The organism is Bacteriovorax sp. BSW11_IV, from assembly GCF_000447755.1.
In the GTDB taxonomy this organism is placed as follows: domain Bacteria; phylum Bdellovibrionota; class Bacteriovoracia; order Bacteriovoracales; family Bacteriovoracaceae; genus BSW11-IV.
In genome coordinates this window covers 1-57,671 of record NZ_AUNE01000033.1, presented here as the reverse complement: position 1 = coordinate 57,671, position 57,671 = coordinate 1, and the positions used below count along the sequence as shown (strand labels likewise).

The window sequence follows — 57,671 nt, the reverse complement described above, 5'->3', positions numbered from 1 at the left end:
GTCGCTTCATCAAGTGGCCTAAATATTCTTCTTCTTACATAGAGAGTGATTCCAACTAGAAAAGAAATTGAAACAATCGACATCACCATAAAGATAGTTCCCATATCTTGGGCATCATTTACAATCACTCTTTTACTTGTGCCTGTGATCAATTCAAAGTCACTGCGAAGGGCGCTTGAAATGAAATCGATTTCTTCCAAAATTTTTGTAAATTTATCCTGTAAAGGAAGAATTTCCTTAGAAGATATAGCGATTTCTACTTCTTGATTAAGTTCTTCAAGTAGTGTTGACAGTGTCGCAAGCTCTTCTTGAAAGGAATTCACGCCAAGTCTTGCCATCGTTGCAAGCTCTCCATTGCTGACAATACTTGCCTTCATACTGCCCACAACCTCATTAATCTTATCCATGGATTTTTGAGTTTCAGTTTGAGCATCTTTAAAGATTACACTAAAGGATTCATTTAATTGATCCCCGCTTGCAAGGTTTGACTCTAAGAAAGTTCGGACCTTTTCCACATTGATCTGAATCTTTCTAAGCTCATATTCGAGTTTATAACTCTCCTGAACGAGCGAAATCTCTTGTCTTGCGATCACATTTAAATGCTCTCGCACGTGGTTGCTCTTATTGTGTATAAGCGCAAGCCCTGCACCAAGGATAACGAGTGTAAAAAACAAAAATTTGTAGAGGTTGTTTTGTAATTTCATATCGAGAATTATAAACGCTTCTCGTTGAGAAATTTGATCAAGAGATTCTTAAGAAAAATAAGCAGTTAGAAGTAGATGAATTTGGGGATATCTTCATAAAAAAGACCCCCAAAAATGGGGGTCCAAGGAACTAATTTTATTTCACACTAGCATTAGAAGTTGGCAATTAGACGTGTGTAGAAATTTGTTCTTTCAACATCTGCCGCTGTCCCCTTACCGAATAGTCCGTAAGTGTAGAGTTCGTCAACTTGTTGCATTTGGTAACCAAAAACCATTTTAAGGTTGTTATCGATTTTCCAGTTCGCAAACATGTGGTGAGTATTTGAAGCAGCTGTACCATAGATATTTAATGGTCCACGGTTAGCTACGTCGTAAGCAAATGAGTTTTTATCGTGGTTAATGTACTCATAACCAAGAGCAAATTTACCAAAGTTATACTTAGCTGTTAGCACATATGAGTTACCATCAACATCACACTTGCTCTCGTTACAATAAACACCTAGAGCACCACTTAACTTACCTTCTGATTCTGACTTAGACATTGCAAATTGAGCAGCAAAATCAAATCCTGTTCCCGCGATACCAGCAAACTCAGCATATAGAGCAAGTCTTTGGTTTGTTAGTCTTAGCGTAGATGAAGTACTTGCACCAAAGAACGCTTCATTAATATTTACCCACTGAAGAATGAGATTTGTATTTCTTACGAACTTAGTTGCACCTTTTGTGTAATCTAGCATGAAAGAATACATAAGGTTGTTTGTTGAAACTTTCTTGCCATCTGTATCATTTGTATTACCAATTCCACGACCACTTGTATTTGTTGGGTTGGCATTGTAGTTGGCAAATTGAAGCGGAGTATAGATGAATCTCGTTTTAAGATCTCCACCACCAACTTTAGCACCATGAGTAAGGGCCATACCATCAAGAATGGCAGAGAAAGCAAGAGTTGGATATGAACCAAGAGTTGGAGAGGCCGAAGTAATATGCTTAGGCATACCATCAATCGTTGGAAGACGACCAATTGTGAAAGTTAAACTTGGCATCATTTGGTAGTTCATGAATGCTCTTTCTACATAAACAGCTGCAGTTCCTCTTTCTCTACCATAACCCCATGTCGTGAAAAGACCGTCATTTCCACGCGCGTCTCCCCCATTATTTCCACTTGTTTGAGCAGCATTGTATGAACCATCATTCCAAAGTTTTCTCATTGAGAGACGACCAAAGAAACTTAGTTTGTCTGATGGCCTAGACATCATATCGATCATTAATTGTGTTTCAAAGTAACTTTGAGTTCCTTTGTTTGTAGTCGTTGGCTTTTTCTCTTCAGATGTTGTTGAATCAAATCTGTTTTCAAGAGAACCTGACCATGAGAAGTATTTTTCATAGTTTGAAAACTCAAGGTCTTCAATTCTTTTTTCTAAGTCTTTTACGTTTTGAGCGTAAGCAGCTCCTGAAAGTGTTGCAAGAGCAAATGTGCTAGCAATAATTCTTTTCATTTTTTAAATCCTTTTAAAATTTTAATTAACCACCAATAGAAGAAGACGCATCTTTACACTGTAGAGTACATCCATCGATGTCTACAGTTGCACTTGAACAAGTTTTAAACTTGATCACATTTCCCGATCTTCCTGGTGTGGCCATCGCCTCAGCATCAGCTTGTGACTTTCCACATTGTTTAACAACAGCATCAATAAAATCTTCTTTAGCACCTGCTAGTACATTTGTGCTTGCGACGGCAGCAAAAGCAACAACTGCTAGGGTTAATTTCCTCATGAAATTCTCCTTTCCCTTCACCTTAGTTTGTAATGTAAATAAGATTATAAGAATGTCTAAATTAAAATAAAAGAAATTTAAGTTTGAGTTTTTTTGTCAAAAAAAAGAAAAGGCCCACTATAAAAGTGGGCCTTTATGAAAAAATCATTTTGGAATTTTTCTTAAGAAGCTGATCCGATTTTATCTTTTTTCTTAGAAGCATCAATTGCTGGTTTGAATTCAGATCTCTCACCTTCAATTAGTTTTGGCTTCTCAGTTCCAAGAATTGCATTCTTAGTAACGATGATTTTATTAATTGTTTCGTTTGTCGGAACATCATACATTACGTCTAGCATTGTCTGCTCAAGAATTGCTCTTAAACCTCTGGCCCCAGTTCTCTTTTCAAGTGCAATTTTTGCAACTTCAATTAGAGCGTCTGGTTCGAATTCTAGCTTGATACCATCAAACTCAAATAGTCTTTGGTACTGCTTCGTAATCGCATTTTTTGGCTCTGTAAGAATCGAAACAAGTGCTTCTTCATCAAGTTCAGAAAGAAGTGCGTTTACAGGAAGACGTCCAATAAACTCTGGAATTAATCCGAAGCGAGTTAAATCTTCAACCTCAATTCCACCAAGTTTTTCTACAACTGACTGCTCAGCCGTTTTGTCTTTAGTAGATACTAGACCCATTGGTCTCTTCGTCATACGCTTTTCGATAATTTTATCAAGCCCTACGAAAGCTCCTGCAACGATGAAAAGAATATTCTTTGTGTTAACTTGAATAAACTCTTGTTGTGGGTGCTTTCTTCCACCTTTTGGAGGAACAGCTGCAACAGTACCTTCAATTAGTTTTAGAAGGGCCTGCTGAACACCTTCACCAGAAACGTCTCTTGTAATTGATGGGTTTTCAGATTTTCTTGCAATCTTATCAATCTCATCAATATAAACAATTCCACGCTCTGCTCTTTCTACGTCAAAGTCACAGTTTTGAAGAAGATTAAGAATGATATTCTCAACGTCTTCCCCTACGTAACCAGCTTCTGTGAGTGAAGTGGCATCGGCAATAGCAAAAGGAACATTTAAAAACTTAGCAAGTGACTGAGCGATCAAAGTTTTCCCTGATCCTGTCGGTCCTGCAAGTAGGATGTTAGACTTTTGAAGTTCAACACCATCTTTAAGTTTCATGTCACCATGAGCAAGTCTCTTGTAATGGTTATGAACGGCAACAGAAATAATTTTCTTCGCTCTTTCCTGACCAATAACATATTGATCAAGGTGCGTCTTAATTTCATGTGGCTTAGGCACATTATCAAGCGCCGCTTTTGAAGTCGATTTCATCGAGTCTTCAAAAATAATTTCATTACAAAGCTCAATACACTCATCACAAATGTAAACTGCCGGCCCCGCAATAAGCTTTTTTACTTCTCTTTGCGACTTACCACAGAAGTTACAGTGTAGTGCACTGTTGTAGCTTGTTTTTTTGTCTGACATCTTCAGTTCCTTTTTCTAAAGCCTACGCTAATTATTTTCTAAGTTTTTTTGGTTCAATCATGTGATCAATAATCCCAAGCTCAATTGCTTGATTAGGATTTAGATAATTATCACGATCTGTTGCGGCCACGATTTTTGCCATGTCCATATCAACAGAAGAGTGCTTGATATAAATACCGTTCAACTGATCTTTTAGATCTTGAATTTCTTTCGCTTGAATTTGAATATCAGAACACTGACCTTGCGCTCCACCGAGTGGTTGGTGAATCATAATTCTCGAGTGAGGAAGAGCGTGTCTATGCCCAGCTTCACCAGCAGCAAGAAGAAGTGAACCCATAGATGCCGCAAGACCTACACAGTAAGTATAAACTGGGCAAGATACGTGTTGCATAATATCGTAAATCCCAAGACCTGCGTAAACAGATCCACCTGGACTGTTGATGTAAAAGTGAATTGGATCTTCTGGATTGTCTTGCTCTAGGAAAAGCATTTGAGCAATAAGAAGATTGGCCACAGTATCGTTTACTTGTGTACCTAAAAAGATAATTCTATCAATTAAGAGTCTAGAATAAATATCGTATTGACGCTCACCACGCGATGTTTGTTCAATAACAATTGGGTTTGGAATGTAGTTGACAGTGGACTTAGTCATATTTTCCCCTTTCTCCAGTCGAATGTTGTTCCATTTCAAATAATCTTATCGTCAGTGCGAACTAGAATCTTTAAATAAATCCTAAAAAGCTGACAGCCAATGATAACATATTAATATCACTAAGGTTTGTAAAAAATACGTCAATAATTTCCTCCTAGGCTAAAAAGGCCCCTAAATTGAAATACAGCGCATTTACAACTAGAGTTTTTGAAATTACGATTTTTGCTAATTTACTCTTAACTAAACCATCAATAAGGAGAAGGTTATGACTGAAAAAGTTTACCCAACTACTCTAGTCGGAAAACAAGCACCAGACTTCAAAGGAAACGCTGTTGTTAATGGAGCTATCAAAGAAATCTCACTTTCAGATTTTAACGGAAAGTGGAAAGTTCTTTTCTTTTACCCACTAGATTTCACATTTGTATGTCCAACTGAAATCACAGCTTTCTCTGATAAAATTGCAATGTTCAAAGATATGAACTGCGAAGTTATCGGTTGTTCAGTTGATTCTGAATTCTCTCACCTTGCTTGGACACAACAACCAAGAAACAAAGGTGGTCTTGGAGAAATCAACTACCCACTTCTTGCTGACCTTACAAAAGAAGTTTCTAGAAACTACGGTGTACTAATGGACGAAGCTGTTGCTTTCCGTGGAACTTTCATCATCGACGACAACAATGTTGTTCAACACTGTTCAATCAACAACCTATCAGTTGGTAGAAATGTTGAAGAAATCGCTCGTCTAGTAGACGGTTACCAATATACAGCTAAGCACGGAGAAGTTTGTCCTGCTGGTTGGAACAAAGGTGGCGACACTATGAAAGCTGATCCAAAAGGATCTCAAGAGTATTTCAACAAGCTATAAAAAATGAAGGCCTCGTAAGAGGCCTTTAACTTTGAAACGTTACCGACGCAGAACTGTTTGCCTTAAATTATAATTTCATGTGATTAGAGACCAGATTTACTTCCCACACCTACCTTATATAAATTTCATTATATCGATATCCAATTTGCTCCATCACAATATTGAAATTGGTTAAGTGATGTATTATATTCCATTGCTCCTGCGATACCTGAAGGAGAAGAGCATCCGCTTCCGCCAGCACCGGGGATGGTCCCCATGGACTTCACATGAGTTCCGTTGCAAAATCCCATTGCCTTATTGACGGGATCCCAAGCGATTTGGCCCTCGACAGAACATGAAGACAGATTAATTTCCGGTCTCACCTCAAAGGTCAGAAATCGGCCTGTTGTAGAGTTATTTGTATAACTAAAATACTTGCCACCGATTAACCCAATCGAAGCCGCACCATTATTGTAGTTATTTTGAAAATTAGTATTAACTTCTGGAGAATTCTTATTCGTAATATCTATAAGAGTGTATCCAGAGCTAAGCGTTGTTGAGGCCAAGATATAATTCCCGTTCACAACCATTCTTTGTAAATAATCGAGCTTCACTGGATCAACAAGACGACTAACAACAGTAGGAACTGTCGGATTCGAGATATCAATTATAGTTAACGAATCTGTACTAGCCGATAAGAGATACAAATAATTTCCATCGGCCTTCAAGTCGCTGCAATTGTCAAAATTCACAGAATCCACAATTGAATCAACTCGAACCATTGCCGAGGGATTCGAGATATCAATGATATGTAATTTATCAGTTGAAGGAGTGCAAAAATATAAATAATTTCCTGAAATATCAAATGATGAAAACCATGAAAAATTAGTTGTGTCTTTTAAATAATGAAGGCTCGTAAAGTTAGCAGGATCTGAGATATCAAAAGAAGCAATTACAGATGAACTTCCAGCTGCTGCATAGAGAGTGTTTCCAACAGCTTTAATTTTACCAATGTTATTTTGATTAGAAAAACTTGCAATACTTTTTAGAAGTTTTGGTCTTTGAAAATTACTAATATCATAACTTGATATTGAAGATGAAGTGGGCACTGTGACGAATGCAATATTATTTTTAACATAGAGACCTCCTGCCTGACTGTAGGCCACGTTTGGAACTTCATCCACTAAAGAGGCGTTTAAAGGATCACTGACATCTATTCGATGTAGATATCCAGTATAATTGATCCCATATAAGTAGGGATGATCATAAGAGGTTTCATTAACGGAACTAATTGAATCGGATTGTTTAAAAAAAGTTTCTAAGTAACTTGGTGCGGTCTTGTCAGAAATATCCACGATGGAAAAAGTCCCACCTAAACTACTTACTGAATAAAGGTAATCACCCACCACATATAATCGCTGATAGGTCGAGTTACCATAATAGGCAATATCTTTTGATTGCGCTCTTACTTCACCTGAAGCATCAACAAAAAATTGACCATATTTTGTACCGTTATCATGAGAAAAGAATATTGTATTTCCCTTTTTAATTAGGGAAAACATAGAGCTTCCAGTTTTAATACTTTCAATAAGAGTTATATTTAATGGATTAGAAATATCCAACCTTGTAAGTGTAGGATTCGTTGAAGTTGTGTATGTTGTAACGAAGGCAATATTTCCGATAATCTCAAATTCTTGTATTCCATCAAAATATGTTGCATCTGAATAGCAATTACCAATTGCAGGAGAACTCACATTACTAACATCAACTGAGCAAAACGTCTTTGCAGTCTTTGATGTTGTATAAATGTAATTGCCGATCTTTTTCATATCAAAAGCACCTGACAAATTAGAATCGTTTAAAGAACTGACCAAAGTAGGAGATGCTTTGTTAGAAATATCATAAATTGTAATTCGGCTCGCACTGCTCGATGAAAGATACAAATAATTACCCTCTACGATTAAACGAGATGCTGAAGAAATTGTCGAAATATCTGTAACTTTAGAAACAAATGAAATAGAGGGCAGGGTCGAAATGTCGTATATTGAAAATTGATTTGATCCCAACACATACGCATAACTACCATCAACAACCATATCAATTGAACCATTTAGATTAGTGGTATCAATGAATGATGATTCAAAAAATAAATCGTTTACATCTGTTAAATTTACAATTGCGATACTCTTATTGGTCGTGCTTGTAATTAGTCCATAATTTCCAACTTTTTGAAATGAAGACGCTCCTTGGAGCTGGCCGACATAATTAACTATTCCTAGAGAAGTCGGTGTTGCAGGTGTTGTAATATCATAGGTCTTAATTCCCCAGTTACCTGGGTTATAAACGTAATTTCCATTAATTGCGAAAAGCGTGTTCGAACCTGTTTCTCTAAAATATGGTGTTGGATTCAATGGATTTGAAATATCAACAAAACTAATACCACTTAAAAAAGAACTGATGACCAGAGTGCTTCCTTTCGCAATTAAGGAATATCCATAGTCATAGTAAGTAGAATTTTGAAATTGAGAAACGTAAACTGGTGATAAGGGATTTGTTACATCAATAATGAATAAAGAATCATTACCTTGAGCTAACAGATAAACATAGTTTCCAACTTTTGTGACATCTACAAGTGCACTGAAGAGCGTCGCATCAGTTATAGAAGATACAAGAGTTGGATTCGCCTTATCTGAAACATCGATAATAGAAAAAGTTTTTGCAGTTCCAGAGGCAACATAGACATAATTGCCTTCTTTAAATAGCCCAACTATACCAGAGAGATTGGTAGAATCTTGTAAACTTCCAACGATTATTGGGTTTGCCCTATTCGTAACATCGACAATTGTTAATCGAGACCCAAATTTATTTGCAACATAAATATAGTTATTCTGATAAATGATATTGTGTACTGACCCAATCAAATTATCGGTTATTTGTGCAACCATTTTTGGTCTATCGGGATTTGTTCCGACATCAACGATATAAACTGTAGCGCGATTTGTGGCCCCATAATACGCATATTGTCCATCGAACTCTAGAGCACTGCCGTATAAATTCACTCCATGCGGTGTTCTCCAAGCTCCCCTTGGAACAGGGGTTGAAGGTGTTGAAACATCATAGATGAAGATTTCTTCAGCGCCGCCAGCAGCAACGGCATAATTGCCGGCACTGGCAATCATAGATGTTGAACTATTGTTTTTTGCAAATAATGAATTTTCGATACTCTGCTTACCTAAAGGTTTTGAGCTAATATCATATGTAGAGATAAAATTAGAATCATTGGAATAAAGAGCAAGTCGTCCTGATGAGGCCTTCATGTAATCTGCACCAGGAAAACGGCCTCCCTCGATATATATTTTAAAAATTTCTTCGGGTTCAAGTGGATTCGAAATATCAATAGTTGTTAAGTAGCTTCCAGAGCTGGAACCAGTATCACACCCAACAAAAAGAAATTGATTATAGGCCACAAGCCTTACACCATTATTAATTCCAGATGATTTAAACTCCTTAAGGATAGAAGGATTTGCTTTATCAGTGACATCAACAATGACTAATGAACTCGCCAACTTTGCAACACCATAAAGATAATTCCCTTGAACATACAAATCACTAATTCCATTTAATTTGACAGAATCGCTGATCATACTCTCAACAGAAATAGTACTTGGATTTGTGATATCTAAAATAGTTAACTGATCATAATTTTGGTCACTGATATATAAAAAGTTACCGCTTACATAAGTTGAAAAAGGTTGCCTAATATTTACAGCATCCACTAAAGATGCAACAAAAACAGGAGCACTTGGAATAAGAAAATCAAATACAAAAATAGCACCATCTTTTAGGCCATACACATAGCCATTATGAAATTCAATTAATCTAGGAGATGTCATTGCGCTATTGTATATGCTTCCAATAAGAGTAGGATTAGAAGGAATAGTTACATCTAAGGCCAACACCCAGTTACTCGAAATAAGGTATGCTGTTGTTCCATCTATCTTCACGCCCACTATCTGAGTATTATTTGGATGATTAAAACTTGCAATATAAGTGGGGTTTGAAACATCTGTGACATCTATTACATACATCGAAGTACCATGTGTAACATATGCATAATTTCCAGACATATCTAGAGAATTTATGGACGAAGCCTTAAAGTTCTTTGCATCACCAATATCGGATAAGAAATCAACTCCCCCGTATTTTAAATTCTTCCACTCACTGCCATTACAATAAGTTGAATTTTTAGTTGTTGAATTATAATCTATTGAACCGGCCGAAGCATTAGGTGAAACACAGGCAGCATCCGAGAAGAAGCTAGTAAGCATGAAGAAAAGGCAAAAGAGTATTTTCTTTATAATTCTATTTGGCATTCAACTTCTCAATCAACAAATTTAACTTTTCTTTTAGTTCTTTATTTTCTCTTTCTAATTTAGCAATTCGATCTTCGACACTTGCAATACTTCTAGTATTGGATTCAATTTTAACGTCAACTTCTTGTATCGCTGAAATTGTCCATGGAATAAGTCCAATATAATTCACGCTTAAAAGACCATCTTTCTTATCGAAAATCTTCACTAATTCAGGAAATATCTCATCTATTTCTTGAGCTATAACACCAAATTCTCTTCTTGAATGTTGATCATTTCTCATAACATAAGAGTACGTCTCCACTCTATTTATCTTTTCAAGCGCTCCTTCTAATTTTTCAAAATCTTTTTTCAAACGAATATCGGAAACGTCAGTAAGTACTCCCGTATACTGAATATCTCCAACAACATCTAATTCTGAAGTTGGAGAAGAAGTCCCAATACCGACATTGCCAGAAGAATCGATTCTCATAACCTCGCTATAGCTGTTAAGACCTGTCTGATGACCAAATACAAGATTAGGAGAATATCCTGTAACATTACTCGATACTCCAATATATGCTCTCTGCTCATTACCAGCGGCATTATTCGCCCCAAGTTGATAGAATGCTCCTGCGCCATCCACTGTTGCACTATTTCCACTATATATCCCCACGTTTCCATCTGGCGTCGCTACGGAGACACTTGATGAACTATAAGAAGATGAATTATTGGCATTTACATTTATCATATGCCTTTTCGACATATTCATAGATAAACCAGTTAGACCAGTAATTGTACCTGCGTTAAAAGAGTGGTTCTGCATAAAGCCATCAAAAGAAATTGCCCCACTGGAGTTAATCGATAGACCAGAAGAGCCTCCACTTCCGACTAATTTATGTCCTTGTAAGTTCAAATTTTGAGTGGCCTGATGATTTCCAAGATTATCGCCCGCAACAGGTACTGAGAGGTCGCGACAATTCGAATTGTTTTCATCACATAAAAATGCAGCATTAATTGTCCCAGTGTTTACATCGAGTTCAACGGCTGGAGAAGAAGTTCCAATACCGACATTACCATTTGCTAAAATAGTAAAGTCTGCTGCTGCACTAGATTGATAATCTGTAGTAATAGAAAAAGCTTTTGTTGAACCATAATTTATGACACCGTCATAGCCTGTAGTACCTACTGAATTCAACAGTAATTGTACTCCAGAGTCTCCACTTGAAACTCGAGATGTTGTCCATCCATTGGCCCTATGAACTTGAAAATCTGAAAGCGGTGTTGCGATCCCAATTCCAACATTACCAGTCAATCTAGAGACATCTGCGCCTGTTAATGTCCATAAATTTGAACTTGATATGGCCGAATCAACATAAGATTTTGTTGCAGCATCTTGATTAGAAGAGGGATTTGACAGACCAGTGATTAGATTACCACCCATTGCAATCGCACCACTCATTGTCCCACCAGTGAGAGGAAGTTTTGTCGCATCAGAATTTAAATCTGTCGCGCAAACATAATTTGTTCCATCATAAGTGACTTTTTCACTTGCCACACAAGCAAGAGCAGGAGCATTTGCAATAGAACTACTACCTAATCCTAAATTAGTTCGTGCACCTGATGCTGTGCTTGCTCCTGTTCCACCATTCAATATAGGAAGCGCTCCAGTAACTTTTGTCGTAAGATCAACTCCCCCATTCTTTATTTGTAATGAATCCGAACTCACTTCAATTGTTGAATTATCTACTTTAACTGCAATATCAATCTCATTATTAGCACTATCATCAACGACATTTATTGCACCATTACTAGAAATATTTCGAAATTCTAGATTAGAACTTATCTTTTGCTTAAATACGCCCACACCCGCAGTCCCAACGTTAGATGCAGTATTAACTTCACCAACTCCCCCTGTAACACATGCTCCTGATGATAAACTTATCACACCGTTAGTGTCTGTTTGCAGACATCTCGTCCCACTGCCTGAGAGTGAAGATACCTTTAAATCACCCGCAACTTCTAATTTTGAACTTGGATTTACAACGCCTATACCAACATTTCCAGTGGAGACAGTTGTCCCACTTCCATCGACACCGCTACCATAGATTAGATTTCCGATATTGAGCATATTTGCACTTGCTGCTGAAGGCAGATCAATGTCATGGCCAATGACAATATTATTTGCACCCGTAGTTAACGAATCTGCAGCTTGATAACCTATTAATACGTTGTTACTTGCGGCCGTTCTAACAAGACGACCAGCTCTATGGCCAACGATTGTATTATTAGAATAATCAGAAACAGAACTTGTCCCATACCCAGCAGAGTGGCCTATGGTAACGTTGCCAGATCCTGTTCTGTTATAAACAGAACTTTGCCTTCCAACAGCTACGTTATTACTTCCAGTAGAGTTCACTAAAAGTGCTTGTTCACCTACTGCAACGTTATCATTACCAGAAGTATTATATTCAAGAGCGAAAACTCCAACCGCTGTATTGTAACTTCCCCCCTGATTTCCCTCTAGAGCATAGGTTCCAACGGCGACGTTATTAGTTGAACCTGTATCATATCTCATTGCATAGGAACCTATTGCTGTATTTTGAGTCGAACCTACGGCCGCCTCCATGGCCAACTCTCCAATTGCAACGTTCTGCCATCCAGTCGAGTTTGCGACTAAAGCGTTTTTTCCAAATGCTGTATTGGTTGTATCATTACCTAAACCAGTACCAAGAAGAAGGCCGTTAACTTTAATGTTACCAGCAATATCTAATTTTTCAGTTGGAGCTAAGACACCAATTCCGACGCCACCTGCGTTGTAATAAATATCAGATCCATTAGTGGTCCACTGTGATGAACTAATCGCCCCAACTTGTGCAGTTACATAACTTTTCATTGCATCGACAGAAGCAGCCTGATCGGTTTCACTTCCTGAAGTAGAATTCACAACACTTGCTGCTTTTGCGCGTGCATCTGTAAAGTATTGATTCGTTCCTTCAGACACATCTGTTGTTGTTAATGTGACGTTTCCAGATAACGCCTGTCCGTTTATTGTTGTGGTTTTATCTACTTTATTTGATAGACTTGTCGTATTTGTTCCAACAGCAGTATTAAGAGCTGAAATATCGACTCCATCGACTGTCCCAACATTGCCAATATTATTTCCACCCATATCAATGGCACCTGTCATGATTCCACCAGCAAGACTTAATTTCGCTGCAAGATCAGTTGTTAGATTTGAAATTTTGGATTGATCAATATTAGCAGTTGCACTTACGTGAGAATTATCAATTGCACCTGCTGCAATTTCTGATGAACCAACACTTCCAGCAACTGCAGTTGTATCATCATTTGCTGGTAGCCATTGAGTTCCATTCCACTTTAAAACTTGACCACTAGCTACAGTAGAAGTATCAACATCTGCAATATCGTTAATTGAAGAAGTCGTCTTATTAATATCGGCCCAAGTATAATCCCCTGAAGCAGGGACAACGGCCCCCTGTCTACCGTTAAAACTAATGACATCACTTGAATTACTTATTTTTTGCCAACTCGTTCCATTAAAGATGGCCCAGTCTCCACTTCTCCAATTAATTGTTCCATCTAAATCTGTATTTCCTGGATTTGCAACAAGCCAGTAATCTCCCGGCTGTGGTGAAATATCGGGTTCAACTTCGGCCCCACCTTCAGCAACTGTTCTTGCGTCCCATGATCCTTTAAAATTTAGACCGCTTAAATTGCGAGGCTCCCATTTTCCAATGGACTGATTGAAAGTTAAAACATCACCATCGTTTGCACCCATGTCGTGAAGTTTTGCTTGTGTAACAGCACCATCTTGAAGTTCGAATGTAAGTGGATAAGTTGTCGCCCCGAATGAGTCTTTTATGATAATTGAAAGTGCAGCATTAAGAGGGATGAGAAGAGGATGGGTCGATTTAGCGGTGATAGATGAACTGGTTTGATTTTCTATTACAAACACTTCATCAAAACCTCCACTACTTTTAACTCTAATTTCTTTTACTCCATTTAAATACTGCCCTTGAATAGTTAAGACATCATTATGAATATCTGCGCTGACAAGAGATGATTTTTCACCAATTGTTTGTCCGCCGAAAACAGATCCGTTAAAACTAACATTAATCTTACCGTTATCGGCCACGCATGAAATGAAAATAAAAACGGCGATTATTAATGATAGAATTTTATTTATTAAATTTTTAAGTCGCATGATTCCTCACGATAGAACTATGTATCACCCTTAAAACACATAATTCTTCACACACCTTTACTAGAATCTTATCGCTCAACAATGAAAAACGTTTAATATTTCATACAGTTTTTCACATCCCCCATTCCGAGTAATACAACCTTTTGAAAATTAAAGCTCAATACTATAAGGCGACTTAGATCATTCAAGCCTTGTGGCAATTTTGTTACGCAATTTTTTGAGGCACTAATATGTCATTAGTGGACTGTTTCGATTCAGTACTTTTTAAAATTAGTTTTTCGAACAGATAGATAAGGACGGATTCGATTCACAGAGAGATTTCTCAAGAAGTTCAATTCTGTCTTTTAAGATTTGATTTTCTTCTTTTAAAGAGGCAATTTCGCGAGAATTATCTTCAACTTTTTCAGAGAGGCCATTGCTCATAAAAGTAAACATCTCTTTATTCAACTCAACTTTTTCGTTTAAATCTTTAATCGCATTGATTGCGGCCCAGTGAATAGGATCCACATTAAGTTCAAGATAGCCATCATCTCTTCTCTTTATCGCTTCAGGGATAATTTGCTCTACTTCTTGGGCAATAAATCCAATAATCTCTCGCTCACTATTAAGTCCAAGGGGATTATCTTTTTTATAATTAAATCGAACGGTATGAAGTTTCAAAACTTCGTCTAATCCATATTCATAGTCACCACGAATATCTTTTAAACGAATATCTGATGTACTCGTCCAGGCAGTTCCCGAAGAAAGACCAGCTGTACCTTCTACTTGAAAGTCATGTGTAGGATTTGTCGTCTTAACTCCAACATTACCATTCGTATGAACTCTCATGACTTCAGAATTACTCATCCCTAAAGTAACAGGTATACCAATCCCCTGTAAGGTCACTGTACCTGCAGGATATGGCCCAGGAACAGCAGGATTAACAAAGCCCATATATCCAACGTCTGAATTTTCATAGGCCCTAAAAGAAAAACCTGAAAGCCCCGAATCAGATGTGTTTCGAAATGTCGCCACAACATTTCCACTAACTCCACTTACGACACCAAGAGTTCCTGTTGTGGTCGTTACTGCTGATACGGCAGTCGCTTCAACAGTTCCAGCTACACTAAGGGCCGTATTTGGGCTCGTAACACCAATTCCTACTTTCCCATCTTCTGTAATTCTCATGGCCTCACTATCAAGAGGCTTAAAAATAATATGGGCCTCATCAGTGTCATTGGCCATAGTTCTAATTTTTAAACCTTGATAGTCGTACATCATTTGAAAATAATCTGTGGTAGGCTCCCATGAACGGTCCATGCGAAATGAACTATTCCACGAATCATCAGGTTCTCTAATATGGAATAAACTTGTTGGAGAATGAGAACCCACACCAATATAACCGTTATTTGCTATGGTCATTTTTTTTGAGGCCGTGGTTGTTCCATTTAAGATTGTAGAAAAATTTAAAGACGCCCCTTGTGCAGTAGTTGAAAATGTTTCACTGGCCTCTAAGTAAATTGATGCTCTATCAGGAGTAATTCTTCCTCCATAATCAAAAACATGTTCACCAACAAGTGTTCCAGCATTGATCGTTCCACTAGAACTTGTTCCCAACTCAGGGACGATAGATGTGTTGTTGTAATTTGTTACGTTTAATCTTTTATAAAAACTAATGGCATTTGAATTAAAGCGAGCATCTAATACTCCTGCGACACTAATACCGACTTGATCAGTTCCTGGTGAATAAATTCCTGTATTTGTATCTGTACCAAACATTATTGATGGGGCCGCAGCTGTTCCTCTTGAGATCCCAGTTAGAACTGGTGTTACACCAGTAGAAAGATCATGACACTTAGTACCTGTTTCATCACATAGTTCTTGAGCACGAACAGTGCCACCAATATCTAAAAGTGCATTTGGTGAAGTTGTTCCAATACCGACTCGACCATTAGTATTAACATAAACCCCACCACTACCATTGGAGTTTAAGTATATTGGAAGTAAACTGTCCCATCTCATGGCTCCTGCAGTTGCACCAAAATAAGAGTACTGTGTATCAGCAGAATCTTTAAATATGAGAGCTGATTGCGGATTTGAACCATAGGCCGTATCAGAATCTTTCATTTCAAAATAAGGTGTTGTTGAAGTTGATCTAATAGTTCCATCAACTTCTAGCTTCGCCGTCGGAGCACTCACTCCTACACCCATATTTCCATTATTCAAAATAGTTGCTTTTTCTGTTCCTGCCGTAACAAATAAAATATCTCCTGAACCATTTGAATCGCTATCGGCCGTAATCACAGCACTCGTCGTACTACTTGCACCCGTCGTACTAAGTCCAGTTAACTGTGAACCATCTCCAATAAATGCCGTGGCCTTGACATTACCTACAACTTCAATTTTCTCAGTTGGATTCGATAAACCGACACCTATTTTATCTTCAAAGTAGGCCTTCTTATGAATATTCATTCTTTGATCTGTTCCATTTAAAGAAAAAATATCATAAGTTGCATTAGAGTTATCCAACGAAGGATGGCCAATACTAAAAATCAAATCACCATAATCTGCCCATCTTATAGCGGCATAATCACTTTTATTATTTTCAAAACCTAAAACAGGAGAAGCTAAAACATCAGCGTTTCCTTTGGTAGTAATAAGTAAGTTTGGATGATTTTTATTATTTACAATGGTTCTTGTAATGGTCGATGTTGCTGCTCCATCACCAACTGCCACTCTTCCATTGTCATCAACATAAACCATATTATTAGGAGAGCTTCCTGAAGAAGCATAACTTAAATCACCACTAGGATCTGCACACACAAGAGCACCACTACTAGCGATTAAAAATTGATTATCAGTACAAGCAGTTGTGAACTCTTCGGCCTTTCTATTACTAACGGCTGAAATAGCAGTTGTATTCCCAGAAATATTTGTAGCGTTCGTTGATATACTTGTTGTATTTGCATTTATTGAAGAAACATTATTTGAGATTGCTGTCGTATTTGTTCCAACAGATGTAGATAGAGCAGAAATATCCACGCCATCAACAGTTCCAGGATTTACAATATTAGAACCGTTCATATCAATATGACCGGCCATTGTTCCACCATTAAGTCCAAGCTTGTTAGAAAGATCAGTTGTAAGCCCACTAATTTTTGATTGAGCAATTCCTGCAGCGTTATCTATATCTGCATTTGTAATTGTTCCATCTGCAATTTTATTAGTCGTGACAGCACCATCTTGTAATTGCGTTTCAGTAACTGAACCGGCACCTCCAGTTAAATCATCAGCAGGTACCCAATTAGTCCCATTGAACTTTAAAACTTTACCATTGGCATTACCAGTAAGATCAACTCCAGCGAGATCACTAATATTATAATCACCTGCCATTGGAACAATATCTCCAGGTCTTCCATTAAAACTTCTAACATAAGGGGCATTATCAATTTTTTCCCACTGCGAATCGACACTATTCCAAACGGCCCAATCACCAATGGCCCAGGAATTTATTCCATTTAAAGAAGTCGTACCGGCATTATTTACAATGTAATACTCTCCTGCTCCGGGAGTTAAAGTTGGAGCAGAACCTGAATTCGCATCCCAGTTTCCTGCGTAAACTAAACCTGATAAATCTTGTGGTCCCCAACTCGTTCCATCAAACATAAGAACTTGTCCAGAGATCGCGCCCATTGAATCCAGTTTTGCAGCAGTGACGACACCATCTTGTAATTCAAAAGTTAATGGGTATGTGGTGGCACCATAAGAATCTTTAATAAGTAATGAGAGAGCACCATTTAGGGGAATAACAAGATTGCCCATTGCCTTTGCAATAAGTGAGGTTGAACTCTGTGAATCAATTATAAGCTGTTCATCTAATCCTGAATTATTTTTGATACGAATCTCGGTTACAGAGCTAAGGCCCTCACCTAGAAGTGTTAGTTGATTATTTCTAATATCTGCATTTAGTAGAACGGCCTTTTGAGAACCTTTAGCACCATCTGAAGTGTTATGAATTTTAACTTGAATGTTTTTATTTCCAATACAGGACACTGAGATCATTATGATCAAAAAGATTTTTAAAAATGTCTCTAGTATTGCAATAAACATATCTGCCTTATTTTACCTTCTCCTGTCATTCATTTTCGGATACTTATGATAAAAAAATTAGCAGACCTTAATATCGGTCACTTATGTTAGCAATATCAATTTTGAAGTCCCAATTTAATGGAAAAAACCGACTAAAAATATAGTCATCGACTAGGGTATTACTGTGTAGTCAATTGTCCCACTAGAACCATAGCGTCCAGCATTGTCAGCAATTCCTCCAGTGACATCAGCGACTCCACTCCAAGAGTTCGTTGCACAACTTAGATGGATACGACCTCCACCTCCACCGGCCGCATACAAAGTTCCTGTACTTGAACCTCCAATCGCAGATAAATTTCCAGTGCCATCACATGAAAGTCCATCGAGATAAACAGAACCTCCTGCACCTCCACCACCGGCACTTCCACCAACAACCTCACCATCTTGACCATTCGAATTTATATTTGCATTGATCGCAATATGACCATCTGAAATCATTTTTATGACACCTCCACCTGCTCCACCGCTAGTGTCTGTATCTGTATCACTGGCACCGCCTGATCCTTCAGTGTCTGGCCGTAAAATATTTCCATAAGAAGCACCACCACTACTTGCGCAATACCCATCTCCTCCAGCACCACCATGGCCACCACCACCTCCTGGATTATTCCCCCCAGAACATGGTAAACCACCACCAAGACCAATTCCGGCCATAGCATAGTGGCCAGGAAGACCACCTTTATTAAAAGCACTAATTACTCCATCCACCGTGATATCACCGACAGCGTAAACATCAGGTAGAGATGCTTCGACTGCTCCTGCTAAATTAATCGTTGTTCCTGTATGAATTTTAGAAATCTTCTTACTTGAATAAATCAAACTTCCAACGCCAGATGAGAAGCTTCCAGATAAATCAAAACTAATGGCCGAGGAATTTCCATAGACTCTTAAATTTGTGCTTGGTGAAAGAGAGAAACTTCCCACTCCTGTGAAGTTTTGAACGCCCCCTAAGGTTCGATCAGAGCTAATAGTACATGTACTTGAGAAGTCTCCTGAATCACAAATCATATTTGGATCAGCAAGTGTTAAATAGAATGATCCTTCATCAACACCTCGATCTATACATTTCATGTCAACAACTCCGCCATATTGATAATTTCCAGCGGCATTTGTGGCATTAATCGCAATCCTACCCGCACCACCGCACGCAGACCAAGAAGCAGCAGGATTTCCCCCCTTAGCTGAAAGAGAACCATTACCAATAATTGACCCCGCAACTAACCAAATGGAACCTCCTGAACCTCCACTAGAGTGATCGGTACTAACATTTACACCATTGCCACCATTAGATAAAATTGATCCCGTGAAGTTTAGAGTATTTGTAACAGATAATTTTACAGCGCCTCCACCGGCCCCACCAAGAACAGAAGATTCTTTTCCTCCTGTTGAACCAAATTCTACTGGAGCAGTTTCATCTCCATAGAGATCTCCCGCTGTATTGGAATCATATCCTCTTCCTCCAAGACTTCCGTAACTAGCACCCCCACCAGAGTTATTTCCCCCTGATGAATTTTTACCAGCTCCTAAACCTGAAAGCCCAGAATGACCCATTTCAGAAACATCAATTGAACCTAGTAAGTTCATATTTCCTGATTGGAAATTATTCAAATTCATTTTTACTAGTGAGTTTGCTTCAAAGGTTGTTGTTCCTGTGACATTGAAATTGTATTTAAAATTTGAAATAGAAACTAAATTCTTATTTGCTTTTAAGGTGAAATCTCCGGCGACAGAAAATGTATTCGTATCATCATATAAAGTAGCACCTTCATTTAAAATGAGATCCCCTGCAAAAGAAAGTGCTGGAAGAACTTTTTTAGTGTTTAGCTCACATGAACTTGAGGAGTCTCCAATATCGCAAAACTGATCTTCTGAGTTAAATGAAATATTTAATGTTCCTTTTGAATTTGCAATTTTTCCCGTTCCGGCCAGTAATCCCACACTTCCATAAAAGTTGTATGGAGAACTTCCAAGCTCAATAGATATCCTACCAGCAGAGCCTGCCCCAGAGCTTGTTCCATAAGAATTTCCACCGGCGACACTTAATTTTCCAGAGCCAGAAAGTGAAGTTGTTGAAACTAGCCAGATAGAACCTCCGGCACCACCTCCACCTTCATATGAAGAGTTCCCACTCCCATTTCCACCTTCAGCTAAAATCTCTCCATCAATAGTTATAGACGGAGCAACGATCTTCACGATTCCTCCGCCGGCCCCACCATTGTATTTATTCGAACCACCTCCACCTGAGCCATAATCAGTTGGATTAGTTTCACTACCATATGACGGAGTTCCTCCAAGCGTAGAAGAATCTTGCCCATCTCCACCATCTCTAGCGTGAGCTCCACCACCTGCATCTTTTGTACTCGCTCCATTTCCTGGCGAAGTCCCTTTGCCATCTTGCCCACCAACTCCGCCAGCATATCCAAGCGCTGATGCATTGATTGTACTTCCTGCCTGTAAATTAAGAGAACTTGCTTCTAAAAGAGATAGATTTAAATTGATTGAACTTGCATTCTCCAAAGTGACAGCTCCATCAAAGAGCATTTCATATGTTGATAAATATTCGTATCGATTAATTGATGAGCCACCTCTCATTGTGAGGCTTCCTGTAAAGTCTAGACTACTTCCTGAATTACTTCCCATAATTGTCAGGCCACCCGTTGGAGTCAGTTCGAGATGATTACCAGTAAGCGCTAAATTACCACCAAGAGTTTTCGTCTTATTAATTGTACAAGTTGTCGAAAAATCTCCCGCATCACAAATTGAATTGATGCTCGCTAAGCTTAAATAATATGTACCATCTCCTCCCCAATCAGAAGAACCACGACCACCTAACGAACTAACTTCTCCGCCATAACCTAAATTTGTTCCATTAAAAAAGACGGCCACACGTCCACCACTTCCACCACCGCTACCAACACTTACAACATGACCATTTCCACCTTTTGCTGTAATTGAACCAGAACCTGTGAATGAATTGGCGACTTGTAACCACAGGGAGCCACCTGCCCCTGCACCTGCAACATACGATGCGGTATAAGCACAATCTGAGCCATTTGCCGAAAGCTCCCCATTAAGATTTATATCATTGGCGATAACCTTAATTGCACCACCACCATTTCCGCCTTTTAAAGAATAACCTGCTCCACCACCTGATCCATAAGTTATTGGCGCTAACATATCGCCATATATAACAGTTCCACCTGCGGTGGTTGCACCATTTCCATCCCCACCAACAGAAGCATGGCCACCGCCACCTCCTTCATTTCCGCCCGAAGCAAGACCTGGAGAAGGTCCTTCCCCGGCCTTTCCACCCAATCCACCGAGATAACCCATTCCCGATGCTGATATTTTTCCACCAGCATCAACAGTTAGCGTACCAACTTCAAGCAAACTGATATTAGATAAAATACTAGCGGTATTTTCTACGGTAAGATTTCCATCAACTTTGATTTCTAGATCACTTAAATATTCTGTATGAACAATAGATGAACCTGATTGCAACTGAAGATCACCGGTTAGATCCAATGAAAATCCTGTATTCGTTCCACTAACATCTAAAAGACCTGTTGATGTAAGCGTTATATTATTGCCGTTAAGAATTAGATTATGACCAAGATTTTTTTTCGAATTAATCACACATGTTGAAGTGAGATCACCACTATCACAAAGAGAATTACTATCTCCCAATGATAAATAGTATGTTCCATCTCCGCCAATTCTCCCAGAGTATCGTCCACCTAAAACAGACAGACTCCCATTAAAGGCAAAGCTTGATCCATTAAACTCAATTGCAAGCCGGCCACCACCGCCACCACCAGAAAGACCACCTGATTGGAAGCGTCCATATCCTCCGGCCACTGTCACCGTACCACTTCCATCAAAAGCGTTGGCAATTTGCAGCCATAAAGAACCACCGGCCCCACCGCCTGCGACATAAGCTGAAGTTGAAGTAATATCAATTCCTTTAGCGGAAAGTGTTCCGTTCACTGTTAAAGAGTTCGCAATTAATTTAATTGCTCCACCGCCGTTTCCTCCATCAGCATCCCAACATGCTCCTCCACCTGAACCAAATGTTACTGGAGCAGACTCGCTTCCATAGGGAGCATTTCCTCCGGCCAAACTACCATTTCCACCGTTGGCACCATGGGCACCACCACCAGCAGGGCTTGCAGAACTTGCAAGTCCAGGAGATGGTCCTTGTCCACTTTCACTTCTGTTTTTTCCACCGAGAAAACCAAGTCCTTCAGCACTAATAGAACCACCTGATTGAATATCAATAGCATTACCAGTTAATGAACTAAAATTTGCATTAATTGAACCACCACTTTCCACAGTGATATTTCCTGAAACAGTGAGTTTATTTAACTCTCCAACTCCACCTTTTAGCAATCCACCATTTTGAACAACGAGATTTCCACCAACGGTATATTCAAAATAAGGAACAAGATTTTGTGTATCATTTATATAACAAGTGGTGAGAACACTTCCTCCACCAGAGCATGCAATGTATGCATTTGTAACATCAACAACAACACTTCCTTCGGCGACGCTACGTCCGGCCTTAGAACTGATAGTTCCATAATAGTAAGCATCCGTTACTTTCAAATAAATATATCCACCAGAGCCGTTTCCATTTGAGGCCGAACTTCCTGATGCTCCACCATTTGTCGTAATCGCTCCTGTTCCCGATAAACTTGCCGCTTCAATCCATAAAGAACCTCCAGCACCACCACCAGAAATATCACTATTTACAGTTCCATTTAATCCGTTCGCAGAAAGTGTACCTGTGATTGAAAGTGCTCCCGATACAATGAGCTTAATAGCACCACCACCACTACCTCCAATTTGAGTTCCACCTGCTCCCCCTGCTGATCCATAAGTAACAGGGGCCGTGGCCGTACCATAAGATGGAGAACCAGCTGTCCCAGCATCACCTGCAAATCCATCAGTAGCATGGGCACCACCTCCACCATCATTGGCCGTTCCTTTTCCCGGAGAAGGACCTTCACCATCTAAAGATCCAGTTCCTCCAAGATAACCTTTGCCATTGGCATTAAAAGTTCCAGAAATATTTGCAGTCGCAATTGAAGATTCTGTGAGATTTGCAAGCCATGACCCATCAACAGTTAAAGTATTGGCCACAAGATTTGAAACAGATGTTTTTGGGTCCATAGAAAATGAACCACCAGTGTTAATAGAAAAATTTCCAGTGGGATTGTTAAACACAAACGTTGAATCAATCCCTTTAATATCAATTGCACCTGTAGCATCAATGACTAAATTTCCACTCGTAATGCTTGTATCACCGCCAATTGTTTTAGCTGTGCTAATTGTACAAGTCGAAGAGAAATCACCGCTATCGCAAAGTTGATTTATATTTGCTAGCTCAAGATAAAAAGTACCACTTGATCCTCTCGTACCGGAGCTCCCACCATTAATATCTATGGAGCCAGAGTAAACATAAGCTCCACTGTTTTGATAAATGGCCAATCGTCCTGCCGCACCTGCGCCAGTGATCTCGTTACCATCAACACCACCAGCACTTCCCCCGCCAACACTTATTGCACCAGAACCAGTGAATGAATTATTGACCTGAATCCATATTGAACCACCTGAACCACCAGCACCTTGATCACAACAAGAGTTTTCCCCTTGCCCACCTTTGGCAAAAATATTTCCGTTAACAATAAGATCATTCACAATAATTTTAACAACGCCACCACCGTGTCCACCAACTTCATCATCACCTGCGCCACCACCAGATCCGAAATCTACAGGTTCTTTCCTATCACCATAAACAGTAGTTCCCCCACTAGAGCGACCATTTCCTCCTGGTCCTGCATGTCCAGCACCTCCAGGATCAGCACTACTATTTGAATGCCCTTGACCACCAGAAGGCCCGTTTCCAGCAAGAGCTGGAGAAATTCCACCGAGATAACCAAGTGCTGAAACATTTATTTCACCACCTGCTTGAATATCTAATATCGTTGTTTCCAAGAATGATAAATTCGCAGCGATCTTTCCACCGCTTTCAATGGTTGTATTACCATCAACTTTTAAAATAATTTTTTCTAAATTGTTTGATGTAAGAGAGCCCCCGCTTTGCATAACGAGATTTCCAGGGACATAGATTACAGAATTACTTGCAAAATTTTGGACATCATTTACATAACAAGTCGTATTAACATCACCACCACCACTACATACCAATCCAGTACCACTTGAAATTGGTGCCAAAGTCGTAAAAGTCAAACTAACTCTTTCTAATTCAACATCAGAAGTATCAACATAGCATACTGTTAGCCCATATTGAGTTGAGGCCTTTAAAGAAGAGATTGTTTGTGTTGCGTTTGTATTACCAAAATCAATACCTGCAGAACAATCCGAAGGAGGTGTTGCCCCTTCTGCTATTTTATATGTAAAAGTTTTTAAGTTTGTAACATCTCCTATGCCATAAGAGATTGCGACATCAAAAGAATTAACTGTATCTGCATTTAAATTATAAATGAGACTTACGCGACTAAAGTCTCTTTGAACTGTCGTTGAAATATTACCTGCAACATCAGTTTGATCTATTGAAACAGTGATGGTTCCAACAGCTTGGGCGCTGAAATCAAAAGTATCAGACCAAACTCCTGAAGCACATGAAGTCGTTTTATTAACGACATCTCCTGAGACAGAAATGATACCATCTTCTGAACAAGTTCCAGAAAGAGTTGCAGAACTTAGAACTGATGAATTTGCAGCTGTTGAAAAATCAATGAGAGAAGGTGTCGTATCAATCGTTATTGAATCACTAATTGAATTCTCACTAATATTTCCGCCTATATCTGCAACCCATGTATATAAAGTTCTTGTTCCTTCTCCAGCTGTAAATGTATAAGAAGTCGGTTTTGTAGAAACCCACGCACTAGAAGCACAAGTTGATACATCCGAAGGTTTAGTCGTTTGCAATTCAGACAAACACCATCTTTTAGCATATGTGTCCGACGTTATCGCAGCGTTTACTGTTAAGCTATTTGAATAAGTTGTACTTGAAGAATCTGTATCCGATAAAGCAAGTGCAGGATCAGGTGTTACTGTATTTTTAGTTAGATTAATTGTCTGAGTACTTGCACTATTTCCCGCTTCATCATTAAGATCAATATCAAAAGTAATAGTTCCATTTGGTAATAAAGAAACATCGAGATCGACATTCCATACTCCTCCAGTACAAGTGGTAGTCGCATTAACAGAATTAGAAATAACGACATCTCCTCCCTCTTCTGAACAGGTACCAGAGAGAGTAAAACTCTCTTGATTTGAAATATCAATGATCGTGCTTGGAAGTGTAGTTACCGCACTCGTTGGTGAAGTTGTATCAAGGTTAATTGTAGCGACCACAGCAGTGGAAGCAATATTTCCATTCTCGTCAGCATACCAAACATATACTTCTCTAAGACCTTCACCTGGTGTAAAGGTAAAGTCTGTAGGTAGTGTTGTTGTCCACGCGCCAGAAGAACAAGTTGAAGTATCTGGTGGAAGTGTTACTTGTGTTTCAGAAATACACCATGAATCAATAGACCCCAAATCAGTAACTTCAATATCAACAGTTAATTCATTCGATATGTCACTATCCGAACTTGTTCGATCCTTTAGAACGACAAGAGGTGCAGTTGGTAGCGCTGGATCAGGAGCTTCACTGCCTCCACTTTGACTCACTTCAAAGGGTGTAATATCAACGAGAATTTTGTTTTCGTTACAAGATGGAAGCACAAGAATTGGAGCAAGCAGTATGAGGAATTTTACGACTCCTAATACTCTTCTTCTTAAATCTGAAATTCTCTTTTTTAACGTCAAAAATTATCCGTGTTTCATATTCTTAAACTAAGCGTTCTAAAAGTCTCAAATAACAAGAAACCTAAGTTCGCATTACTAAACCCCTATCGTTGATAGAATATATTATGTTTATAAAATGAATGTGTTTTTCGAAGCGTCAAATTACGTAATTTCAGTACTATAAATAAATTCACCTCAATTTTTCGTTCTCCCGACTTAAACACTAGGGCTAATTTGCAAACTTTTTGTAAGAAACGACAAAATTCATGCGCTGCCCTTTGTACTTTTTTGGCCTTTAACTAAAATGAAATGACACATCTAAATGGAGTATTGAGGTGGAATTTTTCACACAAATTATGGACTACATTCAGGCCAATGTTGCCATGGCCCCTTTCATTATTTTTGGTCTTTTATTCTTAGCTGGATTTAATATTCCCGTTTCAGAAGATGCCATGCTTTTTATTTCAGCGATTCTTGCCGCTAAAAATCCAGAGTACGCGACATCTTTATTTATTGGAGTTTTTGCTGGTGCCTATATTAGTGATCTCATTTGCTATGGACTCATGGGCCGCTACCTTGGAAATAAAATTTTTAAGATTAAATTTTTCGCAAGTATGGCACCGCCTGAGCGAATAGATAAGGTCACAAACTTCTACGCAAAATACGGAATCTGGACTTTGATCTTTGGTCGCTTCATTCCTTTTGGCGTGAGAAATGCCTTATTCCTAACTGCTGGTCTTGGAAAAATGAATGCGATAAAGTTCGCCATCTCAGATCTTATTGCTTGTACAATTTCATGTGTGAGCTTTTTTTATCTCTATTACACATACGGGGAAACAGTCATCAGCTACGTGAAACAGGCCAATACAGTCCTTTTTGCTCTGGCGCTGGCCATCGTTTCTGGCATCTTAATTCATAAGAAAAGGTCTCAAAACAAGGCGTAAGCACCTAAAATTGCGCCTTGTTCTTACAAATTCTTACATGTTCACAAAATCTGTGTAAATCTTTCCGGGCCTTCGTTCACAAATATTGCGAAAGCATTTTTGCCAGTGCATATACTTCACAAGCTTTGTGAACGATGGAGAATTTGTGAACCAACAACAATTCGAAAACAACGTAGTCTCTCTTGCTGCCTGGAAAAACACACGACCAGTAAGCAACAAAGAAAAAGAGTCTGTACGTGCTTATTTAAAACTACTGAGCTTCCACGAGCTCATTAATGAGACTCAAGAAGTAATAAAAGAGATTTCTGCTGGAAAGATCAATCAAGAGGTTGAGCTCATCTCAAGTGAGATTATTCATGAGATTGATCACAGGGCCTCAAGTGAAGGAAACTTGGCCTTAAAAGAAGCTTTGAAAGATATTAAGAAGAAGTTTGAAGCTAATATTATCCGCTTAAATGATCTATTATAGACTCTCTAAACTTTGGTAGTCGTGGAGTACTTTTAGACGCAGAAGAGATAGTTTTTCATCTTCATTATGTCCAAGAAGTCCTGCGACTTTTCTAATTAATTTAATATTATGATCGTTCTTAGTCTTTTGTTCAAAGAGACCTAAAAGAAAAATTGTATTCTTCGCCATTGTCCTTACATAAGACGCAATAAGTCCTTTTACAATTTCTGTTGGAAGTACAAACTGACATCCAATATTTTTAGTGAAAATCGCATCGAGTTCCGCTTTCTTATCAAACTGACGAACCATGCGTGCGCGAACGCGTAAAACATCCATTGGAAAATCTTTTACAGAAGCGGCCAAAAGTGTTTCATGTGAACAAGTTGAAAACTCTGGAAAGCGTGGCAAGCATAGCATTAAGGGAATAGCATTAATTTCCGGAATATGAGGGAGCTCAGTTAAAAGAATCCCCCCTTCCGAAATATTCGCAACTTTACAACGATGAACGTATTCGCCATCAACATAAAGTACGCCGGTATTTAAAGGGGCGCGAAGATGCGCCCTTCTAAAAGATTTTTCTGTCATAGGAATTTAGAAGCTGCCTCAGATAGAGCAGACCTTTCTCCGATTTTAAGCGTCGAGTGTCCGATAATATCTTCTGTCTTCAATCTTTCTACAACATAAGCAAGACCGTTGTTGATCTCATCCAAGTAAGGACTGTCGATCTGTTGAGGGTCACCAGTTAGAACAATTTTTGTTCCTTCCCCTGCTCTTGTAATAATTGTTTTTACTTCGTGAGGAGAAAGGTTTTGCGCCTCATCTACAATTAAATACTGACCTGGAATTGAACGACCACGAATATATGTAAGTGGTTCAATGTGAAGCAGTCCGTGTTCAATTAATGATTCATAAGATGAATTTGTTCCCGCTCTTCTTTGGTCAAATAGAAAATCCATGTTATCAAAAATTGGCTGCATCCATGGCGCTAACTTTTCGTTAACATCTCCAGGCAAATATCCTAAATCTCTTCCCATCGGTTGAATAGGTCTTGATACAAGAAGACGAGAATACTTTTCTTGGTTGATGGCCATTTCCAGACCAGCAGCAATTGCAAGAAGAGTCTTCCCTGTTCCCGCTTTACCTACAAGAGTAACGAGTTTTACTTCATCATTTAAAAGAGCATCAAGTGCAAATTGTTGTTCCATGTTCTTAGGATAGACTCCCCAAACACCTTCTCTCATTGGTATAAGAGGAACAGCTCCACCTTTTTGCTTTGAATAACGGCCAAGAGATCTTCTTCTGTCATTTCCAACTTCTTGAATAATAAGATACTCATTTGGATAAATGTCATCATCTTCAGGATTTTCAATTGGTAAAAATCTATTTTTTTCAAAATCTGAAAGATCAGCTGCACTTACTTCAAACACTCTGTGACCAGAGTAAAGTTCTTCAAGCTTAACGTCTTTTTTACCGTAATCTTCTGCCGTAATTCCGAGGATATCTGCTTTTAAGCGAAGGTTGATATCTTTAGTAATGAGGTGAACATCTAGGCCTTCATCCTTAAGAGAAAGAGCTGAAGCTAGAATTTTATTATCATTTAAAGATAAATCGATATGCTTGTGATTATTTCTTACTTCTCTATCTACAGAGATAATCAGTTTTCCACCAGCATCTAGATCAATCCCTTTGGCAACTGAACCTTTTTTTCTTAGATCGTCTACAATTCTAGAAAAATGTCTCGCATTTCTCCCATTCTCATTCTGATCTTTTTTAAAACGGTCAACTTCTTCGACGACAACAAGTGGGATAAAGACATCGTGCTCTTTGAACTTGAAAATTGCTGTTGGATCAAAAAGCAAAATGTTAGTGTCGATAACGAACGTTTTTTTCAATGAGACCTCCCGTTCATTCTTAGAGAAAAAAGGTCAAAGTAAAGAGACCCTGCTCTTTCATCAAATAAGAAATGAAGATTTACTGGATTTAATAATAAAGTTTTGAGGAAGAAAGCGATTTGGTTAATTGTTCTACCTTTGTTACCTGACTATTATATCAGGTGATTCGCTATACTCTTATATTGTAGATTAGGTTTACAAAATTTCAAGAAAACTTATGTTGAAATCAAAAAATAATATCCGACAAAAATGCTACAGATCAAGCTCGATATCGAGAAGACTTAGTTGTAATATTGCTCGTGAACCTTTTTCTTCGCGGTATTTTTCACCAAGCTCAACTCCATAAAACCCTGCAGTCAATTTTATTGGCCAAAGGTTTAATGAAACTCCATAGCTAGGATAACCTTGATTAAAGCCAGCAAGAAATTCAACATTAAAAATTCTAAAGCTTCCACCAACACCAATCATTCTCCTGTAATCTACAGGCTGATTAATAGAATGAAAATCTAAGGCCAAGCTCCACTCTATCAATTTAAAATTTTGCTTGGCTGATGCCCCTAGATTTATGGCCATATCTTGACGTGGAACAGACTCATCACTCACGCCAATTTTTCTAAATTTTGTATCTGCAACATCTAAAATACTTGCTGCCAAATGATACTCTGTCATTCCTGTCGAGATCGCATGATCTATACCAAGATCAAATCCCCAACCCTTTCCTTTTGCATATCCAAGGGCCTCACGAAGATCACTCACGTTTTCAACACCATTACTGACAGTATTTAAAATATCAGTACTGAATAAATCAAATTCACTATCAAGACCTTCACGCTTAATAAACTTCACACCTAGACCAACAGAAGTTCTATGTCCTGTTGAAACAATCTTTGAACCTTTCTTTCTTTTTGCGCCTTTTCCAAAACTAAACGCAAAACCTGTGGCAAAACCTTTGTCCAAACTATACTTAACATTCAAGGCCGGGTGAACGGCATTTCTTAAGACCAAACTTGTTGTCGAACTAGCAAAGAGAGAAATTGCAAAGAAAGGCATTTTAATAGTTGGAATACCATCTAAATGTAAATAGACAGGAAAACCTAAAAGCCTATCAGCAATTGCAGCGGTGTCACTAGAAGGGAAATTTTCAAAACGATCAAGTTCATCCAGTGCATTTGTTAAACCAATATTTGGATTTAGAGGAGTGATACTAACACTTTGATTTAAACCAAGTGCTGCTGGGTTATAGAACAAAGTATATTCATCATCATTTGCGAGTGCGGTATAGGCATCTCCCATAAGAAGAGCTCTTGGACTTCTTGCCAAATAAGTAATCTCTCCAGCGAATGTGGAGAGAGAACTAAAAATGAATAGAAGTAATAAAGAGTTTTTCATCATGTTTTCGAATGTAAAATGTCAAAGAACATTGCAAAGAAATATCTAAATGTATCTTCGTCAGTAATATCAGATTCACAAGTCACAGCACTTGTTTTGTCGAGGATATCTGTTCCCTTTCCTGCAAATGTCAAAGCTGCTGAGGCGGCCGTTTTAATAACATTTGGATCAAAGTCACCAAGCTCACTAAAATCTGTTCCTGAAGCTGAAGCAATAACTTCTGGGATAACGTCAATAAAGGCATTAATTAAAGCAACGCCTTCACAAGCATTAGTAAAATTCACTGTCCCCGGATCAAGATTTGGATGACCACTATCAGCGGCATTGTCACAACTTCCACCGCTTCCGCCCATAGCCGCAATCATTGCGGCATCATATTTCATGAAGCAGTCATTAACGTTTGTACCAGCACCTTTAATTCCTGTCGCTCCTGTATTTCCATAGAAGTACGAATATTGACCAAGATTAACCATCAAAAGAAACATTAAAAAAGAATGAATTTGTGCTGATTCTTTTGAAGTGAAACGAAGCTTTCTTAAGGCCGATGTCGGATCTGTACTTGTTGGAAATCCACCCGCAAATTTTAAAATATTCACCGCACGTTGAATATTTAAGTAGTCTTCTTGAGTTGGTGAATTCATTACATCGGATGTACTAAACAACGTAAAAGAACTTAAAAGAAAATTGGCATCAAGTTTTGGAAGATCATCAGTGAAAAAAACTGTTGTTTTATACCCTGCTTTGCAAGCATAGGCAGAGGCAAGAAGTTTTAAAAACTTAGCATTGTCATCTTGACTTGAAATGCCCGTCAATTTTGATAATGCAGAATCGCAATCTCCTCTCGTGAGATCAATTTCTGCTGAATTCAATTCAGATTGCACTTTTTCTTCATTGGTTTTTCCACAGGAAACAAGCAATGATAAAAAAGTAAGAATGGCCATTAGACGTCGTCGCATAACAGTGCTCCCGTCTAATAGTATGCCAGATTAAAAAAGTGATTTAAACAAGTGGCAACTGTGGCCACTTATTTATCGACAAAGGTAATCAACTATAATTTGAATGGCCTCTTTGAATGACTCTTTCTGTGAAACGAGTGAAATTCTCGCCGTATTTGCCATACCAAAGGCAATTCCGGGAACCATCGCTACCCCATGTTTTTCAAGAATATCTTCACAAATCTGACCAGAGTAGTCGGCCGTATCGTTTTCCGATGTTCTAAATTTTTTCATCACTGGAGTTTGCGAGAAATCAATCATGAAATAAAAAGCAGAAGAAGTTTGATACCAACATTTCGCCAAATTTGCTTCTTTAAGAGCATCGCGAACGATGGCCGAATTCTCTCTTAGGTGTTGTTTTATTGGGGCCAAAAAAGAGTCAATATGATCAAAATCAAAAGTCATTAGCGCTTTTTGAATCAAACTATTCGCACCAGAAGTTGTCTGTCCCTGCAGGTTTGCCATGGCCCCGATAAGTTCTTTCGTTGCAAATGTATAACCTATTCTTAGACCAGTACAAGCTAGATTTTTTGAAATTCCATCAACTATAACTGTTCTTTTCAAAAGTTCCGGATCATGTTGATAAAAGTATGTTGGTGTTGGATCATAGTAGCCAAGTTCATAGTAGATTTCATCGCTAATTACGATAACATCTTCATGCTTTTTAATCATGGCCGCAAAATCTTTCATCCACGCATCAGAGTAATGAGTCCCAGTAGGATTATTTGGACTATTAATGATAATCGCTTTTGTTTTCTTTGTAATTGCTTTCTCAATGGATTCAATTAAAGGAACGAAGGCATCATAGATTGTTGTTTCAACAAACACTGGAACACCATCATAAAGACGAATGAGTTCGGGATATGAAACCCAGTAAGGAGAGATAATAATCACTTCATCATCTTTATCAATCAATGATGCAAAGATATTACTCAAAGAGTGCTTTCCACCATTTGAGATAATGCAATCATACTCTACGTGATCAAGAGAAATATTTCTTGAAGTTTTAAAGTAATCGAGAAGTTTTTTTCTTAATTCTGGGTATCCAGGAACAGGACTATATTGATAACTTTTTAAAAAATCAGATTCACTTCTAATGGCATCTGTAAACTCTGTAAGCGGTCTAAAAGGAAGTTGACCGGCCGTTAGATTGTGCACTTTTCTCCCATCATTGGCCATTTGATTGGCCTTTGCATTGAGCTTTAGTGTCAAACTCTCCGTCACTCCAGATACACGTTTACTTAATTTCATTAAGACTCTCCAAGCTTTTTAACTAATCTTTCCAAGATTGCTTCAGGAACAAATTCACTTACATCACGACCGTGATTATAAATCTCTTTTACGAGTGATGATGAAATATAATAATTCTGCCCTTCTGTGACTAAGAATACTGTCTCAAGTTCTGGGTAGAGTTTATTATTCATACTCGCCATTTGAAATTCAAACTCGAAGTCCCCTGTCGGTCGAAGACCACGAATCAGGACCCCAATATTGTTATTTTTAGCGTAATCAACTAGCAGACCCGCCCAAGAATCAACTTTAACTTGGGGCTCATTTTTAAAATGATCTTTTAGCATTGCCACTCTTTCTTCTGCCGAGAAAAGAGGTTTCTTCGACGGAGAAACAGCAACAAGGACAGTAACCTCTTCAAATAAAGAAAGAGATCTTCTAAGGATATCATCATGCCCATTTGTAAACGGATCAAATGTTCCAGCATAGACGGCTTTTTTAATCATAAATAGGTCCTTAAATCTAAAAATGAGCTTAGTTAAATTTTAACAGAGAATAAATTTTTGTGCTACGAATGTTCTCGGCAATCATAAATGGCCACAAAACTTGTTCCTTGGCGGTAGAGCTTTTTAAACTCTTTATTTGTCAGAGAAAACAGCTCGGATTCTTTGACCCCTTTCTGGTCATCACTTTCAATCCAAACTTGGCCTTTAAACCAGTCTTTCTCAAACAATTCTTTAGCTATGGCCTCATAAAGAGAGCGGACTTCATAAGGGGGGTCAAAAAACAGTACACAGCTCTCTTTGCGCTCAATAGTATAATGGGAATATTGGGCCTCAAAATGAGAGATCCACTTCTCCGCTTTTTGAATAACGATCAAAACTTTTTCAGTATCGATGCCTGATTTCTCTAAACCTTGGAAGTTTCTTTTTAAGATCTGAGCAACTTTCTTATCACCCTCGATACAGATAACAGAGTTTGCACCACGACTTAGGGCCTCAGCAGATACGGCACCTGTTCCAGCACATACGTCTATGAAATGAATACCTTTCCAATTTTGATGGGCATCGAAAAGCTTGCGACGAAGCATCACAGAAGTTGGACGAACAGCATCGCCTTTGGGAACTTCGAGGGAGAGACCTTTGGCCTTTCCCCCCAAGATTTTTATACTCACAGAAAATCCTATTAATTAATTTTTAAGCTGCACTCTTTTTAGAATGAGTTGATGAAGTGGTCAAAGGAATTGTGAATTTTACACCGTTTTCCATAGTCACAGTGCAGCCTTCATTTTCAGAAATCGAGATGCTCATTCCATTCATTTGCACAGAAAGCTCTCCCCCGTTAACTGTAAATTCAGCCTGAGAATCACCTACAGGAAACGTCATGGCCATATTCATCTGACCAGATAATTGCACATTCATATCACTGCTGCCACTTGTCACTGTATGAGTCGTCGTTGTTTTCTTAGGTTCAAAAGCAACAACATTTGAAACTACTTCTACTTCTTCCATCACTGATTCATCCGATTGCGCAACAGCTTCAACTTCATCTTCAATTGAGTCTACAAAACTATCGGCCGCTGCACTTACTTCATCACTTTCTTCGGCCATAGTACTATGGAGTTCTGACTCAATGCTCTCGACTTCGCGATCAATCACATCTTGCAGTCCGTTAGTTCCCGCCTCTTCGATGGCCAAATCTTCACTGGCCTCCATCATAGGAGTTTCACTCTCATCAGCGCCCTCAACAGCGAATTCTTTTTCTAGAGATTCAATCTCATTCATGATGTCTTCTAGTTCTGAATCGTTAAAACCTTGATCAAGATTTTCTGTTTGATTATCGCTCATATGAAGGTCTCCTGTGCAGTGTTTCAAAGTAAGTGACACGCAATTAGCGCTATAACGCTTTTCGTCTTCAAATGTAAGAATCTTTAATAAAAAGTGGTCCTAATAATATTGTACAGTTACAATCAACTACTGAAGTTTTTACCTGTTTTTTTCATGACAAATAGTTGAATTTTAGGTACAAATTTGTGCTCGATCCAATCGACATTATAACACGAACACAACGAACTAGATTCGATAAAGGTCTCTTTTTGAGCAATAGATTGTTTAAGGCCAATAACTGGCTGAACTCAAATGAATTCTCTGCAAGTGTCGCAGACGGTGATTCTATCCCTTCGGGATACGACGAACTGCCGCCTCTTCCGGCCACGCAGAATCCAGAGCTCCCACCAATTGGGGATCTGAATACTGAGATCAGCAAGTTTGCGCTATCACAATTTATTATACCTGAGTGGAAGGGTGAGTCTCTTCTATCCAAAGAAGCTGTAAAGGTAAAACGCCTTCTAGAAAAGCTTTTCGACGATGCTCTTTCTCAAATTGAAGACTTCAATAACAAAAATAATTCCATCAAAAAATCTGTGTACAGTGAATTCCTCTCATATGCTCACGAGAGAGATATCAATGATCTGCACATTGATACCTTCACTGACTTTTGGCTTGAATACAATAACGATCACAGTGCCGATGCTCGCCATATCGCGAACTTTAAAAAGATTTTGGCATTTAGAGCAATCACTGTTTATCTTTTCAAGATTCGCTTCTTCGTAGTTCTTGGCACTGATATTTCTATGGCATTTTCTGAAAATGATTTTCTTACACCAGACTATTGTCTAAGAAAGATTTTCAAAAAAGGAAGCTCTACAGAAATCGAAAGTGATGCTCTTCAACAGAACCAATACAGCTGGTATAGACCAAGTGGCTCATTGAAAGAGTTAATCTACAAAACTGTTTCAGATATCAATGGTCTCTCTCTCGCAGAGATTCTAAAACTGTGTCGTCCTCACACTTTTAATATTGAACATATTGCTGAAAAAGAAAGCTATTCGCATTCTCTTTCAACAAGAACGTTTGGTCTTTTCTTAAATCAGCTCATGGTTGAATTTCCAGCTTGGCTAGAAATGAGAAAAGTCTCAACTTCAATCAATGGTAAAGGTCCTAAGGCCATCAACACTTTCTACAGTGGTCAATACTTGCAATCACTTTCAAGTGCTCACTGGCTGGCCCAAGAGTTTAATAGCAATATCAAGTGGAGTGAAATTCTGTGCCCTGATTTCATGGGTGAGAATTTTGCGGACGGACACTACTTAAAGATTTGTCATGAGCTACACTTTTTAAGCTTCCTAGTTCATTTGGCAAAAAAACAAAATTATGAAGCTGTTCAATTAATTTGTTCAGTGTTTAAGCAAAAGCAAAGAAAGGGACAAGAGGCCACAACTCTATTCTCTTATGCTGATAGCTCACATATTTCATATGATCGTGCTCTGTTGAACCTTGTGACCCTTCCAAAGAAGAACCCGCACCACTATCTCATCAACAAGATCAACCAGACAGCTAATAAGCTGGCACAAAATGGGTATATTTACGTTTTTACTAATCAGAAACTTTTTGTTCCAAGCCAGTCTGATCGTGTTGAACAATTTCTAAAAGATTTTAAAGTTGAGGCCAGCTTCAATTTTGAAGACTTAAAAGGCCGTGGTGAGATTGCAAACTTCTTGTACATCATAACAAAAAGAAACGTGAATCAAGGACGTGCTCTTAGAGCTCCAAATGCTCTCAAAGCGCAAAAAGAATCTCTTCTAAGCTTCAACCTAACAGGACAGCTTTCTCAATTTGGAAAGTTCAATAAATTTGTAGCAGAACTCTTTAGCTTCTTTAAGACAAAGACACCTCATGCAACACCAATTTTCCAAACAGAGACTGAAGATGGTCTTGGCCTTGAATTCCATCAAGATGCTATTCTTGAAGGAAAGCTTCTAAGCGCTACGACAAATTCAAATGCTCAGTTCACTCACCCGAACTACTTCAAAAACCTTATGAAGTCTTGTGTTCCACTAGATCAATTCTTCATTATTGAGAACCTTCACGGTGAAACAACCAGTGTTAAGAGTGTAACCTCTGAGCTTCTTGGGATTACTTTTAAACAAGAAGAAAGATTCCCAATTCTTCTGATCGTTGATTACACAAATGAAGCGGCCATTAAGATTGAGCTTACTTCATCAGAACTTTATAAAGCTAAGCTTGAGCAAAACGGACAAGCTTATTTCCAATATTTTGGTCTTATTCCAAAGATTAATGACATCAATATCAACCTATTTCGTGACTTCTTTAATACGCCAGTTGGTAACCAGGTTGTACAAATCTGTCTTAATGGTGGAGCGACTAAAGTTAAGTCTAAATTGCGCTCGCTATTGATTCCAAAATTCTTTGGTCAAAATGAGTATATCCCTAAGCATATTGAACCAGCGGTTCGCTTTCTTTACACTCAAAAAGAAGAGCTTCTTGCTCAGCACCCGAATCATATTGGGGCCAACTTCAATGATGTAACAAAAGTACTTGCTCACCTTGGTAAAAACTATCCATGGCATACACTTAGCTTACTTTCTAACTTTAAATATAACCTAGAAGAGTGTTTATCTGAATTTAAGCACACTGATGTAAACTTCATGAACCCACTTGTCAAAGAGCCTCTTTGCAAGCTTGAAACATACCCAGTGTACCCAAACAACAGAGATATCTATCTTTCTATTGAAACAACTGATCTTGCCGACATCCATGCGCCACTTGGCGAGATGGTATCTAAGTATGATGAGAATGGTCATTTTATCGAGCTTTACTCGGCCGCTGGTGCTTGTATTGTAAAAATCCATGCTGAAGCTGCCATGATCAACTTCATTAAATTCGTTCTCACTAATGCTACTGGAATGAAGATTTCGAATATCATTCAAGCGCTAAAAGTACCAAAAACTGATGAGCTTAAATTGGTTCTTGAAAACTACAAGATGTTAAGTGAGAGTATTTCAAAACTTCATGGCGAAACTTTGAAGCACATCGTGGCCTTACTGGGTCAACAAATCTCGGCCAACTAAAATCTTTCTTTCAAAAATTTCAAAAACTTATACAATAGGTATATGGGTGAAGGATTATATAAAGCTTCCGTGGAGCTTTCACATTTACAACGAGGCATCTACACTTATTTGAAGAATAAGGCCAAGAGCTTCGAAGGACAGGTCTCAAACGAGTTCTCCCGCTATCGCAAAGACCACGAAAGACATGGCAAAAGCGAATTTAAGATCTGCACCTTTAACACCCTACTAGGGGCCATTGATAAATCAAATATCATCTATCTTGGCGACTTTCATACTTTTGACCAAAGCTCACGCAACCTCCAAAGACTTCTAAGAGTCCTCATAAAAGACAATGATTCATATATATTGGGCGTAGAGTTTGTTCATAAGAAACATCAAAGATATATCGATAGCTATTTAGAAGGACACATAACCGAAATCGAGTTCTTAGAGTCGATTCAGTACCACGAGTCTTGGCGCTTTCCGTGGTCCTACTATCGACACTTTTTTGTCCTCGCCAAAAAGATGCAAATGAAGATTGTCGCCCTCAATTCAGATGGCGGACTCAAAAAAAGAGATATGGTTGCGGCCTCAATTCTAAAAGAGCTCTATGAAGAGAATGAAGATAAAAAAATTCTCGTACTTTTTGGGGAATACCATATCGTCCCATCTAAGCTTCCAGGTATTGTAAAAAAGAGTATTCACAATAAAAAATTCAAGCAAACGATCATTCATCAAAACTTAGATGAAGTCTATTGGCGCCTTGTAGATAAAAAAGGTGGCACCGATCGTATTGTGGCCTTTGGTCCTCACGAATATGTTCTTCAAACTTCTCCCCCATGGATTAAGTACGAAAGTATGATCTATTGGTACGAGCATTTAAGTGAAGACCCTGATTTTGATATTCACGAATCGGTACTCGAGCAAGAAGGTGCATTTACTTTTAATAGTAATACCGTAGACAATTTTGCTTATATTACGTCACAAATTAATCAAAATTTAAAACTTGGCCTGAGCTCTTATGAGATTGAAGACTTTAATCTTTATGATCATCAAAATCTTGATTTTATCCATGATAAATTAGAACACCTTAAAACGAAGTCCCTCACAAACTTCTATGTGAAGCTAATAAAGTGTGGTCGTTCATTTAAGATTCCCGATACCAAAAATTATTATTGTCCAAGCTATTCAATAAATCGACTGGCCTTCTTGGCGGGCATTCACTTGTACCTGCAACTTTTGCAAAAGAAGAAAGATGGTGCCAATGAGTATGACTATCTCATCAGAACAAAGACCCACACGAAGTTCATTTTCTTTTGCTATCAAAGTTTCATGGGATATTTCTCTTCAAAATTGATTAATCCCTATAGGAAGTGTGATCGCTATCAAGACCTTCTGAAGCAATTAAGAAACTCTAAAACGAAGGTCTCAGATAAAAAGATTTTAAGACTTTGCCTTGATGTTATGAAGGCCAAAACGCCATTAGAGTCTATTTTTGAGAAAGCATCTGATCTTGATGCCTTTATGGTTGCAAGAAAACTTGGCTATCTTCTTGGAGATATCTACTTCGAAGAGGCGTACACAAAAAAATCAAAAGGATCTAAAGAGGTTTTAAAGGCAATTATGAATTTTGATTTTGAAGAAAAGGCCTTTAAGAATATTCTCAAGGCCCTATTGCCACGTGAAACATATAGGACAACAAAGAAGAATCTCTTTTAAAGAGATTGCTTCATTTGTTCAAGGATTTCTTTCTTAGTTCCCTTAGTCACATTTACTAAACGAACTTCTGATACTGCTGGTTTTTGAGTATCTTCAACACTCTCTTCTTTCTCTCCAGCATGCATTGTAATTTTAATACGTGATCCGACAACGTTTTTACCTTCATAGATATTATCGTATTGAATCTTACCATTAATCTCAGCAATGAATTCTTCACAAATTTGCAATGAAAGCGGCTTGTCTACTTCAGTTGTCGACAACCCTTTCTCAAAGGCCAAGAAATCTGATGAGAAAACTTGTCCGTAGCTATTGATATTGGCCACAATGATTGAACCAAGTTTCTTACCTTCAACTGTAACTCTCTTAGAAGCAATACCTTCTTGAGCAGTTTTGATTCCGTAAAGAAGTGTTTGATAAAGAACTTGTTCGATAGTCTCTTCATTACCTTTTACGTAAAGGTCTGACTCTCCATCAATTTCAATTCTCACACCTTCGGCCAAAAGCTTATTTGAAAGATGATCTACAACTTTTGAAGAGATCATATCGAATGAAGTAATTGGTAATCCTGAATTGATTTCTGGAAGAGTAATCTCATCACTACTTTCTTGCCAAATTCTTTCGATTTGAGCTTCAACTTCTTCTTTAGAACCTTTTCTAAGAAGTTCAACTCTTCCCGCTTTATCAGACAGAGTGATTCCTTGAATCTTGCGTGAAACATCTGCAGAATAACGAGTAAATAACTTTGAACAGTAAATTAATTCATTTTGATCAAGGGCCGTTCTAATAATGTCCTCAACCTTAGAGTCTGTTGTGAAATCTTCTGATGAAATTTCGGCCAAGGCCTCTTCTTCAATTTCTCTATTACGTCTTTGTACTGCTCTTCTCTCTGCATATTCCCAAATAAGAAATAGTGGGAAAAGAATCATTAAAGAGTAAAAGGCCAACTTTAAGCTCGATAGTATTTCTGTAACTTTCTTTTTGTATTCCGTCAGATTTTCAAGAGCACTGTCTTTTGATTTTTCAATTCTTTGGAATCTAGGGCCAAATTCGTTAACCTTCACTCCACCAACGATGGCAGCGCTATCTTCTTTTAAAATTTTTCCATGAAACCAGTGAATATCTGAAGCAAGAGTGTTTAATTTTTTTGCAAGAATTTCAACATCTGCACCAATTGTTTCTTCATAAGCATTGATAACATCGGCCACACATTCTTCAGTAATATTTGTGAATGTTGCTTCTATATAAGGAGAATACTTATCCCCTAGCATTTTTGCAGTATAACTTTGATTTACACGGTTGAAGCAAGTTTGAATTCCACCTTCTAATACCGATGCTCTCTTCAATTTTTCCGAAGAGTCATAGACACTATAAGTTGAGGCCAAAAGTCCTGCTGTCATTAGTAAAATAACGAGTGGTTTAAGGGCCTTTGTTTTGCGAACTACTTCCTTCATGGCAATATTCCTTCAGTCAATCCTGTAACCTATTAAAATCTCATGACGCGCCTCTATTAAAAACACGCTCCTTACTAGATTCTGTCAATTCATGCATTTCCAGTCAAGAAAGGGAGAAAAATGCCTTTTCGACCCCTATTTAATAGGCCATCATAATCTTAATGAGTAGCGAACCTAAAGGGTCAGTTTCTGTCCCAATTTTTCCATTGTCACTTTTTGTCTCATTATTTATTCACTTGTGTGTGGCAATTGTTCTTTATTTTATAACGACCGACAACAAACCCGAGCAAACAGCTCAAGAGAATAAAAAAACTTATATCAAAGTCGTGGGTGATAAGAAATCAGAAATTAAAACTTTTAGGCCGACGCCAAAAAAGAAAAGCGAACAAGATCAGAATATTATCGATCTCTCTAAACTTCGCCCTCAAGAAAAAATCGTTCCAGTATCTAAAAAAGTTACTCAAATTTCTCCCCCCAAAAAAGAGCACCCTACCCCACAAATGAGGGTTTTGCGTCCCGATGGTGAAACAAGAAAAACTGTTGTTCAAAGCTCACAGCGCACTCCTGAAACACGACAGATGTTAGCGAATAAAGACTTTGATCTCGAATTCACTCCACCAGAAGGAGTTACAGAAGATGAGCTTAACAGCTTCGACAAGATCTACTACTCTTTTATAAAAAGAACCTATGAAAAGTATGTAAATTCTTTTGTTACAAACTACTTTTCACTATTAACTGAAAGACCCTACTTGGCCGGTGATATTGAAAACCAGAAGCACTATGTGAGAGCGAGAGTCACATTCGATAAGAAGGGTAATATTATGGCCATTAAAATTTTTAATGAAAAAAGTAGTGATGCCGTTTATGAATTGTTTGAAAGAACAATGCGCGGACTAGGCTCTTTGCCCAACCCCCCAAAAGAGTTTTTTGAGGGAAAAGAAGAAGAGTTTAATATTTATTTTGTTCTAAAAGTAAATCTTTAACAAAATCGTGGCCGCAATAAAGGCCAATGACGTCAGGGGAATTGGCTTCAAAATCGAATGAGATAAATCCCTTGAAAGACCGCTCATAAAACCTAAAATCTTTTTGCGATTTCGACCTTTTATATCTTTCACATATCGATCAAGAGATTCTGTAATGCTCGCAAGATCTAATTGCAAAGAGTCTTTAACGTCATCAGGAACTTGTTGAAATGGGATCGCCATTGCAATGATTTCTTCTTCATTTTTAATGGTTTCATACTTATTCAAACAAGTCGTACAATTCGTGACGTGCTCAGATAAAAATTTTCCTTTAAGATTGCCATCAACTAAGGCCTGAACCTGGCGAGAATGAATACAATTACTATGATTTTCCATAGGCTATTGCTGTAGGCCCTCCTGAACTGGCCTTATGAAGTCGACCATATGAGATCGCGACTCGTGTGTTAGAGTCATAACTTCAATACGAGATAGAGAGAGAATCTCACTCACCTCATCTGCATCAAATCCAAATTTATATTTGAGAAAAAGTGCAGCTCGTGCACTTAGGCCCAATCTGTAAAAGACGCCAAATTGATTAATATCTAGCCCTGATTCCAACTGAGTGAAGCGCTTTTTTGCCAGAGCATAAATTACTTTAATGCTCACTTTTTTAAGATCAAAAAACTCTTTATTCACAAACTCATGCTCAGTTACTTCTAAAAGATCAAAAAGACGTGTCTTGCAGTCTTTATCTGCAAATAGAAATGAGATTCCGTCTATGACCAATTGTTGTGCCTGTAACTCTTCTGGGATGAGAGCATGGGCGAAAGGGTATAATTCGTTGGAAAAGCCTGTAATTCTTTGCTTTATATCTTCTATATTCACACTACCATTCTAACAATGTCCGTGATTTCGGCAAAGAAATTTTACCTTAAATTATCTAAAATCCGACTTTTTTGGTCGCATCACTAAAGATTTCAAAACATTTACCGATAAATTAAGAGAAGTATAGTAATTACGTAGGTAATTTATGAAAAAAACAGTCTACATTTTCCTCTCACTTTTGATCACATCACAGCTCGTAGGCTGTATGAAGAAAAGTGTCACTAAAAAATCGACATCAAGCAGTACTAATACGAGTACGGGCAATAACACAGGTGATGGCGGAACAAACGTTGATACTGGTGGAAGTAATGGTGGAGGTTCAACAGATGATGGCGATCCAACAGCAAACTACTACTGGTTAAATGACATTAGTCTTGTCGGTAGTGATACCTACACAGGCTCACCACAAATAAACCACTATGCAGGCAAAAGCTATATGTGGTCGTCAAAAGATAAAATTGGAACTTCTGACCAACAAATTTTTCTTACGAACTCGCGCTTCAATGTGAGGGTGAAAGCTGAAAATGTTGCACAAAGAGGATCTACTGATGCTAATGGTGTTGCTTGTAAAGAACACTTCATGCCTTATACAAAAATGAAGATCAATCTCTGCCTAAGATCAAAGACAGGCAGTTGTGTTAGAACGGCAACTTTCTCTGATATCTCTGTTGGAAGTTGGTCACCAAAGTATCAATTTAATCTAACTGGGCTTGTAACTTCTGACCCACTTGTATTAGAAGTTTTAAGTGTGGAAACAGATTCTTATTGCAAGTACTACACAGATAATAATGCAACTCCACCATCGACAGCTTGTCCGTACGCAAGATTGTCATATTCTCACTGTGCAGTCTTTGACATTCAATTTGCCACAGACTACACGCAAGATTTACCTTAATTTTTAATTTAAAAGATCAATAATATCGAAGGCCAAGTTTTTCTTCTTGGCCTTTGAAACTTCGACAAGAAGTCCAGGACAAGTAATATTCACTTCGCTGACATTATTTCCAAGAATATCAAAGGCCACCCAAGGCACGCCAACATCCATCAATTCATGACAAACTTTTTCACAGGCCTTGCGTTGAATGTCATTGAGCTCAACAACATCATAGCTCGCCCCTTGTGCAATATTAGCAAGGAATGCTCCTGCTGGCGGAACTTTTAAAATACTTCCCAGCTCTTTGCCCATAAAGTAAAGGGATCTCACCTCTCCACTCGTTACAGATGCATCAAAGGGTTGGGCGATAATTGGTCCATGACACTCTTTCACTTTGTCATGAAATCTTTTTTCGAGATCATCATTAATTGATAATTTTTCAACCCCCATCCCTTGGTAAAGATCCAGTGGTTTGAAGATTAAAAATTCAACACCTTTTTTTCTAATATCTGAAACATAATTTTGAAAGGCGCTATAAGACGATCCAATGTATGTTTGCAGGGAATCGGCCTGTTCGTAGGCGAATAATTTTTCATTGTAGGCCGCGATTCCTTCTGGTGAGTTGATAACGTGTGCCCCTTGGGACTTCCACATTTTAAGCATCCACAAGATTCTTAAATAGCGAGAGTCAAAAGGAGGATCTAGCCTCATGTGAAAGACATCATTGGCGCCAACTTCAATTTCATATTTTTTTGTCAGTTTGAATTCTTTTAAATAAGGGCCTCCATCTAAGAATTCACCTTCAAAGTCAGTCACTGTTAAATTTTTTGGGCCTTTGTTGGCACAGAAAAAATCAGCTTCAAAGACAAGACAAACAGGAATTCCTCTTTCTTTCATCGAAAGCGCAAGTAAAAGGGAGCTATCTTTTTTAATTACTAGTTTTTCAAGGGGATCGATCAATAAGATATGGCGTTTTGTAGTCATAAGTACCTCTATTTTATAAAGGCATTTTACGTCTTTTCATGACCTTTGTTAAAGAGAAAACTCGAAAAGCTTCCCTCTTTTGTAGATTTTTGAAACTCTTCATATTTCTTTTGAATATATGACAAAAATTCAGACAAACTTAGACCTAATGATTGGCGAAGTTTACTAATCTGTTCACTATCACCTTCATAAGTCATATAAGCTGCAAAAGAGGCGTTATTCCACTCTCTTTTAAGTGGAGAGCAATCTTGTGCACTTTTGCTTTGTGATTCACACAGGGCCAGAATGTCGCCGTTAAAACGCTCATTCATAAAATTTTCGAGAATGTTCTTGGCCTCTTCACGAGATTTCGGTCCAGAATTGTTATAACGATGTTGAAGTTCTTTTGCCAACTCAACAATTCTTAATCCCATCTTCTCTTGGAAATGTCTTTTTTGTGAAAGTTCCTGTTGTTTTTGATAGTCTAGCTTAAAATATTCCACTGCCATCTCTTTTCCAAAATAATTGGCGAGGCTTTCATTAAGATTAACTTCATTTTTAATGAAAAAAACTGTGTGAAAAAGTTCGTGAAAAATAAGTTCAGACAATTCAAAATCATCAAAAACAAAGAACGACGATAAAATAGTATCCGTAAAATATCCTAGAGTTGAATAAGCATAAACTGGACGAATATACGTTACATAATCGTGCTCACTTTCCATGCGCTTCGCATATTTTTTGGCCGAATCCAAAGAATAAAATCCAAGATAGGGAAAACATCCCATAAAAACGAAACATTCTTTATGCGCTTCAATTTTTGACCATGGAGAAGTGATGACAAGATAACTTACGGCCTCACGTTCTAATAAAGTTGTTTTGTCATAGATTTGACTCGGATCTTTTCCATAATATTTATAAAAAAAGTCCTTATACTCACCTATCTTTTGCACTTTTTCTTTTATTTCTGGAGAAATTGATGGGTCACTTAATAGTTCAGTATTTTTCTTAGCAGAAGTCAGCAAAGAAAGTTGCCCCGTGCCCTGTTCATACAGATATCCCATCTTCGCGCACGAAGACAAAAGCATTAAAACAATGAGAGACATTGCTTTTATTGAAACATCCATGAGAAGCCGGCCGTGTATTTGAGATAATCTTTGGCCTTATTGAAATCGTCGGCAGGAAAGAGAGTTTTTACAGAACCTTTTAGTGAAAGATTTTTCGTTAATTGAATTTTTAGAGAAAAAGTTCCAAAAATAGAGTCCTGTCTCTGCTTTTTCTTATCGCCTTGAATGAAAAGAGTCGAACTATCAAGGTCATTTCTATAAGTATAGTCGGTACTATAAGTTGTTATTTGTCGGGCATACCCTAGACTTAGTGTTGGAACAAGAAATGAGTTTTTATTCGCAAAGGCCTGTCTTAGTCCAATTCCATATGAATAACTCTCGATAATCGCCTGCTCACTTGTAAGTGTATAGTCCGTTCCCGTAAGTTTATATTCGTCTGATCTTGTATCAATATCTTTAGTCGTCGAATAGTTAAACTCTAATGCGGTTAATGTGAGAAAATAAGAAGCAAAGCTCGCATAGTAGGATCTGGAAACACTTTTATTATTTCTTTCAGTTCCATACAACTGCTTATCATAGGCAAACTCCCCGTCTAGCTCATAGAAGCTAAGGGCCGGTTGAGTGAATGTGAATAGCAAAACCAATAGGCCTAGTCTTTTCATAGCTTCATTCTACCTTTAGTTTGCACTAAAAATAAAAAGGGGCAAAAACTTGCCCCCAATTAATTTTATGAATGTTAATTTTCTGTAATTACCAGAGCTTATATGGAACAGAAAGATCCTTTGGAATACGTCTTCCAATATTTGTAATCATCTTTCCTTGGCATGAAAGCGCTGTGGTCTGAGTAACCTCAACATCAACCCAATGCCATTGCAAGTTTTGCTCAGTTGTTTCAGGCAAAAAGTGAATAATACGATTACAATTCGTTCTTCCTTTCCACTTTTTCTCACCTTTGAAAACTCTGTTGCCATCTACTAATACGCGATAAGTGTTACCTACCATCTTAGCGCGGATTTTTTCTTGGATTTGAAGCTGGTAAGCTTGAATTTCGCGAAGTCTCTCACCTCTAATGTCATCTGATAGGTTGTCTTGCCATCTTGATGCACGAGTTTTTGATCTTTCAGAATATGCATATGAGTAAATGAAATCAAACTGAGCGGCATCAAGAAGCTTTAATGTATCTTTGTGCTCTTCGTCTGTTTCATTAACAAATCCTGCAATGATATCTGTTGAAATCACCATATTTGGATTTGCCGCGCGCATTTTTTCCAAAAGGCCAAGGTAGTGCTCTGGCGTGTATTCACGGTTCATTCTTTGAAGAACTGTTGCCGATCCTGACTGGACAGGTAAATGAAGGTGGCGTGACAATTTCTTTGCTTCACCGTGAACAGCAATGAGTTCATCTGAAATATCGTAAGGGTGAGATGTCGTGTAACGAACAAGCTCTAGCCCATCAATTTTTTCTAGAAGCATAAGAAGCTCGGCCAGTGATTCACCGTTTTCTTTACCGAATGAATTCACGTTTTGACCTAGAAGCATGACTTCTTGAATCCCAGAATACTCCACAAGTTTTCTGATATCATCGTAAACCTCATGGGCACGACGTGATCTTTCTTTTCCGCGAGTATAAGGAACGATACAGTAAGTACAATATTTGTTACAGCCTTTAATGATATTTACGAAGGCCTGTGGATTACCGTGAGTAATTTTAGTTTCAATTGAAAAGTTACTTGAACGGTCCCAAGTATTTACAGAGAATTTACTCTCCCCTGCATATGTTCTAAAAACCATATCATTGATTGAATCAATCGTGTCTGGGCCGAAAGCAAAATCAAGATGATCAAACTTTTTAACAAGATCTTTACCCTCTGTTTGGGCAACACATCCACCAACTCCAACAACTAGGCCTTTGTTCTTGGCCTTTTGATGCTTAAGGTTTCCTAGATGAGAATAGAACTTATTATTTGCAAGATCTCTAACTGCACATGTATTAAACAAAACGAGGTCTGCATCATCAACTTCTTCAGTATGAGAAAAGTTAAGATCTTTAAGGTGAGACAAGATTCTTTCAGAATCGTGGTAGTTCATCTGACAGCCAAAAGTCTTTATCCAAACTTTTCTTGGAGGGAAGACTAAATCTCCCATGCGAACAAGACGTTCTCCAGTTTGCTCATCATTAAACCATTCTTCGCGTGGCCCTTCGTCACGAAGACCAAGGCCTGTTGGTGAAGTTAATTCACTCATTTAACTACTCCTTACCGTTCTCAGTTTTTGAATCTGGCGATAAATTATCTGTGTGATAATTGGACGATTTCTATAACGCGCGCAAGTTATCAATATTATTAATTTCTGTAAATCATTTTTTGTCGCGCACAACTTTTTGAAGATGGAATATTAATGACTTAGAAATGTAGAAATGAAAAAAATATGCGTGGAAGTGACGGATAAAATAAAAAGGCAAAAAAAAACCCCTCCGAAGAGGGGTTTCTTTAAAGAATTACTTCTTTTTAGCTGGCTTAGTAGCTGTCGTTGGAGCAGCTTTCTTAGCAGCAACTTTCTTAGTAGCTTTTTTAGCAGCTACTTTTTTAGTAGCTTTCTTAACAGCTACTTTCTTAGTAGCTTTCTTAGCAGCTACTTTTTTAGTAGCTTTCTTAGCAGCTACTTTCTTAGTTGCTTTCTTAGCAGCTACTTTCTTAGTTGCTTTCTTAGCAGCAACTTTCTTAGTAGCTTTCTTAGCAGCTACTTTCTTAGTTGCTTTCTTAGCAGCAACTTTCTTTGTAGCTTTCTTAGCAACTTTTTTAGTTGCAACTTTCTTCGTAGCTTTCTTTGCTACTTTCTTTGTAGCAGCTTTCTTAGTTGTCTTTTTAACAGCCATGACATCCTCCTGGTTTTCAACACTTATATTTTAAGAATAAACACAAATTTTCTTCAACGCAAACAAAAAAAGAAGTGCTTTATTCAAATTTCTATCGTTCCGAAAGTTTCAGCATTCTATTCTGAGATCGGTCACTTGTAAATTTCTCTTTAACTTTTTTTTTACGAAGCTCGAACGTGCGTGTTCATCGACGTTTCAACGATTGCGTTTTTTGTTTTTTTGGAGTGAAGGTACGGTGAAGTGTACTTTTGGGTATGATTTTTTTCTAAAAGTAGGCCGCGATATTTTTTACAAAGGTGTTTAATAAAATGGGTTAAAACTGCCTAGGCTAAGGGGAATCAGGCGATGAAGTGCCATAAAAAGTTGCCTGATTCCCCATTTTTTTTATGAAAAGATAAATTCTAGATCATCATTTTTAACATCAACTGTTACTTTTCCGCCCTTTTCTAATTTTCCAAAAAGAACTTCAGTTGATAGAGGTCTCTTAATCTTATTATCGATGATACGAGCTATAGGACGTGCTCCCATCTTAGGATCAAAGCCTGTTTTAGCGAGCCACTCTTTTGCATTTTCAGTTACGACAAGTTCAACATGCTTGTGTGACAACTTTTCTTCCAACTGCATTAAGAACTTTTCAACGATCTGAACGATGTAGGCATTATCAAGTTTATTAAAGTGGATAATGGCGTCTAATCGGTTCCTAAATTCAGGAGAGAAATACTGTTTAATCTTATCGTCCCTGCGTCCTGTATTGCTTCCTGATGCTTGAGACAAACCAATAGTCCCCGTTTCCATTTCACGAGCACCTGCATTAGTTGTCATAATAATGACAACATTTCTAAAGTCAGTTGAACGTCCTTGGGCATCCGTTAACACCCCATGGTCCATAACTTGAAGAAGGATATTGAAGATATCAGGGTGGGCCTTTTCGATTTCATCTAAAAGTAAAACACAATGGGGATGTTTCTTAACCGCATCAGTTAAAAGTCCCCCACTTTCATAACCCACATAACCAGGAGGAGCTCCGATGAGCTTACTTACCGTATGCTTTTCCATGTACTCAGACATGTCAAAACGCTCTATATGACTGCCTAATTGAATGGCAAGCTGTCTTGCAAGTTCTGTTTTACCAACACCTGTAGGGCCTGCAAATAAGAAGCTCGCCATTGGTTTTAAATCATGACCAAGTCCTGATCTCGACATCAAAATTGCGTCACTAACCTGCTCAACCGCATGATCTTGACCATAAATAAGGAGTTTTAAATTATCCCTAAGGCCTTTAAGCTTCTCTTTTTCTGAAGATTGAACTGAAACTTTTGGAATACGTGCAAGTTCGGCCACAATTTCTTCAACATCTCTTTTAGTTACAGTAGATCTTTTCTTACTTTCTGGTAAAAGTTGAAGTCTTGCTCCGATCTCGTCGATTACATCAATCGCCTTATCAGGATTTTTTCTATCTGTGATATGTTTCTCTGCTAAATCAACCGCTGACTTGAGAACAGTATTCGAATACTTAACTCCATGAAATTCTTCAAATTTATCTTTAAGTCCCAAAAGAATTTTATAAGTGTCGTCAACAGAAGGCTCTTCAATATCAACTTTTTGAAAACGACGAGAGAAAGCATGATCCTTCTCAATGAATTTTCTAAATTCATCGTGAGTCGTTGAACCTATACAACGAAGTTTTCCAGCAGATAAAGCGGGCTTCAATAAATTTGAAGCATCCATACTTCCACCAGTCGTTGCTCCAGCACCCATCACTGTATGAATTTCATCTATAAAGAGTATTGTTTTGAGACCTTTTTCATTTCTTTTATCAATTTCATTGATAACGCTCTTCAATCTTTGTTCAAAGTCCCCTCTAAATTTTGCACCAGCAAGTAGCGCGGCCATATCTAAACTAAAAACTTCTGTACCTTGCAGTACTTCAGGAACATCACCTTGTTCAATGGCATAGGCCAGACCTTCAGCGATCGCTGTTTTCCCCACACCTGCTTCACCAACAAGAAGCGGATTATTTTTACGGCGGCGGCAAAGAGTTTGAACAATTCTTTTTAATTCTTCTTTTCTACCAATGAGTGGGTCAATTTTATTCTTTTTGGCAAGATTATTTAAATTAACAGAGAATTCATCGAGGGCCGTGCGTTTTTTAGCTTTTTCTGCTCCTAAACTTTCACCCTCGATCATTTCGACTTCTTCTTCAACTGTATTTTGTGTTATTGGCTCATCAACACCATGAGCGATGGCCTTCACAACATCAAATCTTTCGATTCCTTGTTTTTGAAGAGTGTATAAAGCGAAGCTCTCTTTTTCTTGAAAGAGGGCCACAAGTAAATTGATTCCTTTAATTTGTCTTTTTCCCGCAGATTGAACATGAATCGCGGCCCTTTGAATCACCCTTTGCAGTGATAATGAAATCTCTGGCTGATATTCAATGCCATTTTCAGCAGCAAGCTTACGAAGCTCCTCATCAACAAATTGTTTTTCACCCAATTCTTCAACTTGACCCTCAGAGAGAATGCTAAAGTTACTTTCGTCTTGAAGGAATTGGTCTAATTCAGTTTTTACTTGAACAACATTGGCCCCGCATGAGTTTAATACGGCAACAACTTCCTCATCGTCCATCATGGCCAATAAGACAGATTCAAGCGACAAGTATTCATGGCGAAGCTTATTCGCTCTTTTTATCGCATCATTAATGATCACTTCTAATTTTTTCGACATAAAAATTCCTTCTTACTCAGGCTCCATTGTACATTTCAATGGATGTCCATTCTCTCTTGCTTCACTAACAACTTTTTCAACTTTTGTTTCCGCAATCTCAAAAGTATAGACTCCGCAAATTCCATGGCCATCTTGATGAACTCTTAGCATTATGGCCTTCGCTTCTTCGTAATGTTTCCCAAAAATTTTCTGCAGGATATAAATCACAAACTCCATCGTGGTGTAATCATCATTGTGAATAAGGACTTTGTATTTCTTTGGCCTTTTCACTTTAGTTTTTTCGATGGTCACAACACCGTGTTCATGGGATTCCTGCCCTTCATCACTAAAGATGGGATTGAACTTCAAAACGTCAATATTCCTACTTTCTAAACACACCAACTTTTTTCTCCCATAAAAACTATTTCCACTTTCTATTATCTATTTATATTGTTCTGATTACAAGATAAGACAAGAGATTTCAAAGCTTTACGAATTCATCTTCATTTAATGCCTCTATATTCTCTTATGTAAACTCTCCTTTGATATTAGCACTTTAGCAAGACGTCATAAAAAAGCAGAAATATCGATTGAAAAACACTTCAATCTTAAACAATTAAATCCTAATCCCAAGTAACTCTATCGATCGAGAACATCACAAAGATAAAGAGCATTTTCTTCGTTAACAATCGCAAATATCTTTCATTCATACTGCGCGACTTTACTAAGAAGAAATAAGAATAGATTTTTGAAAAAATTCAAAAAGAGAATATGTCCTACATTTGTGGACAAGAAGTTTTCCAAGGCCTATCATTAAAATGTTTTTTTAAACTAAGAAAGGTAGACTTCATGGCATTTTGGGACATATTCAAAGTTAATAACAAACCAAGCGCAGTAAACTCACTTCACGAGACATTAAGAGCACAGTTCCCGGATAATGAAGAAAAACATCTCATTCTGCTCGCCTGTCTTGCTGGGCTAATGAGTAAAGTTATTTACGCAGATTTTAAAGTAAGTGATGCCGAAAAAAGTACAATGATCAGTTCGTTAAAGACATGGTTTGCACTATCTGATGAGAAGGCAGAAACTGTTGCTTCACTTGCTATAACTGATATGCAAGAACATTTAGGGCTCGATACGAGGGCCTACTGTACACCTTTAGTTGAAATGTATGACGTCAACACTCGTTACAATATTTTGAAGGTACTCTTTCATCTAGCTGCAAGCTGTAATGGTGTGGATAATGAAGAATCTAATGAGATAAATTATATCGCAAAGGCCCTTGTTCTAGAGCAAAAACATTTTGTGGCCGCCAAGGCCACTGTTAAGGATTCACTTAACGCTTTGAAGTAGTTTTACGACACATCTTTGCACCGAGCTCTCCTCCTCTTTTGTGAAGAGAGCTATCATCATAAAAGTTTTGGAAGCTATCTTTCCACGGTGTATTCTTCAAACGATACCAATAAGATTTTCTTTCTTCTCGTTTATCATACTCTTGAGAATAGGCCGCATAGGCCTCTTCGTAATTAATTTTAAAATTCCCTTGATTAAAGGACTTCAAACTATCCTCATACATCTTAGAATATTGGGCAAAAGACTTCTTAGTTCCTTCATACATTTTATCTGAAAGTTGAGTCTCAGAGAGTCGATCTTTCTTTCCCATATGGGCAATTTGGGAATTTTCCACAAAATGTGTATGAGATTCAAAATCATAGGCTTCATAAGCAACACCTGTTCCCGTCGCCGCTAGATTTGCTCTAAAATTAGAATGCCCTCTTGCCTTTAGTTCACAGGCAACCATCCCACCTGCAATATAGTGATAGTAGCGCCCATCAACTTTTTCGCCCGCAAAACGGCCATTGGTTTTGATAAGATCAGCAAATAATTTCATATTTTGATGCTTAGGTGCTTGAGTTATAACCTCACCTTTAAAGACAAAAGACTGCTCCCCTTTATTATCTGATTCACCCGTATAGAGATGGCGAGTTTTAATAAAACGCTCATTTTGCCCAGAACGAATCAGCTCTTCACGAATCATCTTCATAGTCGTATTAATTTCATCATGGCCTAAAAGCGCAATAAGCCTCCATGCCGCCACTGGATCATTATTAGTGGCCTTCATCGCCAATTTATCGAGATCAAAAGGTTTTCCGTTCTTTTTATTTTTTTCAAGTAGATCCAAAAAGCGCTCTAAATATTCATCATAAATCGGATTTTGTATAAATTGCTTGGCCAAGTAATCATGAAGGCCATTACACAAAAATCCAAGGTCAGTTCCAAGCTTATTAGCACATTCCGGATTTACAATTTCATAAATATCTTCGAGATACTTACCACATTCAGTTTCCTCATCTCGAAAGTATCTATCAACTAGGTCCATGGGATAACACCCAAGCTCTGCAAAGTTTTTCAAAGTATCAAACTTTGATGCATAATCATTTTTCGAGTATCTGGCCCCTGTATCGTAATCAGTACCATAAACAGGAAAGATATTTTGACATTCATTTTTCATTTCTTGAAAAACGATTTGAAGTTCCTCTAGTTCTCCATGCTCTGACATGATCTCATTATATGTAGAAAGAATCTGCTCACTTTTATCTTCATGGCAATTTTTTAAAAATTCCTGCTTATATTCTTCTTTCTTTTTAGCAAGCTCATCTTTAGGCAGGTTCTTTTGCCATTCCATATGTTTTTTAAACACATCAGAGATTCCAAGCTGTAGTCCTCCCCCCATTTTTTTACTCTCTAAAATCTGCTTCATCACTCGACTCATAAAGAAGTATTTTGGTTCATCACTTTTATAAGGAAAATCAGCAAGAGGTGAACCTTCAGGAGCATAAATAAGATCATTTACATTTTTGCAAGACTTCTCATTATTTAGAAATTCCTGTTTTTTCATTAAATTTTCTTTTTCTAAAATGAGATACCAGTTGTCACGAAAAACTTCTTTGGTAATAGGAAGAATATTTTCAGTAAGCTCCATGACTTCAAGGGAAAGATTTTTAGAGCACAGCTCTGCCTTTGTACAGTCGGCCAAAGAAAGTGTGGAAATGAATGAAATGAATAAAAAAAAAGCAATCTTCATAGATTGCTTTTCGGGTTTGTGTAGAATTTATTTAAAAATTATCGACCATATCAACAAGGTCAGGAATGTCGACAAATGGATTAGAATTGCGTTGATAAGACTTAATCTTCTCATTTCTTTCAATATCTTGATCTGTTACAGGATCTTCATGGTGCCACTTTCGAAGGACTTCTTCGTCTTTATCATCAATTGAATGGCCATAGCGAATAGCAAAATAAAAAAGTGAACGAGCAACATTTCCTCTATGATATGCAGGAGGCTCAAAACAGTGGTGATCATCCCCATCCACACCACGGCGGCTTCCATCATTTTCCCAATCAGATCTTACCACTTCACAAAATGGTAAGCTTGAACGAACAGAGTTAGCATGATTTGTCGTTGGATAAAGGTGGTGAAGATCACTTTTAGCAGGAACAGTTCCCGCTCCTAATGATTTTGGCCAAGTATGTTCAGCATTCATTACCTGATTATTTGGAATCTCATAAGTGATAATGCATTCGTGATTTGAATAAACCGAGCAAACTTCTCCATCAACATTATCAATAATCGTAAACATGATCAGTCTTGCTTGATCGTAGCTTAGCGATCTGTATCCACTTGCTGCAATTTTACCTAATTTTTCTTTTAATGATTTATTATCTAGACCAACGAGATCGCGGTATTCTCTTTTTTCTTGAAGTTGAGTTTTTAGATCGCTCCATGACTTATCACCTTTAAAATGTGTGTAAGCAAAGCTTGAGAAATTTAGAACCGACAACGTTAAGAACAAAATTGATTTAATGGGAACCTCTCTTAGAAAGATGCCCCCCATAATTACCAAATCTTCGCTTTTGAGCAAGAAAAAATGTAAAATTTCACCATCGAATTTTCAATGATTTACATTTTTTTTCGTATTAAAACTAATGAGTTACGTTAAAAAACTCCTGCATTTCTGAATGATTGGAGCTATAGCGAAAAATGATGCTATCGATGCTGGCATTTAAACTGAGATCAAAGGCCATTTTAACAACCATTTTTTCACGAGATTTAAGGATAAAGTTCTTCATGGGAGTTTTATCGCTGATACTAATTTCAGGGCCACTTGTTTCAAGTATAAAATCTTTTTTATCAACTTCAACTTGTCTTTGTGAAAGGTTCATCAATTCAACATTGAACCAAAGGTTGCCGTCTTTGCTTTCTATGTAATCTACTTTCGCTTGAACTGGACCATATGATTGAGACATTTTTGTTTCAACTTTTTCAAGAGTAAATGTCTTTTCTGGGCTTGAACATGATGTAAGCATCAGAGCACATAGAACGGCTGCAAAAAATTTCATATAAATCTCCTTAAATTCATTAAAACATAATTTAGGAGTATGTGAAACGCCACTTTTGTAAAATTTAAGTTAATTTAATTACAGATTTTTGCGTCAGGCTTGATCTCACAAAGAATTTCTTTCATGTCAGAAACTTCTTTTTTAAGTGATTCATTCTCTTCTTTTAATGATGCAATTTCTCTATGTGAATTCTCAAGCTCAGAGATTCTCTCGTCCTGCTCTTTCACAGATTGAATTAGTGGTGCAATTAATCCAGGATAATTAACGCTCATATAACCTTTCGCATCTTTATCAACAAGCTCTGGGAAAATCTTCTCAACATCTTGAGCAATAACCCCAATCTGCTTTCTGTCATTGAAGTGCCTATCAGGAAATTCATCGCGACGCCACACGTAGGACACCCCTACAAGTTGCTTAAGTTTTTCCGTTGCATTTTCTATGACCTGAATATCGGTTTTAAATCTTTCGTCGGAAGTTAAAACAACACCGGCCGATCTCACATTACCTGAAGCATTGATATCACCACCACTGACATCAAGTTTGTATTGAGGATTACTTGTACCAATTCCGACAAGACCATCAGTTTTAATTCTCATTCTTTCTTGCATAGAACCACCACCTGTACTTAAAACAATACCAGTACCATCTTGGATCATGATTCTATTATTATAATTTACAAATCCAGCAGGGGCTCCAACAGCAGCAACAGAGAGTTCAATTGTACCAGGAACACCATCAGTGAGCATTTTTAGCATGGCCGCTCCGCCATCAGGATCACCAGTTTCTTTTTGATATTTTGGCAATCCACCATCAAAATAATGACCAGAGCGAATCGCAAAATCGGCCTGTCCGTCATTCCATGCAATTCTCTTATTTCCATCAGCATCAAAGAGAACGGCTCCTGTTGATGCCGTAAACCTCATGGCCCCATCTGTTGTCGATCGACCAGCATCAAGATAAGAAGAAACAATTCCACCGCCAGCAACTTCTAGCTTTGAGGCCGGAGTCATTGTTCCAATACCCACATTACCATCATGGCCAACAATCATTCTATCACTCACTGGAAGTGTTGTATTAGCAGTCGTTTGAAAACGTATTTCTGTCCCATGATTTGTCGCCGACTGATCTTCTGAAGCACGTAAAACAATTCCTCCAGAATTTTGATTATCAATTCCATTTCTTCCTTGAAAAGTTGCAAGAGCATCACCAGTCAACGGATATGTTGGAGCGGCTTCTGTACCTCTTGCTCTGTAACCTACGAAGTGAGGACTTTCAGTATCACTGTATGATTTTGCATTAAAAATTGAATAACCATTAGTTTCAGAGGTCACTGCTCCTTTTACATGAAGCAAAGACGTAGGAGCTGTTGTACCAATACCGACATTACCAGAATTATCAATAATCATAGAATCTGAAGCTCCTGTTACAAACCTTAAATCAGGAGCAGTTCCTCCGGAAGAAACAATTCTTGAATAATTATCCCCGGTAGATCTTTGCTTAAAAACAAGTTGAGAAAACATATTATTTGCATTAGCTGTAGAATCAATTAATAAAGTTGCTCCAACTCCAATTTGAGCATCCACTGCAGAACTATTATAAATGGCCGAACCTCCAGACACATGCATATTTGCGATAGGAATAGTTGTTCCTACACCTACTTTTCCAGTATTATAATAAACATCGTTAACATTTTTAGACCATACAAGATTTGAATCAACGTAAGTCTTTACTGCATTTTGAGAAGGAACTTTCGCATCATCTGCTCCAAGAGTTGTCGTTGTATCTAGATAAGAAAGTGGCATTTGTTGAATATCATCAACATTGCTAAGTCCAACTGCGGCCTTATCAAGAGTTTGCCAAGTTTTGTCCCCTCTATAGTATTGAGCAGTCGTTCCTGCGGTAAGGGCATCTTCTTTTCCTGTTAAAGATGTTTTTGCAGCATCAACTTGTCCTTGAAGTTTTTCAATTGAAGTTTGAACCGTATCAGTGTTGGCCACACTTG

The 57,671-nt window shown here is 38.0% G+C and carries 39 protein-coding genes (1 of these 39 running past the window's edge); 8 read left to right on the top strand and 31 right to left on the bottom strand.

The features are described 5' to 3' along the window. From M899_RS09405 to M899_RS09385, 5 genes are all read right to left on the bottom strand, one after another. On the bottom strand, positions 1–704 hold part of the coding region annotated (locus M899_RS09405; protein WP_155897172.1) for a sensor histidine kinase (this coding region is incomplete at its 3' end). 639 nt of the annotated region lie to the left of the window's left edge; 704 of 1,343 annotated nt are visible. A gap of 152 nt (positions 705–856) precedes the next feature. Beyond that, on the bottom strand, positions 857–2,200 hold the full coding sequence (locus M899_RS09400; RefSeq protein WP_021271189.1) for a DUF3373 family protein: 1,344 nt from the start codon (positions 2,198–2,200) through the stop codon (positions 857–859). 25 nt (positions 2,201–2,225) lie between these two features. Continuing rightward, positions 2,226–2,477 carry a hypothetical protein gene (locus tag M899_RS09395; protein WP_021271185.1) on the bottom strand — a complete coding sequence of 84 codons (252 nt, stop codon included), beginning with the start codon at positions 2,475–2,477 and terminating at the stop codon, positions 2,226–2,228. A 161-nt stretch (positions 2,478–2,638) separates the two neighbouring features. Continuing rightward, positions 2,639–3,946, bottom strand: coding sequence for an ATP-dependent Clp protease ATP-binding subunit ClpX (gene clpX, locus M899_RS09390; RefSeq protein ID WP_021271173.1), 1,308 nt, complete (start codon positions 3,944–3,946; stop codon positions 2,639–2,641). Positions 3,947–3,977: 31 nt separating this feature from the next. Continuing rightward, complete coding sequence (locus M899_RS09385) at positions 3,978–4,598, bottom strand: ATP-dependent Clp protease proteolytic subunit (RefSeq protein ID WP_021271177.1); 621 nt, start codon at positions 4,596–4,598, stop codon at positions 3,978–3,980. Between the two features lie 265 nt (positions 4,599–4,863). On the opposite strand from M899_RS09385, the gene M899_RS09380 reads away from it, so the two are divergent. Next, positions 4,864–5,463 carry a peroxiredoxin gene (locus M899_RS09380; RefSeq protein WP_021271179.1) on the top strand — a complete coding sequence of 200 codons (600 nt, stop codon included), beginning with the start codon at positions 4,864–4,866 and terminating at the stop codon, positions 5,461–5,463. A 128-nt stretch (positions 5,464–5,591) separates the two neighbouring features. Here M899_RS09380 and M899_RS09375 read toward each other — a convergent pair whose 3' ends face one another. The 4 genes from M899_RS09375 to M899_RS17730 form a co-directional block, all read right to left on the bottom strand. Then, the gene (locus tag M899_RS09375; RefSeq protein ID WP_021271174.1) at positions 5,592–9,815 is read right to left on the bottom strand and encodes an LVIVD repeat-containing protein; all 4,224 of its coding nucleotides are present in this window, start codon (positions 9,813–9,815) and stop codon (positions 5,592–5,594) included. Further along, on the bottom strand, positions 9,805–14,019 hold the full coding sequence (locus M899_RS09370) for a tail fiber domain-containing protein (protein ID WP_021271183.1): 4,215 nt from the start codon (positions 14,017–14,019) through the stop codon (positions 9,805–9,807). Before M899_RS09370 ends, M899_RS09375 begins: the two co-directional genes overlap by 11 nt. A gap of 270 nt (positions 14,020–14,289) precedes the next feature. Then, entirely contained in the window at positions 14,290–18,108 is a 3,819-nt protein-coding gene (locus tag M899_RS09365) for a tail fiber domain-containing protein (RefSeq protein WP_021271193.1), read from the bottom strand. A 150-nt stretch (positions 18,109–18,258) separates the two neighbouring features. Then, entirely contained in the window at positions 18,259–25,986 is a 7,728-nt protein-coding gene (locus M899_RS17730) for a beta strand repeat-containing protein (RefSeq protein WP_021271202.1), read from the bottom strand. Positions 25,987–26,300: 314 nt separating this feature from the next. Here M899_RS17730 and M899_RS09355 point away from each other — a divergent pair, with 314 nt between their 5' ends. Together M899_RS09355 and M899_RS09350 are read left to right on the top strand one after the other, a co-directional pair. Then, entirely contained in the window at positions 26,301–26,909 is a 609-nt protein-coding gene (locus M899_RS09355; RefSeq protein WP_021271176.1) for a DedA family protein, read from the top strand. Positions 26,910–27,054: 145 nt separating this feature from the next. Further along, the gene (locus M899_RS09350) at positions 27,055–27,378 is read left to right on the top strand and encodes a hypothetical protein (RefSeq protein ID WP_021271170.1); all 324 of its coding nucleotides are present in this window, start codon (positions 27,055–27,057) and stop codon (positions 27,376–27,378) included. On the opposite strand, the gene M899_RS09345 is transcribed toward M899_RS09350, so the two are convergent. The 8 genes from M899_RS09345 to M899_RS09310 form a co-directional block, all read right to left on the bottom strand. Continuing rightward, positions 27,373–27,942 carry a PilZ domain-containing protein gene (locus tag M899_RS09345; protein ID WP_021271197.1) on the bottom strand — a complete coding sequence of 190 codons (570 nt, stop codon included), beginning with the start codon at positions 27,940–27,942 and terminating at the stop codon, positions 27,373–27,375. The two genes, M899_RS09350 and M899_RS09345, sit on opposite strands and share 6 nt — an antisense overlap. Then, positions 27,939–29,249, bottom strand: coding sequence for a PhoH family protein (locus tag M899_RS09340; RefSeq protein WP_021271204.1), 1,311 nt, complete (start codon positions 29,247–29,249; stop codon positions 27,939–27,941). Before M899_RS09340 ends, M899_RS09345 begins: the two co-directional genes overlap by 4 nt. A gap of 252 nt (positions 29,250–29,501) precedes the next feature. After that, positions 29,502–30,641: a hypothetical protein gene (locus M899_RS09335; protein ID WP_021271184.1), complete on the bottom strand. Its 1,140-nt coding sequence runs from the start codon at positions 30,639–30,641 to the stop codon at positions 29,502–29,504. Next, the gene (locus tag M899_RS09330) at positions 30,638–31,594 is read right to left on the bottom strand and encodes a hypothetical protein (RefSeq protein WP_021271200.1); all 957 of its coding nucleotides are present in this window, start codon (positions 31,592–31,594) and stop codon (positions 30,638–30,640) included. Before M899_RS09330 ends, M899_RS09335 begins: the two co-directional genes overlap by 4 nt. Positions 31,595–31,666: 72 nt before the next feature. Then, complete coding sequence (locus M899_RS09325; protein WP_021271198.1) at positions 31,667–32,884, bottom strand: pyridoxal phosphate-dependent aminotransferase; 1,218 nt, start codon at positions 32,882–32,884, stop codon at positions 31,667–31,669. After that, a complete protein-coding gene (coaD, locus tag M899_RS09320; RefSeq protein ID WP_021271192.1) occupies positions 32,884–33,369 on the bottom strand; it encodes a pantetheine-phosphate adenylyltransferase in 486 nt (161 codons plus the stop codon). The genes M899_RS09325 and coaD overlap by 1 nt, the downstream gene beginning before the upstream one ends. A 62-nt stretch (positions 33,370–33,431) precedes the next feature. Next, positions 33,432–34,037, bottom strand: coding sequence for an RsmD family RNA methyltransferase (locus M899_RS17725; protein ID WP_021271199.1), 606 nt, complete (start codon positions 34,035–34,037; stop codon positions 33,432–33,434). 22 nt (positions 34,038–34,059) lie between these two features. Further along, entirely contained in the window at positions 34,060–34,710 is a 651-nt protein-coding gene (locus M899_RS09310; RefSeq protein WP_021271203.1) for a hypothetical protein, read from the bottom strand. A gap of 248 nt (positions 34,711–34,958) precedes the next feature. On the opposite strand from M899_RS09310, the gene M899_RS09305 reads away from it, so the two are divergent. Together M899_RS09305 and M899_RS09300 are read left to right on the top strand one after the other, a co-directional pair. Further along, positions 34,959–37,793 (top strand): hypothetical protein, encoded by a 2,835-nt coding sequence (locus tag M899_RS09305; protein WP_021271191.1) that lies wholly within the window; start codon positions 34,959–34,961, stop codon positions 37,791–37,793. A 42-nt stretch (positions 37,794–37,835) separates the two neighbouring features. After that, the gene (locus tag M899_RS09300; protein ID WP_081653780.1) at positions 37,836–39,491 is read left to right on the top strand and encodes a ChaN family lipoprotein; all 1,656 of its coding nucleotides are present in this window, start codon (positions 37,836–37,838) and stop codon (positions 39,489–39,491) included. On the opposite strand, the gene M899_RS09295 is transcribed toward M899_RS09300, so the two are convergent. Beyond that, the gene (locus M899_RS09295) at positions 39,488–40,942 is read right to left on the bottom strand and encodes a hypothetical protein (RefSeq protein WP_021271169.1); all 1,455 of its coding nucleotides are present in this window, start codon (positions 40,940–40,942) and stop codon (positions 39,488–39,490) included. The genes M899_RS09300 and M899_RS09295 overlap by 4 nt on opposite strands. Before the next feature lie 161 nt (positions 40,943–41,103). Here M899_RS09295 and M899_RS09290 point away from each other — a divergent pair, with 161 nt between their 5' ends. Further along, the gene (locus M899_RS09290) at positions 41,104–41,925 is read left to right on the top strand and encodes a hypothetical protein (RefSeq protein ID WP_021271187.1); all 822 of its coding nucleotides are present in this window, start codon (positions 41,104–41,106) and stop codon (positions 41,923–41,925) included. Here the strand turns inward: M899_RS09290 and M899_RS09285 are convergent. Together M899_RS09285 and M899_RS09280 are read right to left on the bottom strand one after the other, a co-directional pair. After that, positions 41,908–42,300, bottom strand: a complete 393-nt coding sequence (locus M899_RS09285; protein ID WP_021271180.1) for a hypothetical protein — start codon at positions 42,298–42,300, stop codon at positions 41,908–41,910. The genes M899_RS09290 and M899_RS09285 overlap by 18 nt on opposite strands. 3 nt (positions 42,301–42,303) lie before the next feature. Further along, a complete protein-coding gene (locus M899_RS09280) occupies positions 42,304–42,789 on the bottom strand; it encodes a hypothetical protein (RefSeq protein ID WP_021271175.1) in 486 nt (161 codons plus the stop codon). 145 nt (positions 42,790–42,934) lie between these two features. On the opposite strand from M899_RS09280, the gene M899_RS09275 reads away from it, so the two are divergent. After that, on the top strand, positions 42,935–43,684 hold the full coding sequence (locus M899_RS09275) for a hypothetical protein (protein ID WP_021271195.1): 750 nt from the start codon (positions 42,935–42,937) through the stop codon (positions 43,682–43,684). Between the two features lie 3 nt (positions 43,685–43,687). On the opposite strand, the gene M899_RS09270 is transcribed toward M899_RS09275, so the two are convergent. The 7 genes from M899_RS09270 to clpS form a co-directional block, all read right to left on the bottom strand. Next, positions 43,688–44,647 carry a glutathione synthetase/glutathione synthetase gene (locus M899_RS09270; RefSeq protein WP_021271186.1) on the bottom strand — a complete coding sequence of 320 codons (960 nt, stop codon included), beginning with the start codon at positions 44,645–44,647 and terminating at the stop codon, positions 43,688–43,690. Positions 44,648–44,673: 26 nt separating this feature from the next. Further along, positions 44,674–45,750 carry an aminopeptidase gene (locus tag M899_RS09265; RefSeq protein ID WP_034728696.1) on the bottom strand — a complete coding sequence of 359 codons (1,077 nt, stop codon included), beginning with the start codon at positions 45,748–45,750 and terminating at the stop codon, positions 44,674–44,676. Further along, the gene (locus M899_RS09260) at positions 45,735–46,352 is read right to left on the bottom strand and encodes a hypothetical protein (RefSeq protein WP_021271206.1); all 618 of its coding nucleotides are present in this window, start codon (positions 46,350–46,352) and stop codon (positions 45,735–45,737) included. Before M899_RS09260 ends, M899_RS09265 begins: the two co-directional genes overlap by 16 nt. A gap of 88 nt (positions 46,353–46,440) precedes the next feature. Continuing rightward, complete coding sequence (gene miaB / locus M899_RS09255; RefSeq protein WP_021271172.1) at positions 46,441–47,934, bottom strand: tRNA (N6-isopentenyl adenosine(37)-C2)-methylthiotransferase MiaB; 1,494 nt, start codon at positions 47,932–47,934, stop codon at positions 46,441–46,443. A 253-nt stretch (positions 47,935–48,187) separates the two neighbouring features. Continuing rightward, positions 48,188–48,565: a hypothetical protein gene (locus tag M899_RS09250; RefSeq protein ID WP_021271178.1), complete on the bottom strand. Its 378-nt coding sequence runs from the start codon at positions 48,563–48,565 to the stop codon at positions 48,188–48,190. 384 nt (positions 48,566–48,949) lie between these two features. Continuing rightward, positions 48,950–51,289 (bottom strand): ATP-dependent Clp protease ATP-binding subunit ClpA, encoded by a 2,340-nt coding sequence (gene clpA / locus M899_RS09245; RefSeq protein ID WP_021271182.1) that lies wholly within the window; start codon positions 51,287–51,289, stop codon positions 48,950–48,952. 12 nt (positions 51,290–51,301) lie between these two features. Next, complete coding sequence (clpS, locus tag M899_RS09240; RefSeq protein ID WP_021271171.1) at positions 51,302–51,637, bottom strand: ATP-dependent Clp protease adapter ClpS; 336 nt, start codon at positions 51,635–51,637, stop codon at positions 51,302–51,304. A gap of 480 nt (positions 51,638–52,117) precedes the next feature. Here clpS and M899_RS09235 point away from each other — a divergent pair, with 480 nt between their 5' ends. After that, positions 52,118–52,621, top strand: a complete 504-nt coding sequence (locus tag M899_RS09235; RefSeq protein WP_196801749.1) for a tellurite resistance TerB family protein — start codon at positions 52,118–52,120, stop codon at positions 52,619–52,621. On the opposite strand, the gene M899_RS09230 is transcribed toward M899_RS09235, so the two are convergent. The 4 genes from M899_RS09230 to M899_RS09215 all read right to left on the bottom strand — a co-directional run. Next, on the bottom strand, positions 52,605–54,353 hold the full coding sequence (locus M899_RS09230; RefSeq protein WP_021271188.1) for a hypothetical protein: 1,749 nt from the start codon (positions 54,351–54,353) through the stop codon (positions 52,605–52,607). The two genes, M899_RS09235 and M899_RS09230, sit on opposite strands and share 17 nt — an antisense overlap. Before the next feature lie 31 nt (positions 54,354–54,384). Further along, positions 54,385–55,164 (bottom strand): endonuclease I family protein, encoded by a 780-nt coding sequence (locus M899_RS09225; RefSeq protein ID WP_021271207.1) that lies wholly within the window; start codon positions 55,162–55,164, stop codon positions 54,385–54,387. A gap of 88 nt (positions 55,165–55,252) precedes the next feature. After that, the gene (locus M899_RS09220; RefSeq protein WP_021271201.1) at positions 55,253–55,669 is read right to left on the bottom strand and encodes a hypothetical protein; all 417 of its coding nucleotides are present in this window, start codon (positions 55,667–55,669) and stop codon (positions 55,253–55,255) included. A gap of 74 nt (positions 55,670–55,743) precedes the next feature. Continuing rightward, on the bottom strand, positions 55,744–57,671 hold a 1,928-nt coding region (locus tag M899_RS09215; protein ID WP_021271196.1), incomplete at its 5' end, for a tail fiber domain-containing protein.

What these genes read in the sequence shown, in the direction of transcription:
- M899_RS09335 (WP_021271184.1), bottom strand. Translation starts at nt 30,641, where the DNA reads ATGATGAAAAACTCTTTATTACTTCTATTCATTTTTAGTTCTCTCTCC.
- miaB (WP_021271172.1), bottom strand. Translation starts at nt 47,934, where the DNA reads ATGAGTGAATTAACTTCACCAACAGGCCTTGGTCTTCGTGACGAAGGG.
- M899_RS09285 (WP_021271180.1), bottom strand. Translation starts at nt 42,300, where the DNA reads ATGGAAAATCATAGTAATTGTATTCATTCTCGCCAGGTTCAGGCCTTA.
- coaD (WP_021271192.1), bottom strand. Translation starts at nt 33,369, where the DNA reads ATGATTAAAAAAGCCGTCTATGCTGGAACATTTGATCCGTTTACAAAT.
- M899_RS09380 (WP_021271179.1), top strand. Translation starts at nt 4,864, where the DNA reads ATGACTGAAAAAGTTTACCCAACTACTCTAGTCGGAAAACAAGCACCA.
- M899_RS09330 (WP_021271200.1), bottom strand. Translation starts at nt 31,594, where the DNA reads ATGCGACGACGTCTAATGGCCATTCTTACTTTTTTATCATTGCTTGTT.
- M899_RS09275 (WP_021271195.1), top strand. Translation starts at nt 42,935, where the DNA reads ATGAAAAAAACAGTCTACATTTTCCTCTCACTTTTGATCACATCACAG.
- M899_RS09235 (WP_196801749.1), top strand. Translation starts at nt 52,118, where the DNA reads ATGGCATTTTGGGACATATTCAAAGTTAATAACAAACCAAGCGCAGTA.
- M899_RS09220 (WP_021271201.1), bottom strand. Translation starts at nt 55,669, where the DNA reads ATGAAATTTTTTGCAGCCGTTCTATGTGCTCTGATGCTTACATCATGT.
- M899_RS09270 (WP_021271186.1), bottom strand. Translation starts at nt 44,647, where the DNA reads ATGACTACAAAACGCCATATCTTATTGATCGATCCCCTTGAAAAACTA.
- M899_RS09325 (WP_021271198.1), bottom strand. Translation starts at nt 32,884, where the DNA reads ATGAAATTAAGTAAACGTGTATCTGGAGTGACGGAGAGTTTGACACTA.
- M899_RS09295 (WP_021271169.1), bottom strand. Translation starts at nt 40,942, where the DNA reads ATGAAGGAAGTAGTTCGCAAAACAAAGGCCCTTAAACCACTCGTTATT.
- M899_RS09400 (WP_021271189.1), bottom strand. Translation starts at nt 2,200, where the DNA reads ATGAAAAGAATTATTGCTAGCACATTTGCTCTTGCAACACTTTCAGGA.
- M899_RS09290 (WP_021271187.1), top strand. Translation starts at nt 41,104, where the DNA reads ATGAGTAGCGAACCTAAAGGGTCAGTTTCTGTCCCAATTTTTCCATTG.
- M899_RS09370 (WP_021271183.1), bottom strand. Translation starts at nt 14,019, where the DNA reads ATGCGACTTAAAAATTTAATAAATAAAATTCTATCATTAATAATCGCC.
- clpX (WP_021271173.1), bottom strand. Translation starts at nt 3,946, where the DNA reads ATGTCAGACAAAAAAACAAGCTACAACAGTGCACTACACTGTAACTTC.
- M899_RS09310 (WP_021271203.1), bottom strand. Translation starts at nt 34,710, where the DNA reads ATGAGCGATAATCAAACAGAAAATCTTGATCAAGGTTTTAACGATTCA.
- M899_RS09230 (WP_021271188.1), bottom strand. Translation starts at nt 54,353, where the DNA reads ATGAAGATTGCTTTTTTTTTATTCATTTCATTCATTTCCACACTTTCT.
- M899_RS09395 (WP_021271185.1), bottom strand. Translation starts at nt 2,477, where the DNA reads ATGAGGAAATTAACCCTAGCAGTTGTTGCTTTTGCTGCCGTCGCAAGC.
- M899_RS09300 (WP_081653780.1), top strand. Translation starts at nt 37,836, where the DNA reads ATGGGTGAAGGATTATATAAAGCTTCCGTGGAGCTTTCACATTTACAA.
- M899_RS09375 (WP_021271174.1), bottom strand. Translation starts at nt 9,815, where the DNA reads ATGCCAAATAGAATTATAAAGAAAATACTCTTTTGCCTTTTCTTCATG.
- M899_RS09385 (WP_021271177.1), bottom strand. Translation starts at nt 4,598, where the DNA reads ATGACTAAGTCCACTGTCAACTACATTCCAAACCCAATTGTTATTGAA.
- M899_RS09365 (WP_021271193.1), bottom strand. Translation starts at nt 18,108, where the DNA reads ATGTTTATTGCAATACTAGAGACATTTTTAAAAATCTTTTTGATCATA.
- M899_RS09250 (WP_021271178.1), bottom strand. Translation starts at nt 48,565, where the DNA reads ATGGCTGTTAAAAAGACAACTAAGAAAGCTGCTACAAAGAAAGTAGCA.
- clpA (WP_021271182.1), bottom strand. Translation starts at nt 51,289, where the DNA reads ATGTCGAAAAAATTAGAAGTGATCATTAATGATGCGATAAAAAGAGCG.
- M899_RS09265 (WP_034728696.1), bottom strand. Translation starts at nt 45,750, where the DNA reads ATGGATGTTTCAATAAAAGCAATGTCTCTCATTGTTTTAATGCTTTTG.
- M899_RS09260 (WP_021271206.1), bottom strand. Translation starts at nt 46,352, where the DNA reads ATGAAAAGACTAGGCCTATTGGTTTTGCTATTCACATTCACTCAACCG.
- M899_RS09345 (WP_021271197.1), bottom strand. Translation starts at nt 27,942, where the DNA reads ATGACAGAAAAATCTTTTAGAAGGGCGCATCTTCGCGCCCCTTTAAAT.
- M899_RS09225 (WP_021271207.1), bottom strand. Translation starts at nt 55,164, where the DNA reads ATGGGGGGCATCTTTCTAAGAGAGGTTCCCATTAAATCAATTTTGTTC.